The following is a 52,963-nucleotide window of genomic DNA, read 5'->3' on the forward strand; positions in this document are numbered from 1 at the left end:
TGTGTGGATTCACTTTAGTCAGAAGGGCCCCGCGCCGCCCACCGGGGCCCCGCCCGGGCCCCCGCGCCCCGCCTCGTCAACGCCCGCGATCAGCCCGGGAGTGTCCCAGGACAGGGGGGTTTGCTCAGTCTTCAAGAATTTTCTGGATTGCATTGCTTGCTAATTGAGAAGTGTCGCGCTGCAGCTCGGCATGCAGTTTTGTGAATCGTTGTTCAACAGCCGCTATTTTGTCAGGTGCTGAAAATTTTGCATCCACCCACTGCAGCAGCGCGCCCGCCATCGCCTCGGGCGTGGCGGCATCCTGCAGCAATTCGGGCACCACAAATTCCCGGCAGAGGATATTGGGCAGCCCGACCCATGGCTGCAGCTTTTTGCGCCGCATGATCTGCCACGACAGCCAGTTCATGTTGTAGGCAATCACCATGGGGCGCTTGAACAAAGCGGCCTCCAGCGTGGCAGTGCCGCTGGCGATTAACGTGATATCGCAGGCGGCCAGTACGGTGTGCGACTGGCCTTCGACAATCTGCAAATCAGCCCGCACGCCGGCCTCATCTGCCAGCTGCTCAATCTGGTTTTTCAGCAAGGGGACTGCAGGCACTATGAATTTGATAGCTGGCTGCACCCGTTTAACAAGCGCGGCAGCCTTGAAGAACCTGCTCGCGAGGTACTTTATTTCCGACGCGCGGCTGCCAGGCAAGATGGCGATGACCGTATCTTCATCCTGCAAGCCCAGCTTACGTCTGGCGGCAGCCCGGTCCGGCTGCATGGGAATCACGTTGGCCAGCGGATGTCCCACATAGGTTGCAGCAATCCCGTGAGCAGCCAGCAATGCGGGCTCAAACGGGAAAATGCACAGCACGTGGTCCACACTGCGCCTGATTTTTTCGACGCGGTCGGCGCGCCAGGCCCAGACGGAGGGGCTGACAAAATGAACGGTCTTGATGCCTTGGCTTTTAAGCGCAGCCTCAAGATCAAGGTTGAAATCGGGGGCGTCCACACCGATGAAAATATCGGGGCGCTGATCACCTTCGTTAAGCAGCCGGTTTTTCAGTTGCTCACGGATGCCGACGATTTCACGGTAGTGCCGAAGTACCTCAACATAACCGCGCACCGCCAGTTTGTCGCTGGGCCACCAGGCTTGAAAACCCCGGCTCGCCATCTGCGGCCCGCCTATGCCGCCACATGTCAATGCCGGCCAGCGCGCCTTGAGTCCATCCAGCAGCAAGCCCGCCAGCAAATCACCGGAAGCTTCGCCCGCCACCATGACCACGCTTGGCGCTCCTTCTGCGGAGGGTCTTGTGGCGAGTCCAGCAGCCTCTCCACGGGTGGGCAGAGGGGTCGACGCAAACGACATGAGCGCCTACCGGACGATACCGCGCTGCGGTGAGGTTTGCTGCAAAAAGGAGAGCATCATCTGCACATCCGGTGCTGATTCCGGGTATTTTTCAGGCAACTCGGCAATGCGTGCCCGGGCCTGGTCCAGCGTGAGGTCGTCGCGGTAAAGCGCCTTGTACATGGCCTTGACGGCGGAAATCCGCTCGGGCACAAAACCCCGGCGGCGCAGCCCTTCAAGATTCATAGTCCGCGCTTGGGCCGGCTGGCCTTGCGACATCACGAACGGCGGCAAATCAGCGAACAGCAGCGAACACATGGCTGTCATGCTGTGCGCGCCCAGCCGGACAAACTGGTGCACCACCGTAAAACCGCCCAGAATGGCCCAGTCACCCACATGCACGTGACCAGCCAACTGGGCGTTGTTGGCAAAAATGGTGTGCTTGCCCACCACGCAGTCATGCGCCAGATGCACATACGCCATGATCCAGTTGTCGTCGCCCACACGCGTCACGCCGCTGTCGCCCGGCGAGCCAATATTGAAGGTGCAAAATTCGCGAATGGTGTTGCGGTCGCCAATGACCAACTCGCACGGCTCACCCGCATATTTTTTGTCCTGCGGAATTGCACCCAGCGAGTTGAACTGGAAAATTCGGTTGTCGCGGCCTATCGTGGTGTGGCCTTCAATCACGCAGTGGGCACCAATGCTGCTGCCCGGCCCTACCCTGACGTGGGGACCGATGACGGTATAAGGTCCGACGCTGACAGAGCTGTCCAACTGAGCCAGTGGATCAACGATGGCCGTGGCATGGATGCCCGGCACGGCGACTGAAGACGTCATGTCTGGCTCGGGTTTAAGCAATGGTGCGCATGGTGCACATGAGTTCGGCCTCGCAAACGACGTTCTCGCCTACGCGCGTCACCCCCTTGAATTTGAGAATGCCGGCCTTCATGCGCTCCAGCGTGACGTCCATGATCAACTGGTCACCAGGTTCGACAGGCCGTTTGAAACGGGCACCGTCAATGCCAGCAAAGTAATACACCGTTTTGTCATCGGGGGTCACCCCCATGGCATCGAAAGCCAGCAAGGCAGCCGCCTGCGCCATGGCTTCGAGCATGAGCACCCCCGGCATGACCGGACGGTGAGGAAAATGCCCCATGAAAAACGGCTCATTGATCGTGACGTTTTTGAGCGCCTTGATTCTTTTGCCTTTTTCTATTTCGAGCACACGGTCGACCAGCAAAAAGGGGTAACGATGCGGCAGCTGCTTGAGAATTTGGTGAATGTCCATCATGATTTTTCTTGGAGGTGCGAGAGGGATTTTTCAGCCTGTTTGAGTCTTTCACGTAAAACGTGAAGTTGCTTGAGCGTCGCAGCATTTTTTTCCCACGCAGCATTGTCGTCGATGGGAAAAAAGCCAGTGTAGTGCCCCGGCTTCAAAATGGATCTCGTCACGACGGATGCCGCCGAAACATTCACATGATCGGCCAGACTCAAATGGCCCAGCACAATGGCACCTCCGCCAACCGTGCAATGCGAACCAATCGTTGCGCTGCCGGCGACGCCGGCACAACCGGCCATGGCGGTGTGTTTGCCTATCCGGACGTTGTGACCGATCTGCACCAGGTTATCGAGCTTGACGCCGTCTTCCAGCACGGTGTCTTGCAAAGCACCGCGGTCAATACAGGTGTTGGCTCCGATTTCCACATCATTGCCGATGTGCACCGCGCCGAGTTGCTCGATCTTTACCCACTGGCCGTCGTGCGGCGCGAAGCCGAAGCCATCAGCGCCAATGACCGCACCGGAATGAATGATGCAACGCTCACCAATACGGCAGCCATCTGCCACGGTAACCCGGGCTGACAAGCGGCTGTCGGCACCAATAAACACCTGCCGCCCGATGACGCAATGCTCCGAAATGCGCGCGCCCGCCTCAATCACGGCACCTGCTGCAATACAGGCAAATGCCCCGATGGAAACACCGGATGCAAGCGTGGCTCCAGGATCGATAAATGCGCTGGGATGAATTTGCGGGGCCATCTCCGGAAAATGTCGCTGCTTCCAGAGCTGCGTGATCAGCGCAAAGTAATGGTACGGATCGTCCACCACGATGCAGGCACCGCGGTTTATGGCGGCCTCACGGGCACTCGGAGCCACCACGACACAGGCCGCTGCAGACTGCGCGAGTTTGCCTAGATACTTGGGGTGACTGAGGAAAGCCAGGTCGTGGGGGCCGGCGGCTTCCAGGGTGGACAGCCGCTTTATCAGCACATCAGGGTTGCCGACCAGTTCGGCATCCACCGCACCCGCCAGAGACTGAACGATATCGGCAAGACGGAGCGTCACACTGCGCCTGCCATTTTTATGCCAATGCGCGGGTTAACCACCCACAATTAGCGGGTGGCGTCCAGCGCCTTGATCACCTTGTCGGTAATGTCATGCTTGGGATTCACATAGACTGAATCCTGAAGGATTAGGTCGTATTTTTCACTTTCTGCCAGCGTTTTAATGACTTTGTTAGCACGCTCAATCACCTGCTGAAGTTCTTCATTTTTCCGCGCGTTCAGGTCTTCCTGGAATGCTCGGCGTTTGCGCTGGAATTCCCGGTCCTGGTCGACCAGCTGTTTCTGGCGCGCAGTGCGCTGGCTTTCTGCAAGGGTGGGAGCCTCGCGCTCGAACTTGTCGGACAGCGTTTTCAATTGCGTCGCGAGATCGCCCAGCTCTTTCTCGCGCTTGCTGAACTCCTGCTCCAGCTTGGTCTGGGCGGTCTTGGCTGAGTTGGCTTCACGGAATATCCGGTCAAGGTTGACAACGCCGACCTTGAATTCCTGCGCAGTGGCGGAAAAACCTGCCAATGCAATGACAAGGCCCAGGAAAATTTTGCTTGAAAGATGCTTCATTAGAAAGATGTACCAATTTGGAATTGCAACCGCTCTATTCTATCGTTTGGCTGTTTGCGTAGTGGCACCGCATAGGCAATACGTAGCGGACCCACCGGAGAAATCCAGCTGATACCGATACCGGCAGAAGCCCTCAGGTCATTCAGGCGATAGCTTTCATTATCGCCATACACGTTACCCGCATCGACAAAACCATAGAGCCGCAGTGTACGGTCATTTCCTGCGCCCGGAAATGGCGCGAGGACTTCGGCATTGAGCGTCAGCTTCTTCGGACCTCCGGTCGCCAGGTCTGATGCATCACGGGGACCCAGGGAGCCCTGCTGAAATCCGCGCACCGAGCCCAAACCGCCTGAATAGTAATTCTTGAAAAGCGGGTAAGGTTGGCCGTTGAGGCCTTTACCCCAGCCCAACTCGCCATTCAGGGCAATCGTGAACTGCTTGTTGAGCGGTATGTATTGCTGAATCTGGTAATTGGCACGTACAAACTTGATATCGCCTGCCACGCCCCAGTCTCCGTAGACGCGCTGATAGCGTCCCGACGTGGGTACCAGCGCACTGTCCCTGTTGTCGCGCGACCAACCCACGGTCAAGGGAATGGAGATGCTCTTGTAGCCAAACTGATTGGCGTAATTCTGGTAACTAACGGGAAGAAGGGTGCCGGGTACGATCGTGAGGGATTCGTAACCGCTGCCAAAATAAACCGTGTCGTTCTCGGTAAAAGGAACGCCGAAACGAATGCTTGCGCCCTTCGTCACCAGGCTGTAGTCCCCCCCCTGACCCGACAGGGGCATGGACGTACGGTCGTACACATCAATGGTGCGCGAAATGCCGTCGGCCGTGAAATAAGGGTCAATCGTGCTCAAAACAAGCTGGCGATTTGATTTGCTGGTATTGAGTTCAATGCCAAGGTAGTTGCCGGAGCCGAAAACATTTTCCTGTTTGATACCGAACATCAGGGAAAGTTTGTCGGCGCTGGAGAAACCGGCGCCCAATTGCAGGTTGCCCGTTGGTTTTTCAACCACAGACACGGTCAAATCAACCTGGTCAGCAGTACCGGTTACTTCCTGCGTCTCCACATTCACGTCCGTGAAAAATCCCAGACGGTCAACGCGATCACGCGAAAGACGGATTTTGTCGCCGTCATACCAGGAAGATTCGAACTGACGGAATTCCCGGCGCACAACCTCATCGCGTGTGCGGTTGTTGCCTGCTACATTGATGCGCCGTACATAGGCCCGGCGCGAAGGATCTGCCTGCAACACAAAAGCCACCCGGTTGTTGACCCGGTCAATTTCAGGTGTCGCTTCCACTTTGGCGAAAGCAAAACCGAAAGTACCGAAGTAGTCGGTAAAGGCCTTGGTCGTTTCTGCAATCGCGTCGGAATTGTAGGGCTCTCCCGGCTTGATCGTCACCAGGGATTTGAATTCTTCGTCCTTGCCCAGGTAATTACCCTCAAGCTTGACACCCGAAACCACGAAACGCTCGCCCTCGGTGACATTGAGCGTGATCGCGATGCTCTGCTTGTCGGGAGAAATCGCGACTTGGGTTGAATCTATCTTGAACTCAAGATACCCGCGGGACAGGTAGTAGGAGCGCAGGGTCTCGATATCCGCATTGAGCTTGGCGCGGGAGTAGCGGTCAGACTTGGTGTACCAGCTCAGCCAGCCGCCCGTATTCAGGTCAAACAGGCCCAGCAGCGTCGACTCGCTGAACGCCTTGTTGCCCGTGATGTGGATTTCCTTGATTTTTGCAACATCGCCTTCGACAACGTTGAAAGTTAGGTTCACGCGATTGCGTTCAATCGGCGTGACGGTGGTGATCACCTCGACACCGTACAGGCTCTTGTTGATGTACTGGCGCTTGAGTTCCTGCTCGGCCTTGTCGGCGAGCGCCTTGTCGAAAGGCTGGCCATCCGCGATGCCCGCCTCGCGAAGCGCCTTTTTGAGCACTTCCTTGTCGAATTCCTTGGTTCCGACGAAGTCCACGTCGGCCACGGTAGGACGCTCTTCAACAATCACCACCAGTACGTCGCCGCTGACTTCAAGCCGCACGTCCTTGAACAAACCCAGGCCGAACAGCGCACGAATGGCCGTCGAGCCCTTGTCATCGTTGTAGGTTTCACCGACGCGAAAAGGAAGCGAGGCAAAAATCGTTCCGGGCTCGACGCGTTGCAAGCCCTCAACCCGAATGTCACGAACCGTGAATGGATCAACTGCCCAAGCGGCGTTGACTACAAACAAACCGGCGGCAATAGCGCAGACTGCACGAACTTTGAATCGATTTAACTGTTTTTGCATGAAATGTAAGGATTTAACCCAAAAGACGGGTGACATCATTGAACAGGGCAACGCACATCATACCCAGCAAGATCGCAATGCCACCGCGCTGCAACCGCTCCATCCAGGCGTCGGACACGCCTCGACCGGTAATCCCCTCCCAAAGATAATACATCAGGTGTCCACCATCCAGAACCGGTAGCGGCAGTAAATTCAGCACGCCGAGGCTCACGCTGATCAGGGCCAGAAACAGCAGGTAAGCCGTCCAGCCCAGGCTGGCCGACTTAGCGGCGTAATCCGCGATGGTGAGCGGGCCGCTCAGATTCTTGAGGGAGGCTTCTCCGATCACCATTTTCCCCATCATCTTGAGCGTAAGAAGGGAAACTTCCCAGGTGCGAACAGTCCCCTGCCACAAACCATCGAGGGGTCCGTAACGAACCATCACGAATTCTGGCGGCGCACCCACATAGGCCCCTATTCGGGCCACCGCTATCCCACCCTCCTGCATGATTTGGGGGGTAACCTGCAGCACCAGGGGCTGCCCAGCGCGCAGGATTTGCCAGCGCTGCGGAGTAACGGTCGCGGCGCTCCCGCTGGCGGAGCGCGCAGAAGTCCCCCCATAGGCCCGAATAACTTCGCGCAACTGCTGTCCATCCACAATGGCGGTATCGCCCACACGCTGGACCACATCGCCCGCGTGCAAACCGGATTTTTCGGCGGCACCACCCGCCACGACCTCACCCATCACGGGTCGGGTCCATGGCCCGAGAATGCCGATTTTTCTGAATAACTGCGCGTCGGCTTCGGGTGTACCAAGCTTGCTGAGCTCCAGCAACACAGGTCGGGCAGAACCGTCCGAATCGCCACCCAGCACGAGTGTCAGATCGCGGCCGTCGAGTGCGCCTTGTGTGAGCCTCCAGCGAAGGTCTTCAAAAGAACGCACGGTTTGCAGTTCATCGCCCGCGAAAGCCGCCTGCTGGACAGTTTCGTGACCGCGCAGCCCCGCCCGGTCGGCCAGAGACCCGGCCACGGGACTGGCCAGAACGGCCTTGGGTTCCTGCAAGCCGCTCCAGTTGACAACGGCGTAGAGCAGCACGGCCAAAAGCAAATTGGCCATTGGGCCGGCAGCCACGACGGCAGCACGGGACTTCAGGGGCTGGGTGTTGAAGGCCAGATGACGCTCGACCGGATCGACCGGAGCCTCGCGTTCGTCGAGCATCTTGACATAGCCGCCCAGCGGCAGCATGCCGATGGCAAATTCCGTGGGTTTGTTCTTGAGCCGCCAGGTGTAGAGGGGCTTGCCAAATCCGATTGAAAACTTCAGGACCTTGATGCCGCAGGCCACCGCAACCCGGTAATGGCCGTACTCGTGCACGACAATCAGGATACCCAGCGTAACTACAAAAGAAACCAGTGTCAGCATGTCAGGTTTCCAGACGTTCAGCTATTTGACCAGCGACAAGGCGCGCGCGCGCATCCAGCGCGAGCAAACCCTCAATATCGTTCACATCAGAGACCGCCACGGCGTCCAAAGTTGCATGATTTACATGGTGGATATGGTCAAACCGGATTCGCTTGTCCAGAAAAGCGGCCACGGCCACCTCATTGGCCGCATTGAGCACCGCGGTGCTGCCCACAGGCGCATTCAGAACCTCCCAGGCCAGCGGCAGACCCGGAAACCGCGCCTCGTCAGGCACCTCAAACGTCATGTTGGCCAGCGAAGCGAAGTCCAGCGCCTTGGCGCCCGAGATGATCCGGTCCGGCCATGCCAGACCGTAGGCAATCGGCACCCGCATGTCTGGCGTTCCCAATTGCGCCACAACAGACGCGTCGCGGTACTGCACCATGGAATGGATGATGCTTTGAGGATGGATCACCACCTCGATTTGCTGCGGCGTCAAACCAAACAGGTACTTGGCTTCGATGACCTCCAGGGCCTTGTTCATCATGGTCGCCGAGTCAACCGAAATCTTGCGTCCCATCACCCAGTTCGGATGTGCACAGGCTTCGTCGGGCGTGACATGCCGCAGGCTGCCAGGCTCCCGGGTCCGAAACGGCCCGCCTGACGCGGTCAGGATGATCTTCTCAACCCGCTGCGGCCAGGTCACCGGATCGTCGGGCAATGACTGGAAAATGGCTGAATGCTCACTGTCAATAGGCAGCAGTTTCGCACCGCCCGCGCGCACCGCCTGCATAAACACGTCACCGCCCACCACCAGCGCTTCCTTGTTGGCCAGCAAAAGGCGCTTCCCTGCCTTGGCAGCTGCCATGCAGGCCATCAGGCCAGCGGCACCCACAATGGCGGCCATTACAGTGTCAACGAGCTCGTGAGACGCTATCATTTCGAGAGCGTCTGGCGCCGATAAAACCTGAACAGGAAGCCTATTTTCCTTGATTTTTTCAGCCAGAAGGCGGGCATGCGGCTCGCTTACCATCACGACATACTGAGGCTTGAATTGCATGCACTGCGCCAGCATCAGGTCGGTCTGGGTCGCCGCACTGAGCGCAAACACCTCAAAACGCTCAGGGTGACGCTTGATCACGTCGAGGGTATTGACGCCTATGGACCCGGTAGAGCCCAAAACGGTCACGCACTGCTTCTTGAAGGGCATGCAATAAAACCTAGAGAGTAGCCAGCATCATCGCTAGCGGCAAGGTGGGCAACAGGGCATCAATGCGGTCCAGCACACCGCCGTGGCCTGGCAGCAGGCCACTGGAATCTTTCACGCCCGCGCTACGTTTGACCAACGACTCGACCAGATCGCCCACCACGCTCATGGCCGCCAGAAAGACGACCGCCAGCAACATTATCGCGATGCCATGGCGCTGGGACAGGCCGCTGTAGAGGGTCTGCCCCGCCAGGAAACCGGCACCCGATATGCTGCCTGCAGTACTTAGGCCGCCCAGCGCGACCCAGGCCAGCGACAAAAGCACCACACCCGCCATGCCGCCCCACACCCCTTCCCAGCTTTTGCCCGGGCTGATGGAAGGCGCCAGTTTGCCTTTGCTGAACCGTCCACCGAACGTGCGGCCGGCAAAGTAAGCAAAGATGTCGGCCATCCAGACCAGCAGCAGTACCGACAGCAAAAATGGAACACCGATCACACGGGCCTGTGCGACGGCCAGCCAGGCCAGCCAGAGCGCCGCCAAGCCGCCCAGCAGGCGCAGCATCTTCGGAATGCGCGGCCAGCCGAGAACGCCATTGTGTAAGAGCCAGCCCCCGGCCAACACCCAGACAGCGCCTGCAGCAGTCCAGAGAAGGGCTAAGGATTTTTCAAGCAGGCCGCCGTACCAGGACAAGCCGCAGACCAGCACGCATACCGCAGCAAGCCCGATCGAGCCGACAGGCCCCAGCGCATTCAGACGGCCCCATTCCCAGGCACCGGCTGCAATCAGCACAAGCGCGACGGCACAGAAAGGAGAAGGGGTCTTGTAGAAAAGTGCCGGCAACAAAATCGCCAGCAGGACCATGGCTGTAATAACACGCTGCTTAAGCATCAGGCGGCCTTTTCAATTTGGTTTTTGTCATGCCCGCTGACTTGCGCCGAGGTCTGACCGAAACGGCGCTCACGGGTACGATAAACCGCAATCGCTTCATCCAGCGCTGCTTCATCAAATTCGGGCCAGAGCTTATCGGAGAAATGCAATTCCGAGTATGCCGCCTGCCACAGCAAAAAATTGCTGATACGCAATTCGCCACCGGTGCGAATCAGCAAATCGGGGTCGGGCACATACGCCAGCGCCATCGCCCGATCCAGCGACAACTCGGTAATGGCTTCACCCCGGCTGGCAAGCTTCTGTGCCGCTTGGGCAATATCCCAGCGCCCGCCATAGTTGAAGCACACATTGAAAATCAGTCGTTGGTTGCCTGCCGTACTAAGCTCGGCCTGCGCCAGCCCCGCCTGGACTTTTTCGGAAAGTCGCTGACGGTCTCCCACAAAATGGATCCTGACACCGTTGGCATTCAGGCTGGGCACCTCCCTGGAGAGGGACAGCGCCAACAGCGCCATCAAGCCAGACACTTCTTCAGAGGGCCGGTTCCAGTTTTCGGATGAAAAAGCAAAGACCGTCAGGACACCGATACCGCGCTCCAGGCAAGCCCGAACACAGCGGTTCAGCGAATCGACCCCCTGCTTGTGGCCGGCGATACGCGGTAGAAACCGTTGGGTAGCCCATCGGCCATTGCCATCCATGACGATGGCCACATGATGCGGAACCTGATTCATGATGTCGGTCAAGGAAGGCTTGAACGCCGCCGGGTCACCCCAAGCAAGTTCAACCCCCTCGGGGGGCAGCGTAGTACGCGAAGCGACAAGCGTGGGGGCACTACGTCACACTGCCATGATGTCTTGTTCCTTGCCGATGACCAGTTTGTCAACCTCGGCAATGAAACGGTCCGTGAACTTCTGGATCTCATCCTGCGAACGGCGCTCGTCATCTTCAGAGGCCAGTTTCTCCTTGACCAACTTCTTGACGCCGTCATTGGCATCCCGGCGCAGATTACGAATAGCCACCTTGGCATGCTCGCCTTCGGCCCGCACGACTTTGGTGAGTTCCTTGCGGCGCTCTTCGGTCATCGCCGGCATGGGAACGCGGATCAGGTCGCCCTGAGCCGCAGGGTTGAGCCCCAGATCGGAATCACGGATGGCTTTTTCTATTTTTGCACCCATGCCTTTTTCCCAAGGCGAAACGCTGATGGTGCGCGCATCCAGCAGCGACACATTGGCCACTTGGCTGATGGGCACCATCGAGCCGTAGTAGTCAACGTGCACCGTGTCGAGCAAGCCAGGGTTGGCGCGGCCGGTACGGATTTTCGTCAGGCCGTTTTTGAACGAATCCAGGGACTGCTGCATTTTTTGCTCTGCATGCTGCTTGATCTCAACAATGCTCATGGTCGAATCTCCAGATTTTTAGGTGCAAAAAAAAGTACAAGAACTGCGAAAGGTGAGAAAAGTGCAAAAGCACGGCTCATGGCGAAAGTCAAACGTGAACCAGGGTTCCTTCGTCTTCGCCCTGCACCACGCGCTTGAGCGCGCCGTGCTTGAAGATGCTAAATACCTTGATGGGCAGCTTCTGGTCGCGGCAAAGCGCAAACGCTGTGGCATCCATAACCTCGAGGTTCTTGCCCATGACCTCATCAAAAGTGATACTGGTGTAACGCGTGGCCTTCGGATCTTTCTTGGGGTCGGCGCTGTACACACCATCAACCTTGGTGGCTTTCAGGACGATTTCAGCCCCGATTTCAGCGCCGCGCAAAGCCGCTGCGGTGTCCGTGGTAAAGAAAGGATTGCCGGTGCCGGCCGCAAAAATAACGACCTTGCCTTCTTCCAGGTATTGCAGTGCCTTGGGCCGGACATAAGGCTCGACCACGCGCTCGATGCCGATAGCCGACATGACGCGTGGAATCAGGCCGGCCTTGTCCATGGTATCCCCCAAAGCCAGCGCATTCATCACGGTCGCCAGCATGCCCATGTAGTCGGCGGTAGCGCGGTCCATGCCGACCGAGCCCCCCGCCACACCGCGGAAAATATTACCGCCACCAATCACTACCGCCACCTGAACACCCATGCGCGTGACTTCGGCGATTTCTTCCACCATGCGTACGATGGTAGCGCGATTAATACCAAAGGCATCATCCCCCATCAAGGCCTCACCTGACAGTTTTAACAAGATCCGCTTGTAGGCTGGCATGTGAGGGCTTTCTATGATTGCGTTGGACTGAAGTTTAGCGGCCTTCCGGCTGGACTGAAATGCTTACGTAGCCTTGGCAGCAGCGACCTGGGCAGCGACCTCAGCGGCGAAGTCGTCCACCTTCTTGTCAATACCCTCGCCCACCACGTACAGGGTAAAGGACTTGACCGTGGTACCACGCTCTTTCAGCATCTGCTCAACCGTCTGTTTGTCGTTCTTGACGAAGGTCTGGTTGTGCAGGCTGACTTCTTTCAGATACTTCTGAACACCACCATCGATACGCTTTGCAACAATTTCAGCGGATTGAACCGACTTGCCTTCGGCTTGGGCCTTGGCGGCATCTTCGGCAGCTTTGGCAGCAGCGACTGAGCGCTCTTTTGCGACCAGTTCGGCCGGCACATCAGCACTGGACAAGGCAACGGGCTTCATCGCAGCCACGTGCATGGCGACGTCTTTGGCGGCGGTTTCATCGCCCTCAAACTCTACCACCACGCCGATACGCGTACCGTGCAGGTATGAGGCCAGCTTGCTGCCGGAAAAACGCTTGAAGCGGCGTACGCTCATGTTCTCACCGATCTTGCCGATCAGGCCTTTGCGCACATCTTCCACCGTCGGGCCAAAGCCGTCCAGCGACAGGGGCATGGCACCAATGGCGACTACGTCAGCCGGGTTGTTCTTGACAATGCCTTCGGCCACAGCTTGGGTAAAAGCCAAAAAACTGTCATTTTTGGTCACAAAGTCGGTTTCGCAGTTGATTTCAACCAGCGCGCCCACATCGCCTTCGCGGTGTGCGGCAACCACGCCTTCAGCTGTGATGCGCGAAGCCGCCTTGCCGGCCTTGCTGCCCAGCTTCACGCGCAGGATTTCTTCGGCTTTCTCAAAATTGCCTTCGGCTTCAGTCAGTGCTTTTTTGCACTCCATCATGGGGGCATCGGTTTTGGCGCGCAGTTCAGCGACCATGCTTGCAGTAATTACCATCTCTTGATTCTCCGTTTGTCGTGTTGACTTCGAGGGGCGCTAACGTGGCACCCGCTCGTATCTGTAGTATCTTTTAGCTTGTGAAAAAGGGGCTACGCGAGCCCCTTTTTCGCGTCTGGCTCAGCGCCAAAACTAACAGGCGCCGTTATCAAACAGCTGCGTTTTGCACTTCCACAAATTCATCCGAACTCTCAGGCGAAACCGTCTTGACGAGATCGTTCCCGGCATTGGCTCGGCCTTCGAGGACCGCGTCGGCGAGACCGCGGGCGTACAAGGCCACAGCTTTGGACGAGTCGTCGTTACCGGGAATCACGTAGTCAATGCCAATGGGGGAATGGTTGGAATCCACCACACCGATCAGCGGAATGCCCAGCTTCTTGGCTTCCAGAACTGCGATTTTATGGAAGCCCACGTCGATCACGAAAATAGCGTCCGGCAGGGCGTTCATGTCCTGAATGCCGCCAATGTCTTTTTCAAGCTTCTCAATTTCGCGCTTGAAGGTCAGCTGTTCTTTTTTGCTGACGGAATCCATGCCGGCTTCTTGCTGGGCTTTCAACTCTTTCAGGCGCTTGATCGAGGTCTTGACCGTTTTGAAATTGGTCAGCATGCCACCCAGCCAGCGCTGGTCAACATAAGGAATACCGGCGCGCTTGGCCTCAAGGGCGACGGTTTCGCGGGCAGTGCGCTTGGTGCCGACCATCAGGATGGTGCCGCGGTTGGCGGACAGCTGTTTCGCGAACTTCATCGCGTCCTGAAACATCGGCAGCGATTTTTCCAGGTTGATGATGTGAATACGGTTGCGATGGCCAAAAATGTAGGGGGCCATCTTGGGATTCCAGAAGCGGGTTTGGTGACCGAAATGGACGCCAGCTTCCAGCATTTCACGCATGCTTGTCGACATATATATAACTCCAAAGGTTGTGTCTAAAATCAGCGCTTATCATCCGAAAGAATTTCCGGACAACACCTTGAGTGGCTGATTTGCGATTAACTTTGCAAACAACAAAAGCGTCATTCACAAAGCCTGCTAAGTATAACACCCCTACCCCATGAGCCAGCCGATCCCAATGCCCACCCAAGGCGACCTTCACGCCACTCGCCAGGCCCTTCAAGCAGGCCAGACCAGCCCCCAGGAAATCCTTGAGCGCGCCGCCGCCATCGCTCAAAGCGAGGCTTGCCGCCATGTTTTTCTGCCAGGCCAGGTGAAAAGCCCGCTTTTGACCTCCAAAGCTCCGCCAAAATCCGCCTTCAATGATCCGGCCTTGCCTCTGGCGGGCATTCCCGTCTCAATCAAGGATCTGTTTGACGTGGCGGGCCAAACCACTGCAGCTGGATCGACCGTACTCGCCGGTGCCGCAGCGGCCGAGACAGACTGCCCCGCCGTGGCACGGCTGCGCGCGGCGGGCGCGGTGCTCACCGGACGCACCAACATGGTGGAGTTTGCGTTCTCCGGCGTCGGCATCAACCCGCACTACGGCACGCCGCTCAATCCGGCTGACCGCACCGCAGGCCGCATTCCGGGCGGCTCATCGTCGGGCGCGGCTGTGTCGGTGGCCACGGGCGCCGCCCTGGTGGGCCTCGGCTCAGACACGGGCGGTTCCATCCGCATCCCTGCGGCGCTATGCGGTATTGTGGGTTTTAAAAGCACGGCACGCCTGGTGCTTACCCTAGGTGCCGTGCCGCTATCCACCAGCCTGGACACCGTGTGCGCCCTGACGCGCTCGGTACGCGACGCGGTCACGGTGCATGAGGTTCTGGCGGCGCGCACCGTGAAGCTCGCCGGCAAACCCCTGCCATCATGCCGCCTCGCGGTGGCGCGCACGCAGATGCAGGACGCGCTGGACGACACCGTGGCCCGGGCTTTCGGGCACAGCCTTCAGGTTCTGCGCGATGCCGGTGCGCACATCGAAGAAATTGCCCTTGACGAAATCAGCGATCTGGCCGCCATCAATGCAACCGGCGGCTTGTCGGCCGCAGAAGGTTATGCGTGGCACCGGACCCTGATTGCCGAGCACGAGGCCGAATACGACCCGCGGGTGGCGATGCGCATTCTGCGGGGTGCCCGCATGAGCGCCGCCGACTATATCGATTTGCTGGCAGCGCGCAAGCAGTGGATGGCACGCATGGAAGCCCGCCTGAGCGGCTTTGACGCAGTGCTCTCTCCCACCGTGCCCATCGTGGCGCCGCCGATTGCCAGCGTGCTGGACGATGACAACGAGTTTTTCCGGATCAACGGGCTTTTGCTGCGCAACACGGCGGTGGTGAACATGCTCGACGGTTGCGCGATTTCGCTGCCCTGCCACACTCCCGACCAATTGCCCGTGGGCCTGATGCTCTGGCACGGGGCGCTGCACGACGACGCGGTGCTGGACCTGGCACTCCAGGTTGAAACGGCGCTAGCCCATTCACTATAAAAATAATAGCTGCGCACGCCCGATGGTATTGGGCTATAGGCCTGTTTTATGCATAAAAAAATGAATACGAACCTGTTCCGCTTTAAATTTATCGCTGTTCTGCCCGGCACCACCGCATGAGGGTAGCGGTCATTGGCGCCGGCATCATCGGAATCACCACCGCCTATGAGCTGGCCATGGACGGTCACGAAGTCACCGTGTTTGAACGCAGGGGCGCCGCGGCGGAAGAAACCAGCTTTGCCAACGCTGGCATTGTCGCGCCCGGCTACATCGCGCCCTGGGCGGCACCCGGCATGCCGGGCAAGGTCCTCAGCCACCTCTTCAGCCGCCATGCAGCGGTCAAGCTGAGCCTGCCTTTGTCGGGCCGCGAGTTGGCGTGGATGTGGAAGTGGTTTCGAGCCTGCAAGCTTGAAGCCTACCTGGTCAACCGCTCGCGGTTGCAGCGCCTGGCGTTTTACAGCCGCGAAAGGCTGCACCACCTGAGCACCAAGCTACAGCTGGAATACGAGTACAGCCTGGGCTACATGGTGCTGCTCCGCTCTGAAAAAGACAGCCAACTGGTTCAACCCGGCCTGCAGGTGCTGCGGGAGGCGGGAGTCGCGTTCAGGCAAATCAATGCCGACGAGGTTCGCCAGATCGAGCCGGCGCTCAACCCCGACGCCGCCTTTCTGGGGGCCGTGCACTTGCCTGATGATGAGGTGGCAAACTGCCGGCAGTTTGCGCTGCTACTGAAGATCGAAGCCCAGCGGATCGGCGTCAGTTTCGAGTTCAATACGGTTGTAGCCCAATTGGATCGGGCGCAGGCAGCTAGTATTTTAATAGCGGGTGAAACCTCGCCGCGCACCTTTGACCGGGTGGTCCTGTGTGCCGGCCTGGCCTCCGCCCAACTCCTCAGGCCACTTGGCCTGAAGATTCCCATGGTCGCCGTTTATGGCTATTCCATCAGCGCGCCGATTCGCGAACCCCTCAATGCACCGCGCAGCGCACTGATGGACGAGCGCTACAAAGTGGCCATTTCCCGCCTGGGCAACCGCGTGCGCGTGGCCGGCAGCGCAGAAATCGGCGGTTCGCTTGAACGCAAGCGCGCGTCCTCCCTGCAGACGCTGTACAAGGTCTTGCACGACTGGTTTCCGGGGGCGGCCCAGCTCTCCAATACCGGCGCCGGCGTACAAGAGTGGAAAGGTGCGCGACCCATGCTGACCGACGGGCCCCCCATTGTCGGCAACAGCGGACTGCCCGGCCTCTGGCTCAATATCGGCCATGGCTCCAGCGGATGGGCGCTGAGCTGCGGCAGCGCGCGCGCGCTGGCCGACCTGATGGCGGGCAAATCCGCAGACATCGACATGGAAGGACTGGACATCAGCCGCCTAGGCTGAACCAGCCGACTGGCGGGACGACTCGTCAGCCCTCACAATCATGCGATGCAAAGAATATCCAGCACCTTCAGCCAGCCGCTTTACAGCATAGCAGCGACCCGCCAGATTGAACTGCAGGCCGCAGCCAGCCTGCCGCCGCACACGCTGATGCAACGTGCCGGTCTTTCCATTGCCCGCCTGGCGCTGGCACTGGCGCCCCATGCCCAGCGCATCTGGGTCGCCTGCGGGCCCGGCAACAACGGCGGCGACGGTTTCGAAGCCGCACTACACCTGCATCAGTGGGGCAAAGCGGTGGTTGTGACCTGGACCGGGTTGCCCCCCGACAAAGCCGGGTTGCCCCCGGATGCCCACGCATCCCGCGAGCGGGCCCTGGCAGCTGGCGTGCCGATGGCGACCGAGCCGCCACAGGATTTTGATTTGTGCATTGATGCCCTGCTCGGCATGGGTGCCAGGCTGGACCCCAACCGCGTCGGCACCGGGCTGATGCAGCAGTGGCTGGAGGTGATGCAGGCCAGCCAGGCGCCACGGCTTGCGGTGGATGTGCCGACCGGGCTTGACGCCGATACTGGCTTCGCAACAGCACTTACAACAACCACTAGCGCTACAAAATCCATAGCTATCTCATCCCTTCCAGCAAGGGATACAGGCATTTTTACCTTAAGCCTTTTAACGTTGAAAGCGGGGCTGTTTACCGCCAACGGTCGGGACAGCGCCGGCCAAGTGTGGTTTGATGATCTCGGCATTAACCCCGAAAATACAGCAAGCACCGCAGAGCCTCGCGCCTGGCTGCTGGGTGCCGACCATGCCAACCAGCCGCGGCGAACCAAAGCCCTGCATGCCAGCCACAAAGGCAGTTTTGGCGATGTCGCCGTTGTGGGCGGCGAATCCACCGCCACTTCCGCCACGCACATGACGGGTGCCGCCTTGCTGGCCGCCCGCGCTGCACTGCATGCGGGCGCAGGCCGGGTCTTCGTGGCTTTGCTCGGCAACGCCGGCCCGACCGTGGACCCCCAGCAGCCCGAACTCATGTTCCGCACGCTAGATGCACTGGATTTGAAGCAACAGGTCGTGGTGTGCGGCTGCGGTGGCGGCGAAGCGGTCAAAACCGTCATCGCCAAAGTGTTGTCAACGGCGACGCGAGCGGTGCTGGATGCGGACGCGCTCAATGCCATTGCCATGGATCCGCAACTGCAAACCCTGTTGAAAACGCGTCAGCAACGCGCTTACAGCACGGTGCTGACGCCCCACCCGCTGGAAGCCGCACGCTTGGCTGGAACCACTAGCGCCGAGGTGCAAGCCGACCGTTTGGCAGCGGCCCGACAGCTGGCAGAGCGATTTCAGTGTGTGGTGGTGCTCAAAGGTTCGGGCACGGTCATCGCCGCCCCGGGCCAGCAAATCCATATCAATGCAACCGGCAATGCCTTGCTGGCGACGGCGGGCAGCGGCGATGTACTGGCGGGCATGCTCGGGGCTTACATGGCCAGCGGGCTGAGTGCTTTTGAAGCGGCCTGCAGCGCGGTGTTTGTGCACGGTAACAGAGCCGATACGTGGGCGGTCGAGCGGCCCGGCCAGACCCTGACTGCATCGGCACTGGCTGGCGCACTGACCGGCTCTGGCCAACCCTTAGACCAACACCATCAGGCCGATCTGCAATAACACCAGCAGCACGAGCGTTGACAGATCCACGCCACCTATCGTGGGAATCATGCGCCGTATCGGTGTCAGCAAGGGTTCGGTCAGGCGCGCCAGCAGGCCATAGACCGGCGAGCCGGGTTGAATCCATGACAGGATGGCATAGCCCAGCACCAGAATAAGCAAGGTCTGCAGGGCCACCCGGACCATCATCTTCAAGGCAAACAACAGCAGCGCCAGCACGGCCATGGGTGCGAAGCCCGAGGTCCAGTACGTAGACTCCAGCAGCACGCCGAATAGCGCACCCCACAATAAGGCATAGACCAGGGCCAGCAATACGGCGGCCAGCACACTGGCCCAGTCCACCCGCGACCGGGTCAGTGACTTGGGCAAAGCACGCCGCAGCGGCTTGACCAGCCAGTCAGTCAATGCCATCACAAAGCTGCCAGGTTGCGCGCTCATGTTGACCCGCACCCAGTTCATCCAGGCGCGCAGCAGCGCCGCCCCAATCAGCACGAAGAAAAGGGTCTCAAGCAAAAAGACCAAAATCCGGATCAACATAAATTCCCAAGTTTGCGAATAAAAGAAAAAGTCAGCTTCAAGAAATCTTAGCGGTGGGGTTTTTTGCCGTGCTTGCGGCTGGGATTGCTGGCTGATTTCTTGACTGCTGCCTTGAGCGCCTGAATCGGCGATTTGGGCGTTCTATTAGCCGTCTTGTCCGCTGTTCTGTCGGTGGCCGCGCTGCGGCTTGCCGAACCGGCACTGCGGCCGCTGGATTGCGACTCCGAACGCTTTCCCGCGCTTTCGCCGCTCCCTTTGCCTGCACCCTTGCCTCCGGCATGGCGCGTTGCACCACGCTCCTGCGCGGGCAGTTCGGCGGCATGGCCACCGGTCTTGTCCTTCATGGCCCGGCCCAGCAGTTCTTCGCCCTCATGCACCAGACGGAAGTCGATTTTGCGGCCGTCCAGGTCCACGCGGCTAACCTGAACCCGGACCCGCGTCCCAATCGCATAGCGCATGCCGGAGCGCTCGCCGCGCAACTCCTGGCGGGCTTCGTCAAAACGGAAGTACTCGCCCCCGAGCTCAGTGATATGCACCAACCCTTCCACATACATGGCGTCGAGCGTCACAAAGATGCCAAAACCGGTTGCTGCCGTCACCACGCCACCAAATTCTTCACCCAAATGCTCGCGCATGTACTTGCACTTGAGCCAGGCTTCCACGTCGCGGCTGGCTTCGTCGGCCCGGCGTTCATTAGCACTGCAATGCAAACCGGCAGCCTGCCAGGCCAGCTGGTCAGCACTGATTTTTTTTGGCTTTTCCGTCGGTTCCTTGACGCGGGACGCCAGCCGTTTGGAAAGCTTGGCCTCGGCCTCGCCCGGTGTCGGCAGGATGGGCAACTGGTATTTGGTCTTGCCCAGGATGGCCTTGATGACCCGGTGCACCAGCAAGTCGGGGTAACGGCGAATCGGGCTGGTGAAGTGCGTATATGCCTCGTAGGCCAGACCAAAATGGCCGCTGTTCATGGGCGTGTAAATCGCCTGCTGCATGGAGCGCAACAGCATCGAATGGATTTGCAGCGCGTCGGCCCTGTCTTTGGTAGCCACAGCAATCTGCTGGAACTCACCCGGCGTCGGCTGGTCGCCGATCGTCATGCCAATGCCCATCGCCTTGAGGTAGTTGCGCAGCATCTCGACTTTTTCGGGTGTTGGACCTTCGTGCGCGCGAAACAGGCCAACGTGCTTGCTCTGCGTGATGAAGTCGGCCGAGCAGACATTGGCAGCCAGCATGGCTTCCTCAATCAGGCGGTGCGCCACGTTACGGGTACGGGGCACAATCTTTTCAATGCGCCCGACCTCATCGCAGACGATCTGGGTTTCGGTGGTTTCAAAATCCACTGCCCCGCGTACCCCTCGCTCCTTGAGCAAGGCCTGGTATACATCGTGCAGGTCCAGCAAATGCGGCACCAGCACCTTGCGCTGCGCGGCTTCAGGGCCGCGCGTATTGGCCAGGATGGCGGCCACTTCGGTGTAGGTAAACCGTGCCTGGCTGAACATCACGGCCGGGTAAAACTGGTAGGCGTGAACCTCACCCTTGGCGTTGACCAGCATGTCGCACACCATGCACAGACGCTCGACATTGGGGTTGAGCGAGCACAGGCCGTTGGAGAGTTTTTCCGGCAGCATGGGAATCACGCGACGCGGGAAATACACGCTGGTGGCGCGGTCGTAAGCGTCAATGTCGATGGCGCTGCCGGTTTCCACGTAATGGCTGACGTCGGCAATAGCGACCAGCAGCCGCCAGCCCTTGCCGCGCCCGACCTTGGCCGGTTCGCAATAAACGGCATCGTCAAAGTCGCGGGCATCTTCACCGTCAATGGTGACCAGCGGAACATCGGTCAGGTCAACGCGGTGTTTTTTGTCAGTGGGTCGCACCGAGTCCGGCAAGCTGCGGGCCAAGGCCAGCGCCGCGTCGCTGAATTCATGCGGTACACCGTATTTGCGCACGGCAATCTCTATTTCCATGCCTGGGTCGTCCATCTCACCCAGCACTTCCGTGACACGGCCAACGGGCTGGCCAAACAGTGCGGGGGGTTCAGTCAGTTGAACCACCACGACCTGACCGGTCTTGGCGATGCCCGTAGCGCCTTTGGGAATCAGCACATCCTGCCCGTAGCGCTTGTCTTCGGGCGCTACCAGCCAGACGCCACTTTCCTGCAGCAGGCGGCCGATGATGGGGTTGGATGAGCGCTCAATGATTTCGGTCACGCGGCCTTCGGGCCGATTTTTGCGGTCATGCCGCACAATGCGCGCCTTGACACGGTCCATGTGCAGCACTGCGCGCATCTCGTTGGGCGGCAGGTAAATGTCCGCCTCGCCGTCGTCGCGCAATACAAAGCCATGGCCGTCGCGGTGGCCCGAAACGGTGCCCTCGAATTCAGCGAGGAGCCCGGACGATGTGCCAGCAGTTTGATGAGTTGTTTTGATAAAAAGTCTCTTTCGTGAGATGCCGCTAGCAACAGACTGTTGAACCAGGGACTTGAATAATGGGATTGACCATATATGGGTTAGTTTTTGTATCAGTTTCCAAACCAGATACTAGCCGCGATCCATGAAAAGCCAGCGTCCCGAGTTGAGGGATGGCCTGGTATCGGCAAGATTTTGTGGGGCTTTCTGCTTGCCTGCGGCTCTTGCAGTTCTGAAGCATCGAATTTCCACAGAAAAATGAAATATTTCAGGGGTGTGGCCCGTTGAAAGGTTGATGCAATGGTACACTGCCTGATGTGCCCGGGTGGCGGAATTGGTAGACGCGCACGGTTCAGGTCCGTGTATCGCAAGATGTGGAGATTCGAGTTCTCTCCCGGGCACCAAAATTACTCAAGTCAAGCAAAAAGGCCACTGCCAACCAGTGGCCTTTTTCCTTTCCGGGCTTGTGATCGTGGTTCTTAGTTCGAACAAACTCCCTTCCAGAATCCGGCTTAATGCAGTGTAAGCAGCACGACCCGTACAGAAGTAGGGGTCGGCAAGACGCGTGCATGCATTGAAAATGGCTCAGACCGGCACAGCAATCAGGTCATGCCCCTGGGTTCCGACAATGCGAGCCCTGGTGAATTCACCCACCTTCAACGTTTTGCTGATTTTCTCGGGCGGCAGCAGCTTGACCACGCCATCAATCTCGGGCGCGTCGGCATAAGAGCGGCCTATGCCGCCCTTTCGACCCAGCGCCGGTGCCGAGTCCACCAGCACCTGCATGGTGGCGCCCACGCGCTGCTGCAGCTTCTGGCTTGAGACCGCTTCAGCCACCGCCATGAAGCGCGCGCGCCGCTCTTCACGCACCTCCAGCGGCAGCATGCCCGGAATGTCGTTGGCGGTGGCACCCGCCACGGCGCTATAGGCAAAACAGCCTGCACGGTCAATTTTGGCCTCGCGCATGAAATCAAGCAAATGCTCGAATTCAGCTTCGGTTTCTCCCGGGAAGCCTGCAATGAAGGTGCTGCGAACGACGATCTCGGGGCATATCTCTCGCCAGCGCGCGATGCGCTCCAGGTTTTTCTCGCCGCTGGCCGGCCGTTTCATGCGCTTCAGAACATCCGGGTGGCTGTGCTGCAAAGGCACATCCAGATACGGCAGCACCTTGCCTGTGGCCATAAAAGGCAACACTTCGTCCACGCTCGGGTAGGGATACACATAGTGCAAACGCACCCAAGCCCCGTAAGGCTCGGCGATATCACCAAGCGCCTGAACCAACTCCAGCATACGAGTCTTGATAGGCTTGCCGTCCCAGAAGCCGGTTCGGTATTTCACATCTACACCATAGGCAGAGGTGTCCTGGCTGATCACCAGCAGTTCTTTCACGCCACCTTCAAACAATGCACGCGCTTCGTTGAGCACATCGCCAATCGGCCGTGACACCAGATCACCACGCATGGACGGAATGATGCAGAAGGTGCAGCGATGGTTGCAGCCTTCGCTGATTTTCAGGTAGGCATAGTGTCTTGGCGTGAGCTTGATGCCGGCAATGCCAAAGGTATTAGGAACCAGGTCAACAAACGGGTCGTGCGGCTTGGGCAGATTCAGGTGCACCGCATCCATGACCTCTTGCGTGGCATGCGGGCCGGTCACTGCCAGCACGCTGGGGTGCATCTGGCGCACCAGATTGCCGCCGCCTTCAATCGCCTTGGCCCCCAGACAGCCGGTGACGATGACCTTGCCGTTTGCGGCCAATGCCTCGCCGATGGTGTCCAGGCTTTCCTTGACGGCGTCGTCAATGAAGCCGCAGGTATTGACGATCACCAGGTCCGCGCCTTCAAAGGTTTTGGAGGTCTGGTAGCCCTCCGCGCTAAGTTGCGTGAGGATCAACTCGGAATCGGTCAGCGCCTTGGGGCAACCCAGGCTGACAAAGCCGACGCGCGGGGTCGGCTTGACACTGGAAGATGGAATCGGGGAAAGAACTTCGCTCATGGCCTCTATTGTCTCAGAGCAGGCGGGGCACCGAGCGGACAGCCCGTTAATGGGCTTCGGGCAATAAGTTTAAGGTCAGCGCTTCAGCCCGAAAGCCGACAGCATCTGTTCGCTTTGCTTCTGCATTTGTTCCTGCATCTGCGTAAAAACATTTTTGGACTGCTCGACATAGTTACCCATCATGCCTTGCATCATGGGGGATTTTGCGTTCATGAACTGCGCCCACATTTCGGGGCTCAGCCCCTTGGATTGCTCAGCCATTTTGACCTGCAGATCCATGAAAGTCTGGACATTTTTCTCAAGATAAGCCCCCATGAAGCTCTGCATCGAGTTACCGTAAAAACGGATGATGTTGGCCAGCACCGCTTCAGTAAACATGGGTGCTCCGCCTGCCTCTTCTTCAAGAATGATCTGCAGCAAGATGCTGCGCGTGAGGTCTTCGTTGGTTTTGGCATCACGCACGACAAACAGCTCGCTGTCCATCACCAATTGCCGAACTTCGGCGAGCGTGATGTAGCTTGAAGTTTCGGTATCGTAAAGCCGCCGGTTCGGATATTTCTTGATGACACGGGGTGTTGCAGCCTTGCCGCCAGCATCGGACTTGCTGCTTTTGACGCCGGAAATACCATCCTCAGAGGAACTGCCTTGTGAAGGCGGCACGCCGGATTTCGGGGTGGTGAATTTGCTTTTTTGCACTGATTACTCCTCTGAATAGAGTTAGTTCGGCGAGATCATTGAGTACGTCATCGGTGTCAGCGTCGGCCAGATCGCCAAGCTGAATTTCGCCGGTGACCAGCTCTGGTCTCAGTCAGACGCAGGCAAACCCTTCGGATTATTGAGCTGTCCGAAGGTGCTATCAAGCAGCCGTTCCAGCTTTTCGGCTGCCCCGTTAATGGCCTGATCGAGAGTCGCCGCGAAGTGCGTCACGGCAACAGGTTGGAGGCCCGCAGCTCGGGCCTCCAAGACACACTTCTTGCCGTCGCCCTGAGATTTGTGGCTGCTTTCGTCGCTTAGGTGAGCTTCCACACGGGTGATCTGTGCGCCGAAACGGTGCAACCTCGTATCAATAGCCGTCTTGACGTAATGGGTTAGGCGCTCGCCACCCTCGATATTCTTGTCGGTGTTGACTTGAACTTGCATGTCGCGTTCTCCTGGTATCCAAATAAGTGTGCGTTTTCGCAGCACAAGGCGTGCCGGATGGCTTGAAACTGCATCCTAACTCAACGAGGCATCCTCACCCAATCGTATCAACGGTAGCCCTACTTGCCTGACGAGGCTGTAATAAAACCCCGAAGTGACACAGCAAACGCCCCTCTCTTGAAGCCGGGTGTTCGCCTGATCGAACCCAGGGGTTTGGGCGCGCTGGCTGGGGCGTATTTCCCAGAAGATAAGACCGCTTCTTGCGCATGCCTTCTGTCAGGACAAGAAGCCCAGCGCGACAAGCACGGTGAGGATTCCCACGAGCAAGGCACCGGCGCTCAGCAACAGAACGGCCCCCGCTGCGCAGTCCTTGGCAGTCTTGATGGCGGGGTGAATTTCGGGGTGCAGGTGATCGACGAGAACCTCCAGCGCCGTGTTGAACAGTTCTGCGGCCAGCACCAGAACGGCAGAGATCACGCACAATGCCCACCACAGGGAAGGCGGCCGTAGCAGCAGGAGCACAACGACCAGGCCGATGGCAAAAATGGTCTGGATGCGGAAACTCCGCTCGTTTCGCCACGCCACGACAATACCCGCCCAGGCAAACCCAAACTGTTGTTTCATTCCCTTGTTCTTCATGAAGATCACTCCTGTTCGCTATTCAGCAGCACGGCCTTATTCCAAACGATCTTTGCGCTGGCAGATTCCGGGACGTCGCTGCGGTTGACAAGGCGCACCGGCAAGTCTGACAGACTCTCAATCCATCATCGCCAATGCCTCCCGCCACCACCGGCATCGCGGGACGTATTGGTCCGACGAAGCGCCCCAGGAAAACGCTCATGCCAGCGTGGCCCGCAGGTCCAGCGAGCTGGCGGCCACGACGGCACCCACGCCGAACATGACGAGCGCGCCAGGAACGAACAGTCCCCCGAGCACGAGAGACTCGGTGAGCGCAGCAAAAAAAGTCGCGTACGCCCAGTGCGGATGTTGGGCAATCCATCCGATCAGCGCGTTGATGTCAACAATGTCCATAGTCGCGAATTTGGATCCGGAATCATGGGTCCAAGCATCGAAGGAATAGGTGGGGCGATACCCAACGGTATATCCCCATCACGGACTTCGACATTAACGCATGAGGACCAGGACCATACTCACCGTAGCGGCCAAGCCCACAGCAGCAAGCGCACCGGCAAGCCATACCATGCGAATGCGCATGGCCTCGATGCGAAGGATCAGTTGCGTGTTCTGATCTGCAAGCGCCTTGATCAGCCCGGAAGATGCGATCATCTGGTTTTGTAGGTCAGCCACAGCAGTCTCCAACTCCAGGATTCGCGACTTCAGTTCGGAGACGGCCTGAGCCTCAGGCGAAAGTGCAACCTGCGCCTCAGTGGCTGTGTTCGACGTTGGCGCGGATTTCTTCGCGACAGCGTTCCACAATTTTTTAGCGCCGGAAGCGACCTTGGGCGCATTGCTGGCTACGTCAGACCAGGGAACACTCTGTAAAACGGTAAGCCAGCCTATAGCCATTTAGAAACCTTTCAAGGAAGTCTTGTCGCCCAACCCGATAGAGCCACACCAAACTGCCACCCTAACATGGCGCCTGTCCCCTAACCCAGCCGGCCTCGTTGAAACACACACCCATGAAAAAAGCACCTGCGGACTGAACCGGAGACGCTTTTTTGTTCTATTTTTTTCTGACTATCGCTATAAGTTCAATAGCGTCTTACACCCGTCCTGCCTGGGCTAGAGCGAAAAAAGTATTAAAATTTACACCAAAAAGGCTCAGGCCTTGTTGGCTGCGGCGTAGTTGGCCATGCCGTCCATGATTTCCTTCTTGGCAGACTCCGGGCCTTCCCAGCCCACGATCTTGACCCATTTGCCTTCTTCCAGATCTTTATAGTGCTCAAAGAAATGGGCAATGGTCTTCAGTCGCAGCGGGTTCAGATCTTCCGGTTTTTGCCACCTGGTGTAAATCGACAGAATCTTGTCGGTAGGCACAGCCAGCACCTTGCCGTCTTCGCCAGCTTCGTCGGTCATCTTCAGGATGCCAATGGCGCGGCACGTCACCACCACACCAGGAATCAGGGGAACGGGGGTGATGACCAGTACATCAACCGGGTCGCCGTCACCGCTGATGGTTTTGGGAACATAGCCATAGTTGGTCGGGTAGTGCATGGACGTGCTCATGAAGCGGTCCACAAAAATCGCGCCCGTCGCCTTGTCTACCTCGTATTTCACCGGGTCGGAGTTCATCGGGATTTCGATGATCACGTTGAAAGAATCGGGAGCGTTTTTACCGGGAAGAACATTGTCTAAGGACATGGTGGCTTTGCGTAGATAGAAAGACGTTGATGGAAAGACAGAGGGATTGAAGTCACACGGGACTAACAACCAGGAACAAATGCCAAAGCGGCCAGCGCTGACTGCTTGTTATTTACCCTCATTTTACTGATTCCGACCCTACGGATCGTCAACTTGTCATGTTTTGGCGTTAAAGTTCCCCGGTTGGCCAATCGTCTCCATGCGAGCAACGAGGAAGCAACGCAGCGGGGGTGCCGCTAGCGTGGCACCTCCTCCAAGCGAAAAACAACGTAGGAGCTTTTTTTATGACAGGCAACTCAGCGCTCATCCTTGCGCTTGTCTGCGGACTTATTGCCGTAGGTTACGGCATTTGGGCACGCAGCTGGATTCTTTCCCAGGACGCAGGCAACGCGCGCATGCAAGAAATTGCAGCCGCAATCCAGACCGGCGCCGCCGCCTATCTGGCACGGCAGTACAAAACCATCGCCACCGTGGGCGTCATCCTGGCCGTGCTGATCGGCTTCTTCCTTGACGGCAAAACAGCCATCGGCTTTGTGGTCGGTGCGGTGCTGTCAGGCGCCTGCGGCTTTATCGGCATGAATGTCTCGGTGCGTGCCAATGTGCGAACCGCACAGGCCGCCACGCGCGGCATCGGCCCCGCGCTGGACGTCGCATTTCGCGGCGGCGCCATCACCGGCATGCTGGTAGTGGGCTTGGGGCTTTTGGGCGTGACCGGCTTTTACTGGTTTCTGGTGGGCAACGGCAACTACACGCCGGACCGCAAGCTCGCCGAACTGCTCAACCCGCTAATCGGTTTTGCGTTTGGTTCCTCCCTGATCTCCATCTTCGCCCGTCTGGGCGGCGGCATTTTCACCAAGGGCGCTGATGTGGGCGCCGACCTGGTGGGCAAGGTCGAAGCCGGCATCCCCGAAGATGACCCGCGCAACCCGGCCGTGATTGCCGACAACGTGGGTGACAATGTCGGTGACTGCGCTGGCATGGCCGCCGACCTGTTTGAAACCTATGCGGTGACGCTGATTGCCACCATGGTACTGGGTGCGCTGCTGGTCGCCTCTGCCCCAGTCAACGCGGTGATGTACCCGCTGGCCTTGGGGTCCGTGTCCATAGTCGCCTCCATCATTGGCTGCTTCTTCGTGAAGGCCACACCGGGCATGAGAAACGTGATGCCGGCCTTGTACAAAGGCTTGGCGATTGCCGGCGTGCTGTCGCTGATTGCTTTCTATTTCGTCACGATGTGGCTGATTCCTGACAACGCGATCACGGCCAGCGGTAGCCAAATGAAGCTGTTCGGCGCCTGCGCCGTGGGCCTAGTGCTGACCGCAGCGCTGGTCTGGGTGACCGAGTACTACACCGGCACGCAATACGCGCCGGTCAAACACATTGCGCAAGCCTCTACCACCGGCCACGGCACCAACATCATTGCCGGCCTGGGTGTGTCCATGCGTTCGACCGCCTGGCCTGTGGTGTTTGTGTGTATCGCCATTCTGGTGTCGTACACGCTGGCTGGCCTCTATGGCATTGCGATTGCTGCAACGTCCATGCTCAGCATGGCCGGCATTGTGGTGGCGCTGGACGCGTATGGCCCGATCACCGACAACGCTGGCGGCATTGCCGAAATGGCCGATATGCCCAGCAGCGTGCGCGACATCACCGACCCGCTGGATGCCGTGGGCAACACCACCAAGGCCGTGACCAAAGGCTACGCCATTGGCTCGGCCGGCCTGGCATCCCTGGTGCTGTTCGCCGACTATACCCACAAGCTGGCAGGATACGGCCATTCCATCAGCTTTGACTTGAGCGACCCAATGGTGATTGTGGGCCTGTTTATCGGCGGCCTGATCCCCTACCTGTTTGGTGCCATGGCCATGGAAGCCGTGGGCCGCGCTGCCGGCGCTGTGGTGGTTGAAGTGCGCCGCCAGTTCAAAGAGATCAAGGGCATCATGGAAGGCACGGCCAAGCCCGAGTATGGCCGCGCCGTTGACATGCTGACCACCGCAGCCATCAAGGAAATGATCATTCCTTCGCTGCTGCCCGTGGTCGTGCCGATTCTGGTCGGCCTGCTGCTGGGCCCCAAAGCGCTGGGCGGTCTGCTGATGGGTACCATCGTGACCGGCATCTTCCTGGCCATCTCAATGTGTACCGGCGGCGGTGCCTGGGACAACGCCAAGAAGTACATTGAAGACGGCAACCATGGTGGCAAAGGCTCGGATGCGCACAAGGCCGCCGTGACCGGCGACACCGTGGGCGACCCCTACAAAGACACCGCAGGCCCCGCTATCAACCCGCTGATCAAGATCATCAACATCGTGGCGCTGCTGATTGTGCCTTTGATGATGAAGTTCCACGGGGGCACAGCGCAGGCGGCACCGGTAGCCCCGATGGCAACGCCCGCTACGATAAGCGCGCCGGCCGCCACCCCGACGGCACCCGCCATGCCCGCGCCGGCGCCTACCCAGGCACCCGACGCAGCAGGGATATCGACGCCGGTGCCGGCGGTGACCGCACCGGAGCCAGCCGCTTCCAAATAGGGCATCTGCTCTTCAACAAAAAAGCCCGCTTTGGCGGGTTTTTTTACGGATACCCGGCGTTATCTAGCTGTTGCCCATCGACAGCCAGGAAGTGATTATTTTCAACAAGCGCTTTGCCGACACTCCAAACTTTACAGTTGTCTATGGAAGCGCAGCACTGCTTTCGGGCATAAAGACTGTTGCCGCCGACCGCATATTGACCATCCAAAGCTGATTGTTCCGACTCAATATGACCAGTTGTATCACTTCGATAACACTGGTCATAATTAAATCGGCACGGCTGGCTCAGACTGGTCTCAGCGGAACAATCACATGCTCGAGTGACTGCTATGCGGAAAATACTTGACCGTCTGCAATCTGATAGTGGCCCCAAAGTCAGGTTGTGGCCGGCTGCATTAGTTCGAGAAATTCCGGCGGTGACCATCTCCAGCCGCAGACAGGAGCCTTCTGCGCTCACCACAAACCCTGGAAGTCGTCTTGTGTAACAGCTAAATAATGCCGACAGATACCCACTAGACTTCCGCAGAGGCAACACTTTCACGCAAAATGATAGGTATGCAACTCAATTACATCGCCAACGCGTCTGTCCCTTCATCTTCCGGCAAAACCATCCCCGTCATTGATCCTTCAGACGGCCAGGTCTTTGACGAAATACAGCGCAGCAACGCACACGACATCGACGTGGCCGTGGGCAGCGCCCGCGACTGCCTGGAACTGGTCTGGAGAAGACTCAGTGCGGCGGAGCGCGGCCGCCTGCTGATGCGGCTGTCTGCCAAGGTGGCCGAGCATGCCGAAGAGCTGGCCCTGATTGAGCAGCGCGACTGCGGCAAACCCGTCAGACAGGCCAAGGCCGATGCGGCGGCGCTGGCGCGTTACTTTGAGTTTTACGCCGGTGCCTGCGACAAGCTGCACGGCGACACCATTCCCTACCTCGACGGCTACAGCGTGATGACCTGGCGCGAGCCGCACGGTGTCACGGGCCACGTCATTCCGTGGAACTACCCCATGCAAATTTTTGGCCGCAGCGTGGGCGGCGCGCTGGCTGCCGGCAATGTGTGCGTGGTCAAGCCGGCTGAAGACGCCTGCCTGTCGTTGATCCGCGTGGCCCAGCTGGCCGCCGAAGTCGGCTTTCCAGCAGGAGCGATCAACATCGTGACCGGATACGGCCACGAAGTAGGCGACGCACTGGCCCGTCACCCGGGTATTGACCACATCAGCTTTACCGGCAGCCCCAGTGTTGGCACGCTGATCCAGCAGGTGGCAGCGGAGCGCCATTGCCCGGTCACGCTGGAACTGGGCGGCAAGAGCCCGCAGATTGTGTTTGCCGATGCCAACCTGGACGCCGCCATTCCCGCCATAGTCAACGCCATCGTGCAAAACGCCGGGCAGACCTGCTCGGCTGGTTCCCGCCTGCTGGTGGAACAGTCGATTTATGAGCCGCTGCTGGAGCAGTTGGGCCAGGCCTTCGAGAAGCTGCGCGTCGGTCCGGCCGCGATGGACCTTGACGTCGGTCCGCTGATTCGGCAAAGCCAGCAGCAGCGCGTGTGGGATTTTTTGAGCGACGCGCAGGTCGCCAACATCCCCATGGTGGCGCAAGGCCAGATCGTTGATGAAGCGCCCGAAACCGGCTTTTACCAGGCGCCCACCCTGCTGCGCGACGTGCCGGTGATGCACCGCTTGGCGCAGGAAGAGGTGTTTGGCCCGGTGCTGTGCGCCATGAGCTTCAACGACGAAGACCATGCGGTTGAACTCGCCAACGCCACGCAGTTCGGGCTCGTTGCCGGCGTCTGGACACGTGACGGGGCCCGCCAATTCCGCATGGCCAAACGAGTGAGAAGCGGCCAGGTGTTCATCAACAACTATGGTGCCGGGGGGGGCGTGGAACTACCCTTTGGCGGCGTGAAATCCTCAGGTTATGGCCGCGAGAAGGGCTTTGAGGGGCTGTATGGCTTCACGACGCTGAAGACGGTGGCCTTCCGGCACGACTGATATTCCGCCCCGAACCCGGGGATGCAATAAGCTCACGTAACAAATCAGGAGAAAAACCCATGCGGGTCAAAGACAAATCCATCATCGTCACCGGCTCCGGCGCAGGCATTGGCGAAGGCATCGCCAAACGGCTGGCCGCTGAAGGCGCCAAGGTCATTGTGAATGACATCAACGTGGCGCTGGGCGAAAAAGTGGTGGCCGCCATCGTCAAGGCGGGCGGCACGGCCTCGTTTTTTGCAGCCGATGTCACGAAGTCGAATGAGGTCAAGGCGCTGGTGGATGCCGCCGTGCAGCGCTACGGCAAGCTGGACGTGATGGTCAATAACGCGGGCTGGACGCACCGCAACCAGCCTGCGCTCGATGTAAGCGAAGACGAATTTGACAAATGCTACGCCATCAACGTCAAAAGCATTTACCTTGCCACCATTCATGCGACGCCGGTGTTTCGTGCCCAGGGCGGTGGCAGTTTCATCAACATTGCCTCGACGGCCGGTGTGCGCCCCCGCCCGGGCCTGACCTGGTACAACGGCTCCAAAGGTGCAGTCATCACCACGTCGAAATCGCTGGCGGCTGAGTTGGGGCCTGACAATATCCGCGTGAACTGCATCAACCCGGTGTTCAACCCTGACACGGGCTTGTCGGCTGAGTTTGCCGGCGGCCCGCTGGATGAAGAACGCAAGGCCCGGTTCCGGGCCAGCATTCCGCTGGGGCGTTTTTCCACCGCCCTGGACGTGGCCAACGCCGCCCTTTACCTGGCCAGCGACGAAGCCGATTTCATCAGCGGCGTGTGCATTGAGGTGGATGGCGCCCGCTGCGTTTAGCCCGCTGCCGGTAAGCGCCATTGCAGCCCGAGTGGTCCGGCTATAACGTGTTCCTGTTGGGGATAAGAGCCTGCCCTCAGCGGCAGGCACAGCCAATAGGGTAAATTCTCCGCCAGGGCCTTCCACCATGACAGACAAATCATACAAAGTTATTCCTCTGGCAGATATTCGCTACGCCAGCCGCGTGCCGCCTATCCCTGCCCAACTGTTGGCCCCCACCGGCTTGCTGAGCGATACCCTGGGTCGGCCGCTGCGCGATTTGCGCATCAGCGTGACGGACCGCTGCAACTTCCGCTGCAGCTACTGCATGCCCAAGGAATTTTTTGACAAGGACTACGCTTACCTGCCCCACAACTCGTTGTTGAGCTTTGAGGAAATCACCCGGTTGGCGCACATTTTTGTGGCGCACGGCGTTGAAAAAATCAGGCTGACGGGTGGCGAGCCTTTGCTACGCAAAAACATTGAGGCCTTGATTGAAATGCTGGCCAAGCTGCAAACGCCCGAAGGCAAGCCGCTGGACATCACGCTGACCACCAACGGCTCGCTGCTCGCCAAAAAGGCACAGTCGCTCAAAGATGCCGGACTGCAGCGCGTCACCGTTAGTCTGGATGGACTGGACGACGCCGTTTTTCGCAGCATGAATGATGTGGACTTTCCGGTGGCCGATGTACTCAAGGGCATTGACGTGGCGAGACAAGTCGGCCTGGCACCCATCAAGATCAACATGGTGGTCAAGCGCGGCACCAACGACGCCGAGATTGTGCCCATGGCGCGCCATTTCCGCCATTCCGGCGCGGTACTGCGCTTCATTGAATACATGGATGTGGGCGCCAGCAACGGCTGGCGCATGGACGAGGTGATGCCCTCAAAGCAAGTGCTTGAACGCCTCAACGCCGAGTTTCCCCTCACAGCCATCGACCCGAACTACAGCGGCGAAACAGCCGAGCGCTGGCGCTATGCCGACGGCGCCGGTGAAATCGGCGTGATCAGCAGCGTCACGCAGGCTTTCTGCAGCGACTGCAACCGGGCCCGGCTGTCCACCGAAGGCAAACTGTTTTTGTGCCTGTTTGCCAGCCAGGGCCATGATTTTCGCGCCCTGCTGCGGGGCGACTACTCCGACGAGCAGATCGCGGCGGCGGTTGGCTCCGTTTGGCAGGCCCGCACCGACCGTTATTCGGAACTGCGCGCAGCACTGCCCGCAGATACCAGCCCCGCTGACACGACGCTCAAGCGGGTTGAAATGAGTTACATCGGAGGATGATTTTGAGCACTACAGTTACCCGCGATCCGTTACATGTTGAAGCTATTACCGGCGTGATCCTGGCCGGCGGGCGCGGCTCGCGCATGGGGGGTGTGGACAAGGGCCTGCAAAACTTCAATGGCGTGCCACTGGCTTTGCACACGCTGATGCGGCTGTCGCCCCAGGTGGGCGGCATCATGATCAATGCCAACCGCAATCTGGCCGCTTACGAGTCGTTTGGCGTTCCGGTTTGGCCCGATAGTACTGGCCTGGGCGAGTACGCCGGGCCGCTGGCCGGTTTCCTCACAGGCCTGGAGCGCGTTGAGACGCCTTATATGCTCATGGTGCCCTGCGACACTCCCCTGTTCCCGCAAGACCTGGTGGCGCGCATGGCTGAGGCTTTTGCGCGCGAAGATGCCGACTTTGCCTTGGCGGCTGCGCCAGAGGAAGACGGACAATTAAGGCCACAGCCGGTGTTTTGCCTGATGCGCATCGGCATGCTCGAAAGCCTGGTGCGTTTTACGCAAAGTGGAGGCCGGAAAATTGACGCGTGGACCGCGCAGCACAAAACCGTCATCGTGCCGTTTAACCAGCCCGGCGACGACCCGCGCGGCTTTTTCAATGCCAACACACTGGCTGAGCTGCACCAGCTGGAGTCGCGCCTGCCATGAAAACACTGGACCAGATTGCCGACGAGCTGCAGGGCTACGATCCACAGGCCATGTCCGCCGACGATGTACTGGCCTTTTTGTCGAAGCTGGTCACGCCGGTTCAGGATGTCCTCGAACTGCCCCTGTTTGAAGCGCTGGGCCGCGTACTGGCGGAAGACGTGATATCGCCCTTTGATGTGCCGCCGCATGACAACTCGGCCATGGATGGCTACGCGTTTGACGGCCAGCAGCTATCGGCTGATGCTCCGCTGGAGTTGCAGGTGATGGGCACGGCGCTGGCCGGTAAAGCCTGGCAAGGCAGCGTCAACGCTGGCCAGTGCGTCAAGATCATGACGGGCGCCATCATGCCGCAGGGCCTGGACACGGTGGTGCCGCAGGAGTTCGTCAAGCTGAGTCAGGTCGGTGAGACCAGCCGCATCACCATTCCGCCCGGCTTGCTGCGCACTGGGGACAACCGCCGCCGGCGCGGCGAGGACCTGATGCAAGGCAAACCGGCGCTACAAAAAAGTGAGCCTCTTACGCCCGCTCGTCTTGGTCTGGCAGCCTCTTTGGGCCTTAAAACACTCAAAACATGGCGTCCGCTGCGGGTGGCCTACTTTTCAACCGGCGACGAGATCCTGTCGCTGGGCGAAGCGCCGCGTGAAGGCGCCGTGTACGACAGTAACCGCTACACCGTCTTCGGCATGTTGAGCCGCATGGGCTGCCAGATGATAGACATGGGTGTGGTGCGTGACGACCCGGCCATGCTGGAAGCGGCGTTTACCCATGCGGCAACGCAGGCCGACGCCATCATCACCTCGGGCGGCGTCAGCGTGGGTGAGGCCGACTTCACCAAAGCCATGATGAAAAAACTCGGAGATGTGGCGTTCTGGCGCATTGCGATGCGGCCTGGCCGCCCCATGGCTGTGGGCCGCATATTACCAATCAAATCAGCCTCTAGCCCAGACGGGAAGGGCGCAAGCAGCTATAAACAACATAGCAACCCTGATGGTGCTGTTCTATTTGGCCTGCCCGGCAACCCGGTGGCAGTGATGGTGACTTTTCTGGCTTTTGTGCGCCCTGCCCTGCTGCAGATGATGGGCGCCAGCACTGCACCGGCGCCACAGCTCAAAGCGCGAAGCATGGAGGCGATTCGCAAAAAACCGGGTCGCACCGAATACCAGCGCGGCTGGGTATCAACCGCGCCCGATGGATCTTTGCAGGTAAAAACCACGGGCAGCCAAGGCTCGGGCGTGCTGCGTTCCATGGCTGAAGCCAATGGCTTGATGGTGTTGCACCACACACAAGGCAACGTCGCCATTGGCGATGAGGTCGATGTGATGATGTTCGATAGCGTCATTTAATCCATCCAACACCCCACAGTTTCAACCAACCTGCGGATAGAAAAATCCACAAGCCCACTTCAGGGCTGCTTATTTCGCCACGTATTCCGAAGGCTCGTGGTGTTCTTGGGGATGACCCGGCTGGTCTTTGGCGATGGTCTTGTTGGCGCCCGGTATGGCTTGGCGGGCAAACAGCGTGTACATGGTGGGCACCACAAACACGGTGAGCAAGGTGCCCAGCGACATGCCGCCCACAATGACCCAGCCAATCTGGGTGCGGCTTTCAGCACCCGCACCATGCGCCAAGGCCAGCGGCAACGCGCCCAGCACCATGGCACCGGTTGTCATCATGATCGGGCGCAGGCGCTGGGAAGACGCTTTCACCAGCGCATCAATCATCTCCAGTCCCTGCCCGCGCAACTGGTTGGTGAACTCCACAATCAATATGCCGTGCTTGGTAATCAGGCCCACCAGGGTAATCAACCCGATCTGTGAATATACGTTGAGCGAGCCGCCGCTCCATTTCAGCGCCAGCAACGCCCCGATCATGGACAGTGGCACCGACAGCATGATGACCAGCGGGTCGACAAAGCTTTCGAACTGCGCGGCCAGCACCAGGAAAATGAACAGCAGCGCCAGCACAAACACAATGGCCAGCGCGCCCTGCGAGTTCCTGAACTCGCGTGACGTGCCATTCAGGTCTGTGCTGTAGCCGGACTTGAGCACTTTGGCCGCTGTCTGGTCCATGAACGTGAGCGCTTCACCCAGCGAATAGTCGCCTGTCAGGCTGGCCGTGATGGACACCGAGCGGCGTTGCCCGAAATGGTTCAATTCGCGGGGCGACACGCTTTCACGTACCTTGACCAGTGCCGACAGCGGGATCACGGCGTCGTTGCGGCCCCGCACATAAATGCGGTCGATGTCTTCGGGCGTGGTACGGCCGCTAGCCTCGGTCTGCACGATCACGTCGTACTGCTCGGCGTCACGCTTGTAGCGGGTCACGTTGCTGCCACCGAGCAGGGTCTCTACTGCCTTGGCCACCACTTCAACGCTGACGCCCAAGTCAGCCGCCTTGTCTCGCTCCACCTCAATGCGTAACTCGGGTTTGTTCAGCCGCAAGTCCACATCCGGCGACACAATGCCGGGGTTTTTGGCAATCTCTTCCAGCATCTGACGCACCACGGCGTTAAGGTTTTCGTAGCTGTCCGAGGTCTGGATCACGAAATTGAGCGGCCGCTCGCGAAAGCCCTGGCCCAGCGACGGCGGTGTGATCGGAAAGGCCGTCACGCCTGGCAGTGCGTTGAACTTGGGTTGCAGCTCACGCGCCATTTCCATCGTGGAACGCTTGCGCTCATCCCAATCGACGGTGCGGTACACCACACTGGCTTGCGCCACCGTGGGGTTGCCGACGTTGGCGAAAATGCGGTCGAATTCCTTGTAGGACTCACCCATTTTCTCAAGTGCCTGCGCGTAGCGGTTGGTGTAATCCAGCGTGGCGCCATCGGGGGCATTGACGTTGGCCAGTATCACGCCGCGGTCTTCGATGGGCGAGAGCTCCTGCTTCATGGTGGGAAAGATCAGCGCAATGGCCAGCGCACTTGCCAGCATGACGCCGACGACAATCCAGCGCGCCTGAAGGACAACGCCTTTCACCCGCTGGCCCATACTTGGCTCGCCGGCCAGCGGCTGGTAGCGCGCCGTGACCACCCAGCGCAGCGCAGCGCCATAACGGTCAGATATCGACGTTAACACCCGCTCCATGGTGCGGTCGAAGCGGTTGGGTTTGGGGTTGTGCCGGAGCAGTTGCGTACACATCATGGGCGTCAGGGTCAACGCCACAAAACCCGACACCACCACAGCGCCCGCCAGGGCCAGTGCGAACTCGACAAACAGACGGCCCGTGCGCCCCGGCGTGAAAGCCAGTGGCGCATACACCGCCACCAGCGTGGCCGTCATGGTGACGATGGCAAAGCCAATCTCACGGGCACCCTTGATGCCGGCCGAAAAAGGATCCAGGCCCTCTTCAATGTGGCGGAAGATGTTTTCCAGCATCACGATGGCATCGTCCACCACCAGGCCGATCGCCAGCACCAGCGCCAGCAGCGTGAGCGTGTTGATGCTAAAGCCTGCCAGCGCCATCAGCCCAAAGGTACCGATGAGGCTCACCGGAATGGTGACGATAGGAATGATGGACGCACGCGGCGTGCGCAAAAACACAAAGATCACCAGCGCAACCAGCCCAATCGCTTCGGCGATGGTTTTGTAGACGTTTTTGACCGAGCGGTCGATGAACACCGAATTGTCATTGGCCACATCAATCAGCAGGTCCGGCGGCAGGTCAGCTCTTAGTTTGGGAATGACCTCCCTCACACCTTTGGACAAATCAAGCGGGTTGGCCGTAGCTTGGCGGATCACGCCAACCGCCACGGCAGGGCGGCCGTTCAGCCTGACTGCGGTGCGATCGTCAGCTGCCCCTTCCTGTATCCGGGCCACATCGCGAAGCTTGACAGGAAATCCGTTGGCGCTCTTGATCACAATCTCGCCAAACTGGTCGGGCTTGAGCAGATCGGTCTGCGACGTCACGCTGAATTCACGCTGTTGCGATTCAATCCGGCCGGCCGGCAGCTCCAGGTTGCTACGGCGAATCGCGTCTTCAACATCCTGCGGGGTCAGTCGGTAGGACGCGAGCCTGTCGGTGTCCAGCCAGACGCGCATGGCGTACTTGCGTTCTCCAAAAATACGGACATCGGCCACACCCGTCACGGTTTGCAGGCGGGGCTTGACGATGCGATTCACCAGATCGTTGATCTGCAGCTGTGTCAACGATTCGCTGGAAAACGCAATCTGAATGACGGGGAAGGCATCCGCCTCAACCTTGGCAATCACCGGCTCTTCAATCGCCTGGGGCAGTCGGTTGCGCACGCGTGACGTGCGGTCGCGCACCTCGGCGGCGGCGGAGTCGGCGTCTTTTTCCAGCCGGAAGCGCACGCTGATCTGCGCCTGGTCAGCGCGGCTGATGGAGGTAATCACGTCCACCGCATCAATGCCCGCGATGGAGTCCTCCAGCGGCTTGGTCACCTGCGACTCGATCACCTCGGCAGAAGCTCCCGCGTAACGCACGCTCACGGTGACGACAGGCTCATCGATCTTGGGGTATTCACGGACCGAGAGGCGGTTAAAGCTTACCGCGCCGATCAATACGATGAGTAGCGACAGCACGGTGGCAAAAACCGGACGGCGTATGGAGACTTCAGCGAGTTGCATAAGAGGCTGTTACGTCAATCACTCAGGCTGGATCGCGCGATGCCGGGCTGGCATCTTGGCTGATGACGCTTCGGAGACCACCACGCCACAGGGATTGGAGCCCGACAACCCCGCCGGGGCCGCTGCATCCGACACACCAGCCATGGGCCGGTCCACTGCCGGTCGCGCCGATCGGGTGCTTGCCAGGTCCACCACCGTGACTAGGGTACCGTCACGCTGCACACGCTGCTGACCCGTCGTCACCACGGTATCACCGGGCTCCAGTCCTTCAAGGATTTCCACCTTGCCAGGGCTGCGCAGACCCACTTTGACCTCGACGCGTTGGGTCGTTTTGGTCTGGGCATCAGGTCCGTTCAGCAGCTTGATAACAAATTGCCTGCCGCCTTGCGGAACAATGGCTTCTTCGGGAATCACCCGTGCGTTGTTCCTTATGCCAAAAACGGTATTGACCCGTGCGAACATGCCAGGTCGTAACTTCAGTTGGCGGTTGTCAATACAGGCACGCACACCCACAGAGCGCCCATTCGCGTCAATCAGAGGGTCGATGGCCTGGATCTGCGCCGTGTATGGGTGGCCAGGCAGCGCATCCATGTCCAGCAGGGCCGTCTGGCCGCGCTTGACCTTGGCTTGATAACGCTCCGGCAACCTGAAATCTACAAAAATGGCTTCGATGTCTTCAATATTGACAATGTCGGCACCGTCCTTCAGATAGTCACCCACATTGACCTGACGAATACCGGCAATGCCATCAAACGGTGCGACGATTTTCAGTCGTGCAGCCGTCGCCTTGGCCAGCGACAGCTTGGCTTGGGCCACTTGCAGGTTGGCAGCGCTTTCATCGAGAGAGCGCTGACTGATGAAGTTTTGCGCCACCAGTTCCTGGTTGCGTTTCTGATTGGCCTGGGCAATTAAGAGTTCGGCCTGGCTTTGCTGGACTTGAGCCAGTTGCAACTGGTCGTCAAACTGCACCAGCACCTGCCCTTTCCGTACCTGCTGGCCATCGGTGAAATTGAGCTGAGTAATACGTCCGCTGACCTCAGGACGCAGCACCACACCCCTGCGCGAACGCAGACTGCCCACCGCCTGGGTGTCGTCCGTGAGCCGTGCAAGTTCTACCCGGGCAACCTCCACCGTCGGTGGTCTGCCGTCTGCAGTCCGATTGACGGCCCCCTGCGCTGGCGCAGCCGCCGAGGAGGCCCCGGCAGCGCCGTCATTGGCTTTGGGTTTCTGGTACCACCATGCAGCGCCCGAAGCCGCTGCGATGCCCGCGACGGCAACCACGATGTAAATTGCTTTTGATGCCATGAAAGAGATAGGAACAGCTAACTTGTTATGAAGTGAAACAAACTTCCAATATAGCAGGACCCATGGCGCATGCAGCGTTACCTGTTATCGCTGAGGGGACTCTGCGTCAGCTTTACCACGGCTTTACCAAACGGCTTGGCAGTCTGTCGGCGTTCGGGACACCCTCCCGGAACCGGCGTGGTGAAAGTCGTCTTTAAATTATTGAGACTTTCATCATTCACGACACCGTTCGGGCTGAGCTTGTCGAAGCCTGGTACCAAGGTGCGAACCCTTCAACAGGCTCAGGGCGAACGGGGGAAAAATTGTCACGAATTCGGGAAAGACCAATAAAAGAAGCGGCCGATGCCTATCAGCGCGCCGAGCTTTCGCGCACGGCTTCTGGCGATGCATCCGCTTCGCGCCGGAAACGACGGGCGACGGCGTGGTAGAACGGCCGCGGGCAAAACTGCCGCGACACGAACGACGCGCCCAGCGTCGTTGCCAGCAGCAACAGCGTCAAGTCGTGGCCACGTGTCATTTCCATCACGATCACGCTCGCGGTAATCGGTGCCTGGGTCGCGGCCGCAAGGAAGGCGGCCATAGACAGCAGCGCGACCAGCCGTGCATCGACCACGCCAGGCAGCAGATGTGCGATGTTATCGCCGATGCCGGCACCAATCGCCAGCGAGGGCGTGAATATGCCGCCCGGAATGCCGGCGAAATAGGACGCCAAGGTGGCCCCCAACTTCGCGATGCCGAAACCGAGGCCTGGTCCGGGCAGGCCATTGAGCAGCGCGGCGGCCTGGTCGTAACCGGTGCCGTAAGTCGAACCGCCGACCGCCATGCCAAGCAGCGCGACCAGCAGGCCACAGGCGGCGGCACCAGCGATTGGCCACCGCATCGGCAGCGTGCGCCATCGGGTCGGCAGCAAACCGACGGGGCCGACCAGCAAGGCCTTGGCGAACAGGCCACCGAGCACGCCGTTGACGAGCGCGCACAACACCACGGCAGTCCATGAGGTATGGAGCGCGAGAATCGAATAGGTAATCGGAAAATAGGTGTGGTTACCCAGTATCGCCAGCGACAAAAACCCCGCCGCCAGAACGCCCGACAGCACCAGCCGGTCCCAGCGCATCGCGGTGCCACGGCTCAGCTCCTCGATGGCGAACACGACGCCAGCCAGCGGCGTGTTGAAGGCTGCAGCCAAACCGCCGGCTGCACCGACGGCGATCAGCGCTTCCGGCCGGAAACTCACTGCGAAGCGCCGCCGCCCTTGCCACCATCGTCCCCAAGCCAACATCACCGCCGCGCCCACCTGCACCGACGGCCCCTCGCGGCCAATTGACGCGCCAGCCAGCAGGCCGCCCGCCGTCAGCGCAATTTTCCACAGCGATTGACGCAGCGACACCAGCAGCGTCTGCTGCGGTCCTGTCGGCATCGACATGGCGGCAATCACCTGCGGAATACCACTGCCGCGCGCCTGCGGCGCCACCCGAATGGTCAGCCAGCGCAAGGCCGAGAAACCGGCCAGCACCAGTAGAAATCGCGCTCCACCAGTACGCGTGCATCAGCCGCTGGTTCAAGGCCAGCATGAGTTCGGCAAGCCAGGCGAAGGCCAGCGAGAACAGCGCCACGCAGGCCGCGCCGCCAAGAAACACCGCGAACCGGAGAGAATGCCGCGACAGCTGTGCGGTATGCCGCACCCTGCGCGACAGCGATAGCCGGGCGCGCTTTAGCATTGAGCGGTCGGCTGGGTGGTGGTCATCGGCAGGCAATCGATAAGGGCGAAAAATTTATTGATACAGCGACGACAGGTTTGTCATGCCGCGCTGACGGCAGCGGAAAAATCATGAACGTTTACGGTGCAGGCTTTATTTTTTCCCTGCCCCAGTCAGAGGCGGCCCAACGCCCGTTCCACGCCTTTGTTGGCCAGCGCGTCGGCGCGCTCGTTGCCGGGGTCGCCAGCGTGGCCCTTGACCCAGCGCCAGTTGACGTCGTGGCCACTCGAAAGGATCAGCGCATCCAGCCGCTGCCACAAATCAATATTTTTCACGGGCGCCTTGGCGGCAGTGCGCCAGCCTCGGGCTTTCCAGCCGTGAATCCACTCTGTGATGCCTTTGCGCACGTATTCGCTGTCGAGGTACAGCGTGACGCAGCAGGGCCGCTTGAGCGCCCCCAGAGCTTCGATGACGGCGGTCATTTCCATGCGGTTGTTGGTGGTCCCAAGCTCGCCGCCAAACAGTTCTTTCTCGGTGCCTCCCGTCGTCAGCAGCGCACCCCAGCCGCCGGGTCCGGGGTTGCCTTTGCAGGCGCCATCGGTGTAGATAACCACGTTTTTTTGGGTCGTATCCGTCTTTGAATCGTTCATTCGTTGTTGTGAATTTTAGGAAAATTTCAAGCGAGTGCCTGGTGTTTGAAAAAATCAGAATTGAGGACTGCTGCGAGTTGTCAAGTCTTTATTGGCCACGGCGGCAGGCGCAGCCGCCGTGGCTTTACGCGCCTTCCAGCCGGGCTCCAGCAGGCGGACACCGCGCACGCGCTTAACCGCCACCAGAAAGTAGACGGCTCCGAAAATGGGCCACCAGCGCTCACCGGCTGCATCCATCCACTCAAAGCGATCCAGCCACTTCTGGCTGGTCAGGGCCGGACGGTAGCAACCAAAGCGCCCCGACTCTACATCAAAGTTGAGCAGCCTCAGCCAGTCGCGCAGACGCCAGTAGCCAATTAGCTCACTGGTCTTGGGTAAAAACTGGCCGTTGTATCCCAAGCGCTGATGAAAATGGCCGCGCCGCTGGTGCAGCCCCCACAGGCTGGTCGGGTTGAGCCCACAGATAACCACACGTCCTTCAGGAACCAGCACGCGCTCGACCTCGCGCAAAGTGGCATGGGGATCACGGCTAAGCTCCAGCGTATGCGGCAATACCAACAAATCCAGACTACTCTCGGGAAACGGCAACGCGCCCGGATCTGTGAATAAGGCGGCACGCAGGGAACTTAGTGCACTCGGGGCAGTCGCACCCATGGTCCGTCCCTGCGACGAAACCTGGTCAGGCTCTGGCGGTGCCGACACCAAGGCGAGCCATTTGTGTGGCATGCGGTTGGCTTGCAAGGCATCGAGTTCAGGCAGGCCCACTTGTAAGGCATGGTAGCCAAAAATATCGCTCACAGCTTCGTCAAATTGTGAGCGTTCCCAGTCCAGCAAATAAGCGCCCGGCGGCGTCTTCAGCCAGTCGGTCAAACCTATAATTTCCGAGTTCATCGAGACCCATGCATGTATTTGATTCCCATTCCCGCTTTTGCCGACAACTACCTCTGGTTGCTGCATGACGGCAAGCGCGCCCTGGTAGTGGACCCAGGTGATGCCGAGCCGGTGCTGCGCGCACTGGAGCAGCACGCGTTGCAATTAGAGTCGATTCTAGTCACGCATCACCATGCGGACCACACGGGCGGTGTGGATGTTCTGCGCCAAGCTTGCGGCGCCAAAGTCTATGGCCCAGCCACCGAGCGCATCCCAAAGCCCTTCACACCATTGCACGGGGGGGACACGGTACACGCCTTGGGTCGGGATTTTCAGGTACTGGATGTACCCGGTCACACGGCAGGCCATATCGCCTTTTACACCCCGTGTTGCAAGCTTGAGGGGAACAGCAAGCCGCTGCTGTTTTGTGGCGATAGCCTTTTTTCAGGCGGTTGCGGTCGCCTGTTTGAAGGCACACCGGCGCAAATGCTTGCCTCGCTCGACAAGCTGGCTGCCCTTCCCGGCAACACGGTGGTGTGTTGCACCCATGAATACACCCTGAGCAATCTGCGCTTTGCGCTGGCCGTGGAACCTGGCAACGCCGACTTGGTGGCCTACCAGGCGCGCTGCGTGCGCCTGCGCGAGGAAAACCAGCCGACCTTGCCAACCTCGATAGCCCAGGAACTGCTGGTTAACCCCTTTCTACGGACCCGGCAAGCCACTATCATGGCAGCAGCCCGTCGCTTTGATGCGTCGGCTCATGACGACAATACCGTATTTGCCGCCATCAGGCAGTGGAAAAACCAATTCAAATGACGCCTCACTACCGAATCGCTGCTGCCTCTACCTTTTTCAGCACTCGTCTTGTTTCGCTTGCACTCCTCCTCGTGATGGCGGTGCTGGCGGGCTGCGCCACCCAGCCGGGCATGCCGGGTGATCCCGTGCTCACGACGGGATCGAGCCCCGGCCTCAAGCCGCTGATTCCCAATGGTCCGCTGCAAGCCATCACACCAGGCCAAGCGGGCTCGCACCAGATTGCCTCCACCGAGCCCCCCAAGGAGTTGTGGGATCGCATTCGCCGCGGCTTTGCCATGCCCGACCTGCAAAATGAGCTGGTGACAGAGCGTGAGCAGTGGTATGCGAGTCGGCCAGACTACATGCAGCGCATGACCGAGCGCTCCAGCAAGTATCTTTTCCACATTGTTGAAGAGCTTGAACGCCGCCAGATGCCCACGGAACTGGCCCTGCTGCCCTTCATCGAAAGCGCCTTCAACCCACAGGCGGTTTCCAGCGCCAAGGCCGCTGGCATGTGGCAATTCATGCCGGCTACCGGCAAGTTCTTCGCCCTGAAGCAAAACATGTTTCGCGATGACCGCCGCGACGTTCTGGCTTCCACCCGTGCGGCACTGGACTATCTGCAAAAACTTTACGGCATGTTTGGTGACTGGCACCTGGCATTGGCCGCCTACAACTGGGGCGAAGGCAGCGTGAGCCGCGCCATCGCAAAGAACCAGAAAGCTGGCCTGGGCACCAGTTACAACGACCTCAATATGCCGGCGGAAACCCGGCTTTACGTGCCCAAACTGCAGGCCATGAAAAACATCGTTGCCAACCCGCAGGCTTTCGACACTGAATTGCCGTTAATTGAAAACCACCCTTACTTCCAGCAGGTGCTGATCACGCGCGACATTGATGTGGCCCTGGCCGCGCGGCTGGCTGACGTGAAGATTGAAGATTTCAAGGCGCTCAACCCCTCGGCCCGCCGTCCCGTCATCATCGCCTCAGGCACGCCGCAAATTCTGCTGCCGTGGGACAACGCCCTTATATTTCAGCGAAACTTTGACGCTTACAGCCAGGGCCAATATGCCAGCTGGACCGCCTGGACCACCCCGAGCACCATGAACCCGACTGAAGCGGCGCGGCACACCGGCATGAGCGAAGCCGACCTGCGCGACGTGAACAACATACCGCCACGTATGCTTATCAAGGCCGGCTCTACCCTGTTGGTGCCGCGCTCGGCCAAGATGGGAAACGACGTGACCAGCGCTGTGGCCGACAACGCTCAAGTCTCACTGACGCCTGAAATCGTCACGCGGCGTACGACGGTCAAGGCACGCAAGGGTGAATCGGTGGCCACCATCGCCAGGCGCTTCGGCTTGAGCGCTCCCAGCGTAGCCGCATGGAACAGCGTCGGCACCTCTGCGGCTTTCAAGCTGGGGCATCAGGTGGTGGTGTTCCTTCCGGTCAAGAGCGCCGCGCCTTCTGCAGGTCGCAGCCATATCAAGGCGGTCAAACGCAGCACCAGCCGGGCGATTGTGAAATCGAAGAAACGCCGATAAGCAGCTCGGGCGAAGCTTGATTTACAGCCGAAACGACCCCGTCCCGAACAGGCCAATCAAGCCGATGACGATCAGGTAGATCGCGACGATGTAGTTCAGCAGACGGGGGATGAGCAGGATAAGAATGCCCGCGATCAGAGAGACGATAGGAGTGATACTGTGTGAGAGATTCACGGTGTTTCCTTTGTGTTGGTAGCCGGCTCACCGCGGTCTCAATAAAGTACCGAGGCCATCGCAGAGATCGGACTCTTAACTTTACGCAGCCGCACAAGATACGGCTGTAGGACGACAGGAAGAGTTGTGAAAAAGCTGCCTGACCGAAGATATTTAAGACGTCTGGTTTAAAGCTTTTCAGTCTCGCCGGTACGCGGTTGCCACTTCATGAGGCGCTTTTCCAGCTTGCCAACAATGCCATCGAGCAGCAACGCGAACGCTGTGAGAACCACGATACCCGCGAACACGGTGTTCACGTCAAAGGTGCCTTCAGCCTGCAAAATGAGGTAGCCCACCCCGCGTGCCGAGCCGAGGTATTCGCCCACCACCGCACCGACAAACGCCAGGCCCACCGAGGTGTGCAGGCTGGAGAACACCCAGCTTGTTGCGCTCGGCAGGTAGACGGTGCGCAGCAGTTGCCGCTGGTTGGCGCCCAGCATGCGGGCGTTGGCCAGCACCACCGGGCTGACTTCTTTCACCCCCTGGTACACATTGAAAAAAACGATGAAAAAGACCAGCGTCACGGCCAGAGCCACCTTGCTCCAGATGCCCAAACCAAACCACAGCGCAAAGATCGGCGCCAGAATCACGCGGGGCATGGAGTTGGCGGCCTTGATGTAGGGGTCGAGGATGGCACTCGCCGTGGGGGCCAATGCCAGCCACAGGCCACAACCCAGTCCCAGCACCGTGCCAATCCCGAAGGCCAGCACGGTTTCCAGCAGAGTGGTGCCAAGGTGAAGGTATATGTCGGCATTACCTGGAAGGCCGTCAGGAAAGAGGCGACTCTCGCCAAAACCGAAGGGCATGAACCAGCTCCAGACGCGGCCGGCCACGTTGATCGGTTCGCCCATGAAAAAGGCGATTTGCTGGTCTCGCGACGCAAGGTGCCAGCCTGCCAGCATGAGAACCAACAAAGCAAGTTGCCAGAGACGCAAATTGTTTTCTGAAGGTTTGATCAGTCGCCACATATCAAGCAACCTTCTTTAATTGCTGCGCATAGCCCTTGAGCACTTCGTCGCGCAGCACGTTCCATATCTGCGTGTGCAGCGCCACAAAGCGCGGCTGATTTCGGGCCTCGGCCACATCACGGGGGCGTGGCAAGTCAATAATGAATTCTCCGATGGGGTGCGTCCCCGGGCCAGCCGAGAGCACCACCACGCGGTCACTCATGGCAATCGCTTCGTCCAGATCGTGCGTGATAAACAGCACCGCTTTCTTTTTAGCCGCCCACAAGTCCAGCACTTCATTTTCCATGAGCTGGCGAGTCTGGATATCCAGCGCGCTGAAAGGCTCGTCCATCAGGATGATGTCGGGGTCCAGTGCCAGGACTTGCGCCAGCGCCGTGCGCTTGCGCATGCCGCCCGAGAGCTGGTGCGGGTAACGATCACCGAACTCGCCCAGGCCCACACGCTCCAGCCAGACTTGTCCCTGCGCGCGGGCTTCGCTATCGGGGACGCCGCGGTATTGCAGGCCCATCATGACGTTGTCCAACGCGCTGCGCCAAGGCATCAGCGCGTCACTCTGGAACATGTAGCCTGCGCGCGTGTTGATGCCGCGCAGCGGCTCGCCAAACACCCTCACTTCACCCAACGAAGACTCCAGCAGACCGGCGCCAATATTGAGCAGCGTGGACTTGCCGCAACCCGTGGGGCCGACCACCGATACAAACTCGCCAGCGTTGATGCGTAGCGTGGTGTTGCTGACGGCGGTGTAGCGCTGGCCCGCATCATCCCGCGACCGGAAGGTGCAGGTGATATCGAGCAACTCAAGGGCGTAATCGTTGTGGTTATGGTTGGTGATATCTGGCATGGCGGGAGCTTACAGCAAGCGGCCTGCCCCGCTGAAGGCGGGCAGCAGGTGCGTCTGCAGTCTGTATAAAGCCGCTTAAGCCTTGAACCGATCTTTCGCCCGGCGTGCAAACACGTTGGTATAGGTTTTGGCAAGGTCGATCTTGTCGGCCTTGATGCTCGGGTCAAAACTTGCCAGTGCCTTCAGGGCCGTCCGAGCGCCATCGTCAGGGATGATGCCATCGAGCGCGATGGAATCGCGCACCTTGTTGAAAGAAGCCAGATACAACGCACGGTCACCCAACAAATAGCCCTCAGGCACGGTCTTGATGATGTCTCCAGGCCCCGCGGTCTGCAGCCACTTGAGGCCGTGAACGATGGCATTGGCCAGCGCCTGGCAGGTGTTGGGGTTCTTCTGGATGAAGGCCACAGGCGCATACAGGCAAGCCGCCGGCATGGGGCCGCCAAACACATCGATCGTGCCCTTGAGCGTGCGCGTGTCACTGATGATTTTGACCTCCCCCTTTTGCTCCAGCATGGTCATGACCGGATCGATGTTGCAGATGGCGTCAATCTGGCCCGAGCGCAGCGCGGTGAGTGCGCCCGCAGCGGTTCCTACACCGATAAAGCTCACGTCGCTGGCCTTCAGGCCGCCGCGCGACAACACCAGATTGGCCATCATGTTGGTGGACGAGCCGGGTGCCGATACACCGATCTTCTTGCCCTTGAGGTCGGCAATCGATTTGTAGCCGGCCATGTTTTTGGTGGAAACGCCAAACGCAATCTGCGGCGCCCTGCCCTGCAATACAAAAGCCTGAAACATCTGGTTCTTGGCCTGCAGGTTGATGGTGTGTTCAAAGGCGCCTGAGCAGACATCAGCCGACCCACCGACCACAGCCTGCAAAGCACGCGAGCCACCAGCAAAGTCGCTGATTTCAACGTCCAGGCCTTCCGCCTTGAAGTAGCCCAGCTGCTCGGAAATCGTCAGCGGCAGGTAATAAAAAGCAGCCTTGCCACCCACGGCGAGTGCGATTTTTGTTTTCTCAAGCCTGGACTGCGCACGCAGGGAGGGCAAGGCAAGCGAGGCCGCAGCCAGCGCGGCACCGCTGGCAAAGCGTCGACGGGAAACAAGGGGTTGGCGGTTCATTGCAGAGTCCTCTGTCATTTTGGATAGCATGAGCATAGAGGGGCCAAATAAAACCCGCATTGGGGTCATCCCGTGCGGGTTTTTACTGAAGGATCGGTCGAAGTTACAAACAGTTACATGTCCGCTAACGCCCGCGACACATCGGAAAAGAATCAGCGATAGCCTGAAAAAAGAATGCCCATGTTGACGAACAGCGCAAGCGCCCAGATCGTCGACCGGGCTTTGGCCAGGTCAGCGACATACATCATGATGTAGGCGATGCGCAGCACGACAAACAACAGGGCCAGAATGTCCAGTTGGGTCTGCCCCGCCTGCAGCAGGTGCGCAATGATGACCGCCGCAAAGAAAAACGGCAGCGCCTCAAAAGTGTTGGCCTGGGCTGCATTGGCTCGGGCGCGCCAGTCGGTCTGCCGCGCCAGCCAGGCGCGCGGATTGTTGTTGTCGTAGCCGCCCTCGCGTTTGGGCGTGCTCACCATGCCGGACTTGGCGATCCCGGCGCACACCATGGGTAGCAAGGCGGCGACCAGAACACACCAGTAAGCGATGGTGAAGCGCGCAGACGTCATGATGAAAGTCCTTTGTTTGTATTTTTTCCCAGCGAGGGCGCCTATGCATTCATTGCCGTACTCACCGCCGGTCAACCAGCGCGTGGGCAATCGTTCCCAAATCGACGTATTCGAGTTCACTGCCCACCGGCACGCCGCGCGCCAGGCGCGTCACCTGCACGCCGCGGCTTTTCAGCGCCTGCGCGATCACATGCGCCGTGGCCTCGCCCTCGGCGGTGAAATTGGTCGCCAGAATGACCTCCTGCACCTCGCGCGAGTCCGCTGGCAGCGGCTCACCGCGCTCGTCCCTGGGTACCACCCGGTCAAATAGTTTTTGCAGGCCAATGTCGTTGGGGCCCACGCCGTCCAGCGGGCTGAGCTTGCCCATGAGCACGAAGTACAGGCCCCTGTAGGCCAGCGTACGCTCCAGCGCCGCCTGGTCGGCAGGCGTTTCAACCACGCACAGCTTGCTGCGGTCACGCTGCGGGTTGGCGCAGGTTGCGCAAACTTCCTGCTCGGTCAGGGTGTTGCACAGTGTGCAGTGCCGGATGCTGTTGACCGCATGCTCCATGGCCCGCGCAATCTGCAGTGCGCCGGGCTTGTCGTGCTGCAGCAGATGAAAAGCCATGCGCGCAGCCGACTTGGCACCCACGCCCGGTAACTTGCGCAGCGCCTGGGTCAGGCCTTCAAGCGCATTGGAGTTAGCCACAGTGGTTGAATGCTACGACAGCTTGGCTTAGAAAGGAAACTTCATGCCGCCGGGAAGTGCCGGCATGCCTGAGGTCAGCTTGCCCATTTTTTCCTGGCTGACTTCCTCGGCCTTGCGCACGGCGGCATTGAACGCAGCGGCCACCAGGTCTTCGAGCATGTCTTTGTCATCGGCCAGCAGGCTGGGGTCGATTTCAACGCGTTTGACGTCGTGCTTGCAGGTCATCGTGACCTTTACAAGGCCGGCGCCAGCGTCCGCAGTCACTTCCACAAAAGCCAACTCATCCTGCGCTTTTTTAAGGTTGTCCTGCATCGCCTGCGCCTGTTTCATGAGGCCGGCAAGTTGTCCTTTGTTAAACATGTTTTTTCCTTTAAATTTTGACTCTAAAAACTGGTGTCGATCATATCGACTGGGACACAACAGGCCGGATGCTGCCCGGAATAATCCTGGCGTCCCAGTCGCGAATCATGTCCTGCACCAACGGGTCCTTGTGAATCAACTCTTCGGCGGCGCGTTGTTTTTCAGCCAACGCAGCGGCGTTGCGGCGCGCCGGGGTGTCCATCACAGCGCCCACTTCCACGGCCAGCTGGACGAAAGAGTCTCCCAACAGTTGTTGTAACGCCGCCTGCAACTTCTCGCGGGCGGCGGGTTGGCTCAGGGCTTCGCGCTCGACGCGCAAGGTCCACACGCCACCGTCCTGACTGCGCAGCTCGGACTGCAATGCAAGTTCGCGCGTCAGTGCAGCAACCGCTTCGGCGGCTACCAGCTGGTTCACGGTCTGGCTCCATGCATCGCCGAGCGGAGTAACCGCCAAGGATGCCGTTGGCACAAAGGCTTGCGGTAGCTGCGCGGGGGCCGGTGCGGCAAGCTGCTCAACAGTCGCTTCTGTATTGATAGCAATAGACGCCCTATCCACCTGAGCTAGAGCCTCATGTGACTCATGAATTTTGCCCGAAGCAACTTCCGCTACACGCTCAGCCACCTGCGCTACTGCCTGCGCCGCCACCGGCCTTTGAGGCAGCGCAGGGTCGCAGGCCTTAGCCTCTTCGATGTGGCTCAGGACAGGCAGCTCAGGCTGTGGCTTTTTTCCAGGCTCGGCGGCGCTCCCCGGCGTAGCGGCCTGCGCGGCAAACACCGTAACCCCTGGGGGCTTGAAAGCCAGCAGGCGCAGCATCACCATGGTTAGCGCGGCATATTCGTCGGGTGCCAGGCCCAACTCACCGCGGCCATGCAGGCACAGGCTGTAGAGAAGCTGGGTTTCATCGGCGGGCAAGATGTGGGCCAGCCGTGCCGTTTCAGCGACTTCGGGGTCACTGTCGTCGCCTCCAGCGCCCATATCGGGCACCGCCTGCAGCACCGCCATGCGCTGCAGCACCGTTGCCATTTCTTCCAGCGTGGAAGCAGCGCTCAGGCCATTGAGCCGCAAGACTTCAGAGGTTTCCACCACCGTCCGGCCATCGCCGCGCGCCAGCGCGTCCAGCAAGCGAAACACATAACTGCGATCCACGCTGCCCAGCATGGTGCGCACGCTGCCCTCTTCCAGGCGGCCCGAGCCAAAGGAAATGGCCTGATCGGTCAGCGACAAGGCATCGCGCATGGAGCCGCGCGCGGCACGTGCCAGCAGGCGCAAGGCCTGCGGTTCAGCCGGTACGCATTCTGTGGTTAGCACCTGCGTCAAATGCTCCAGAATGGTCTCGGGTGCCATGGGCCGCAGGTTGAACTGCAGGCAGCGCGACAACACCGTAGCCGGCACTTTTTGCGGATCGGTCGTGGCCAGTACAAATTTGAGGTATTCGGGCGGCTCTTCCAGCGTCTTGAGCATGGCGTTAAACGCCGTGTTCGTGAGCATGTGAACCTCGTCAATCATGAAGACCTTGAAGCGGCCCACCACCGGCTTGTAAACCGCCTGCTCCAGCAACTGCGCAATTTCATCCACGCCGCGGTTGGACGCTGCGTCCAATTCGGTGTAGTCCACAAAGCGGCCGCTGTCGATGTCGGTGCACGCCTCGCAAACACCGCAAGGTTCGGCAGTAATGCCGCCCTGCCCGTCGGTGCCCGTGCAATTGAGCGACTTGGCCAGAATGCGCGATACGGTTGTCTTGCCGACCCCCCTGGTGCCGGTAAAAAGGTAGGCATGGTGCAAGCGCCCGGTGCTGAGCGCATTGCCAAGCGCCTGCACCACATGCGACTGACCCACCATTTCAGAGAAATTTCGGGGGCGGTATTTGCGGGCAAGAACTAGATAGGACATTTAACCATTCTAAATTGGCTGAAGGATATGGCCCCCACGCTTGTCGCTTCGCATACTGCGCTGCCCCCTAAGGGGCTGAACTTGCTTGGGGCGGCCCGGCGCTGCGTTCGGCGGCCCATGCTTTTCACGTCGTGTAATGCGCTAGCCCGGTAAGGTCATTGCCAATGCCCTTACAATCGCAAATGACGGGCCTTCCCGCATGGTGAAGCGGCCAACCGGGTCAGATGGGGAACCAAGCAGCCCTAACTGCGGAGCCAGTGCCGGGGTCAAGGCTCGTCAACTAATACTTTGAAACCCGCATGGATAAAGGGTTTCAAGCCAAAACCGCTGCATTCATCTCTGGTATGTATCAGTTTCATGTGTCACTTTCAGCAAGTAGACATGAATCGGACGATCATGGCAAAACTTCCAGGCCTCTTCCGGCGAGACGGCATTTATCAGATTCGCGTGGTAATTCCACAAAATCTCCAAGCGACTTTTGGGGGGTGAACCAAAATAATTCAATCGCTCAGGACAACAAATCGTCGTGATGCCAGTATTTTGGAGGGCGTTGCACCGGGCAAAGTTACTTAGAACTTATCCGTAAATAAAG

At 59.3% G+C, this 52,963-nt stretch carries 47 protein-coding genes, 1 tRNA gene, 1 other RNA gene and 1 pseudogene; 14 read left to right on the forward strand and 36 right to left on the reverse strand.

Translation table 11 applies throughout. The features are described from left to right. Positions 1–124: 124 nt before the first annotated feature. From lpxB to rpsB, 14 genes are all read right to left on the reverse strand, one after another. Positions 125–1,264, reverse strand: a complete 1,140-nt coding sequence (lpxB, locus tag B3F77_RS16785; protein WP_293606054.1) for a lipid-A-disaccharide synthase — start codon at positions 1,262–1,264, stop codon at positions 125–127. A gap of 96 nt (positions 1,265–1,360) precedes the next feature. After that, positions 1,361–2,173 (reverse strand): acyl-ACP--UDP-N-acetylglucosamine O-acyltransferase, encoded by an 813-nt coding sequence (lpxA, locus tag B3F77_RS16790; RefSeq protein WP_293606055.1) that lies wholly within the window; start codon positions 2,171–2,173, stop codon positions 1,361–1,363. Positions 2,174–2,186: 13 nt separating this feature from the next. Next, entirely contained in the window at positions 2,187–2,627 is a 441-nt protein-coding gene (gene fabZ, locus B3F77_RS16795) for a 3-hydroxyacyl-ACP dehydratase FabZ (RefSeq protein ID WP_293606056.1), read from the reverse strand. Then, entirely contained in the window at positions 2,624–3,679 is a 1,056-nt protein-coding gene (gene lpxD / locus B3F77_RS16800) for a UDP-3-O-(3-hydroxymyristoyl)glucosamine N-acyltransferase (protein WP_293606057.1), read from the reverse strand. Before lpxD ends, fabZ begins: the two co-directional genes overlap by 4 nt. A gap of 47 nt (positions 3,680–3,726) precedes the next feature. Beyond that, positions 3,727–4,233 (reverse strand): OmpH family outer membrane protein, encoded by a 507-nt coding sequence (locus tag B3F77_RS16805; protein WP_293606058.1) that lies wholly within the window; start codon positions 4,231–4,233, stop codon positions 3,727–3,729. Continuing rightward, on the reverse strand, positions 4,233–6,530 hold the full coding sequence (bamA, locus tag B3F77_RS16810; protein ID WP_293606059.1) for an outer membrane protein assembly factor BamA: 2,298 nt from the start codon (positions 6,528–6,530) through the stop codon (positions 4,233–4,235). Before bamA ends, B3F77_RS16805 begins: the two co-directional genes overlap by 1 nt. A gap of 13 nt (positions 6,531–6,543) precedes the next feature. Beyond that, on the reverse strand, positions 6,544–7,932 hold the full coding sequence (gene rseP / locus B3F77_RS16815; protein WP_293606060.1) for an RIP metalloprotease RseP: 1,389 nt from the start codon (positions 7,930–7,932) through the stop codon (positions 6,544–6,546). A gap of 1 nt (position 7,933) precedes the next feature. Then, complete coding sequence (gene ispC, locus B3F77_RS16820; protein ID WP_293606061.1) at positions 7,934–9,121, reverse strand: 1-deoxy-D-xylulose-5-phosphate reductoisomerase; 1,188 nt, start codon at positions 9,119–9,121, stop codon at positions 7,934–7,936. Positions 9,122–9,131: 10 nt separating this feature from the next. Then, positions 9,132–10,007 (reverse strand): phosphatidate cytidylyltransferase, encoded by an 876-nt coding sequence (locus B3F77_RS16825; protein ID WP_293606062.1) that lies wholly within the window; start codon positions 10,005–10,007, stop codon positions 9,132–9,134. After that, positions 10,007–10,735 carry a polyprenyl diphosphate synthase gene (gene uppS, locus B3F77_RS16830; protein ID WP_293606063.1) on the reverse strand — a complete coding sequence of 243 codons (729 nt, stop codon included), beginning with the start codon at positions 10,733–10,735 and terminating at the stop codon, positions 10,007–10,009. The genes B3F77_RS16825 and uppS overlap by 1 nt, the downstream gene beginning before the upstream one ends. Before the next feature lie 105 nt (positions 10,736–10,840). Continuing rightward, positions 10,841–11,401 (reverse strand): ribosome recycling factor, encoded by a 561-nt coding sequence (gene frr / locus B3F77_RS16835; protein ID WP_293606064.1) that lies wholly within the window; start codon positions 11,399–11,401, stop codon positions 10,841–10,843. An 88-nt stretch (positions 11,402–11,489) separates the two neighbouring features. Beyond that, the gene (gene pyrH, locus B3F77_RS16840; RefSeq protein WP_293606065.1) at positions 11,490–12,200 is read right to left on the reverse strand and encodes a UMP kinase; all 711 of its coding nucleotides are present in this window, start codon (positions 12,198–12,200) and stop codon (positions 11,490–11,492) included. Positions 12,201–12,263: 63 nt separating this feature from the next. Beyond that, positions 12,264–13,178 carry a translation elongation factor Ts gene (gene tsf / locus B3F77_RS16845; RefSeq protein ID WP_293606066.1) on the reverse strand — a complete coding sequence of 305 codons (915 nt, stop codon included), beginning with the start codon at positions 13,176–13,178 and terminating at the stop codon, positions 12,264–12,266. Positions 13,179–13,326: 148 nt separating this feature from the next. Continuing rightward, positions 13,327–14,079 carry a 30S ribosomal protein S2 gene (gene rpsB / locus B3F77_RS16850; RefSeq protein WP_293606067.1) on the reverse strand — a complete coding sequence of 251 codons (753 nt, stop codon included), beginning with the start codon at positions 14,077–14,079 and terminating at the stop codon, positions 13,327–13,329. A gap of 148 nt (positions 14,080–14,227) precedes the next feature. Between rpsB and B3F77_RS16855 the strand changes: the two genes are divergently transcribed. The 3 genes from B3F77_RS16855 (at position 14,228) to B3F77_RS16865 (ending at position 18,624) form a co-directional block, all read left to right on the forward strand. Further along, a complete protein-coding gene (locus tag B3F77_RS16855; protein ID WP_293606068.1) occupies positions 14,228–15,592 on the forward strand; it encodes an amidase in 1,365 nt (454 codons plus the stop codon). A gap of 116 nt (positions 15,593–15,708) precedes the next feature. Next, on the forward strand, positions 15,709–16,968 hold the full coding sequence (locus tag B3F77_RS16860; RefSeq protein ID WP_293606069.1) for a D-amino acid dehydrogenase: 1,260 nt from the start codon (positions 15,709–15,711) through the stop codon (positions 16,966–16,968). Between the two features lie 45 nt (positions 16,969–17,013). Continuing rightward, complete coding sequence (locus tag B3F77_RS16865) at positions 17,014–18,624, forward strand: NAD(P)H-hydrate dehydratase (RefSeq protein ID WP_293606070.1); 1,611 nt, start codon at positions 17,014–17,016, stop codon at positions 18,622–18,624. Here B3F77_RS16865 and B3F77_RS16870 read toward each other — a convergent pair. Further along, entirely contained in the window at positions 18,592–19,137 is a 546-nt protein-coding gene (locus B3F77_RS16870) for a YggT family protein (RefSeq protein ID WP_293606071.1), read from the reverse strand. The two genes, B3F77_RS16865 and B3F77_RS16870, sit on opposite strands and share 33 nt — an antisense overlap. A gap of 71 nt (positions 19,138–19,208) precedes the next feature. After that, positions 19,209–21,587: a ribonuclease R gene (gene rnr, locus B3F77_RS16875; protein ID WP_293606097.1), complete on the reverse strand. Its 2,379-nt coding sequence runs from the start codon at positions 21,585–21,587 to the stop codon at positions 19,209–19,211. Positions 21,588–21,885: 298 nt separating this feature from the next. Here rnr and B3F77_RS16880 point away from each other — a divergent pair. After that, positions 21,886–21,970: transfer RNA gene (locus B3F77_RS16880), tRNA-Leu, on the forward strand. 181 nt (positions 21,971–22,151) lie between these two features. Here the strand turns inward: B3F77_RS16880 and rimO are convergent. The 7 genes from rimO to ppa form a co-directional block, all read right to left on the reverse strand. Beyond that, a complete protein-coding gene (rimO, locus tag B3F77_RS16885; protein ID WP_293606072.1) occupies positions 22,152–23,561 on the reverse strand; it encodes a 30S ribosomal protein S12 methylthiotransferase RimO in 1,410 nt (469 codons plus the stop codon). A gap of 75 nt (positions 23,562–23,636) precedes the next feature. Next, entirely contained in the window at positions 23,637–24,185 is a 549-nt protein-coding gene (gene phaR / locus B3F77_RS16890; RefSeq protein ID WP_293606098.1) for a polyhydroxyalkanoate synthesis repressor PhaR, read from the reverse strand. Between the two features lie 180 nt (positions 24,186–24,365). Next, entirely contained in the window at positions 24,366–24,701 is a 336-nt protein-coding gene (locus B3F77_RS16895) for an HPF/RaiA family ribosome-associated protein (protein ID WP_293606073.1), read from the reverse strand. Positions 24,702–24,977: 276 nt separating this feature from the next. Then, entirely contained in the window at positions 24,978–25,340 is a 363-nt protein-coding gene (locus tag B3F77_RS16900) for a diacylglycerol kinase (RefSeq protein ID WP_293606074.1), read from the reverse strand. A gap of 198 nt (positions 25,341–25,538) precedes the next feature. Continuing rightward, positions 25,539–25,733, reverse strand: coding sequence for a hypothetical protein (locus B3F77_RS16905; RefSeq protein WP_293606075.1), 195 nt, complete (start codon positions 25,731–25,733; stop codon positions 25,539–25,541). Positions 25,734–25,826: 93 nt separating this feature from the next. Then, a complete protein-coding gene (locus B3F77_RS16910) occupies positions 25,827–26,228 on the reverse strand; it encodes a hypothetical protein (RefSeq protein ID WP_293606076.1) in 402 nt (133 codons plus the stop codon). A 255-nt stretch (positions 26,229–26,483) separates the two neighbouring features. Next, positions 26,484–27,023, reverse strand: coding sequence for an inorganic diphosphatase (gene ppa / locus B3F77_RS16915; protein ID WP_293606077.1), 540 nt, complete (start codon positions 27,021–27,023; stop codon positions 26,484–26,486). A gap of 284 nt (positions 27,024–27,307) precedes the next feature. On the opposite strand from ppa, the gene B3F77_RS16920 reads away from it, so the two are divergent. The 7 genes from B3F77_RS16920 (at position 27,308) to glp (ending at position 35,615) form a co-directional block, all read left to right on the forward strand. Then, a complete protein-coding gene (locus B3F77_RS16920) occupies positions 27,308–29,551 on the forward strand; it encodes a sodium-translocating pyrophosphatase (RefSeq protein ID WP_293606078.1) in 2,244 nt (747 codons plus the stop codon). Positions 29,552–29,621: 70 nt separating this feature from the next. Next, the gene (locus B3F77_RS16925) at positions 29,622–29,765 is read left to right on the forward strand and encodes a hypothetical protein (protein ID WP_293606079.1); all 144 of its coding nucleotides are present in this window, start codon (positions 29,622–29,624) and stop codon (positions 29,763–29,765) included. A 341-nt stretch (positions 29,766–30,106) separates the two neighbouring features. Further along, complete coding sequence (locus B3F77_RS16930) at positions 30,107–31,540, forward strand: aldehyde dehydrogenase family protein (protein WP_293606080.1); 1,434 nt, start codon at positions 30,107–30,109, stop codon at positions 31,538–31,540. 59 nt (positions 31,541–31,599) lie between these two features. Next, a complete protein-coding gene (locus B3F77_RS16935) occupies positions 31,600–32,361 on the forward strand; it encodes an SDR family oxidoreductase (protein ID WP_293606081.1) in 762 nt (253 codons plus the stop codon). A gap of 127 nt (positions 32,362–32,488) precedes the next feature. After that, positions 32,489–33,622: a GTP 3',8-cyclase MoaA gene (gene moaA / locus B3F77_RS16940; protein ID WP_293606082.1), complete on the forward strand. Its 1,134-nt coding sequence runs from the start codon at positions 32,489–32,491 to the stop codon at positions 33,620–33,622. A 2-nt stretch (positions 33,623–33,624) separates the two neighbouring features. After that, a complete protein-coding gene (gene mobA / locus B3F77_RS16945) occupies positions 33,625–34,272 on the forward strand; it encodes a molybdenum cofactor guanylyltransferase MobA (protein ID WP_293606083.1) in 648 nt (215 codons plus the stop codon). Beyond that, entirely contained in the window at positions 34,269–35,615 is a 1,347-nt protein-coding gene (gene glp, locus B3F77_RS16950; protein WP_293606084.1) for a gephyrin-like molybdotransferase Glp, read from the forward strand. Before mobA ends, glp begins: the two co-directional genes overlap by 4 nt. A 69-nt stretch (positions 35,616–35,684) precedes the next feature. Here glp and B3F77_RS16955 read toward each other — a convergent pair whose 3' ends face one another. The 5 genes and pseudogenes from B3F77_RS16955 to B3F77_RS16975 form a co-directional block, all read right to left on the reverse strand. After that, positions 35,685–38,858: an efflux RND transporter permease subunit gene (locus tag B3F77_RS16955; RefSeq protein ID WP_293606085.1), complete on the reverse strand. Its 3,174-nt coding sequence runs from the start codon at positions 38,856–38,858 to the stop codon at positions 35,685–35,687. An 18-nt stretch (positions 38,859–38,876) separates the two neighbouring features. Further along, the gene (locus tag B3F77_RS16960) at positions 38,877–40,163 is read right to left on the reverse strand and encodes an efflux RND transporter periplasmic adaptor subunit (RefSeq protein WP_293606086.1); all 1,287 of its coding nucleotides are present in this window, start codon (positions 40,161–40,163) and stop codon (positions 38,877–38,879) included. A 349-nt stretch (positions 40,164–40,512) separates the two neighbouring features. Continuing rightward, positions 40,513–41,881 (reverse strand): annotated as a pseudogene (locus B3F77_RS16965) (chloride channel protein). A gap of 152 nt (positions 41,882–42,033) precedes the next feature. Continuing rightward, positions 42,034–42,510 carry a ribonuclease HI gene (gene rnhA, locus B3F77_RS16970; RefSeq protein WP_293606087.1) on the reverse strand — a complete coding sequence of 159 codons (477 nt, stop codon included), beginning with the start codon at positions 42,508–42,510 and terminating at the stop codon, positions 42,034–42,036. A gap of 54 nt (positions 42,511–42,564) precedes the next feature. Next, a complete protein-coding gene (locus B3F77_RS16975) occupies positions 42,565–43,401 on the reverse strand; it encodes a class I SAM-dependent methyltransferase (RefSeq protein ID WP_293606088.1) in 837 nt (278 codons plus the stop codon). Positions 43,402–43,413: 12 nt separating this feature from the next. Between B3F77_RS16975 and gloB the strand changes: the two genes are divergently transcribed. Together gloB and B3F77_RS16985 are read left to right on the forward strand one after the other, a co-directional pair. Further along, entirely contained in the window at positions 43,414–44,196 is a 783-nt protein-coding gene (gene gloB, locus B3F77_RS16980) for a hydroxyacylglutathione hydrolase (RefSeq protein ID WP_293606089.1), read from the forward strand. After that, positions 44,193–45,719, forward strand: coding sequence for a transglycosylase SLT domain-containing protein (locus tag B3F77_RS16985; RefSeq protein WP_414703036.1), 1,527 nt, complete (start codon positions 44,193–44,195; stop codon positions 45,717–45,719). Before gloB ends, B3F77_RS16985 begins: the two co-directional genes overlap by 4 nt. 21 nt (positions 45,720–45,740) lie before the next feature. Here the strand turns inward: B3F77_RS16985 and B3F77_RS16990 are convergent, their stop codons facing one another. The 8 genes from B3F77_RS16990 to dnaX all read right to left on the reverse strand — a co-directional run bounded on the left by B3F77_RS16990 (position 45,741) and on the right by dnaX (position 52,371). Next, the gene (locus B3F77_RS16990; protein ID WP_081822481.1) at positions 45,741–45,893 is read right to left on the reverse strand and encodes a DUF3096 domain-containing protein; all 153 of its coding nucleotides are present in this window, start codon (positions 45,891–45,893) and stop codon (positions 45,741–45,743) included. A 167-nt stretch (positions 45,894–46,060) separates the two neighbouring features. After that, positions 46,061–46,900, reverse strand: coding sequence for an ABC transporter permease (locus B3F77_RS16995; RefSeq protein WP_293606090.1), 840 nt, complete (start codon positions 46,898–46,900; stop codon positions 46,061–46,063). Position 46,901: 1 nt separating this feature from the next. Continuing rightward, the gene (locus B3F77_RS17000; protein WP_293606091.1) at positions 46,902–47,741 is read right to left on the reverse strand and encodes an ABC transporter ATP-binding protein; all 840 of its coding nucleotides are present in this window, start codon (positions 47,739–47,741) and stop codon (positions 46,902–46,904) included. Positions 47,742–47,816: 75 nt separating this feature from the next. Beyond that, positions 47,817–48,866 (reverse strand): ABC transporter substrate-binding protein, encoded by a 1,050-nt coding sequence (locus tag B3F77_RS17005; protein ID WP_293606092.1) that lies wholly within the window; start codon positions 48,864–48,866, stop codon positions 47,817–47,819. Between the two features lie 152 nt (positions 48,867–49,018). Further along, on the reverse strand, positions 49,019–49,432 hold the full coding sequence (locus B3F77_RS17010; protein ID WP_293606093.1) for an MAPEG family protein: 414 nt from the start codon (positions 49,430–49,432) through the stop codon (positions 49,019–49,021). 61 nt (positions 49,433–49,493) lie between these two features. Further along, positions 49,494–50,120 (reverse strand): recombination mediator RecR, encoded by a 627-nt coding sequence (recR, locus tag B3F77_RS17015; protein ID WP_293606094.1) that lies wholly within the window; start codon positions 50,118–50,120, stop codon positions 49,494–49,496. 27 nt (positions 50,121–50,147) lie between these two features. Then, complete coding sequence (locus B3F77_RS17020; protein WP_293606095.1) at positions 50,148–50,480, reverse strand: YbaB/EbfC family nucleoid-associated protein; 333 nt, start codon at positions 50,478–50,480, stop codon at positions 50,148–50,150. A 40-nt stretch (positions 50,481–50,520) separates the two neighbouring features. Next, complete coding sequence (gene dnaX, locus B3F77_RS17025) at positions 50,521–52,371, reverse strand: DNA polymerase III subunit gamma/tau (RefSeq protein ID WP_293606096.1); 1,851 nt, start codon at positions 52,369–52,371, stop codon at positions 50,521–50,523. A gap of 184 nt (positions 52,372–52,555) precedes the next feature. Here dnaX and ffs point away from each other — a divergent pair. Beyond that, positions 52,556–52,652, forward strand: an RNA gene (gene ffs, locus B3F77_RS17030) — signal recognition particle sRNA small type. Positions 52,653–52,963: the final 311 nt, after the last annotated feature.

Source organism: Polaromonas sp. UBA4122 (genome assembly GCA_002381615.1).
Lineage (GTDB): Bacteria > Pseudomonadota > Gammaproteobacteria > Burkholderiales > Burkholderiaceae_C > Polaromonas.

What these genes read in the sequence shown, in the direction of transcription:
- B3F77_RS16900 (WP_293606074.1), bottom strand. Translation starts at nt 25,340, where the DNA reads ATGAAGAACAAGGGAATGAAACAACAGTTTGGGTTTGCCTGGGCGGGT.
- B3F77_RS16955 (WP_293606085.1), bottom strand. Translation starts at nt 38,858, where the DNA reads ATGCAACTCGCTGAAGTCTCCATACGCCGTCCGGTTTTTGCCACCGTG.
- lpxB (WP_293606054.1), bottom strand. Translation starts at nt 1,264, where the DNA reads ATGGTGGCGGGCGAAGCTTCCGGTGATTTGCTGGCGGGCTTGCTGCTG.
- B3F77_RS16975 (WP_293606088.1), bottom strand. Translation starts at nt 43,401, where the DNA reads ATGAACTCGGAAATTATAGGTTTGACCGACTGGCTGAAGACGCCGCCG.
- B3F77_RS16935 (WP_293606081.1), top strand. Translation starts at nt 31,600, where the DNA reads ATGCGGGTCAAAGACAAATCCATCATCGTCACCGGCTCCGGCGCAGGC.
- B3F77_RS16860 (WP_293606069.1), top strand. Translation starts at nt 15,709, where the DNA reads ATGAGGGTAGCGGTCATTGGCGCCGGCATCATCGGAATCACCACCGCC.
- rseP (WP_293606060.1), bottom strand. Translation starts at nt 7,932, where the DNA reads ATGCTGACACTGGTTTCTTTTGTAGTTACGCTGGGTATCCTGATTGTC.
- B3F77_RS16960 (WP_293606086.1), bottom strand. Translation starts at nt 40,163, where the DNA reads ATGGCATCAAAAGCAATTTACATCGTGGTTGCCGTCGCGGGCATCGCA.
- B3F77_RS16910 (WP_293606076.1), bottom strand. Translation starts at nt 26,228, where the DNA reads ATGGCTATAGGCTGGCTTACCGTTTTACAGAGTGTTCCCTGGTCTGAC.
- B3F77_RS16825 (WP_293606062.1), bottom strand. Translation starts at nt 10,007, where the DNA reads ATGCTTAAGCAGCGTGTTATTACAGCCATGGTCCTGCTGGCGATTTTG.
- dnaX (WP_293606096.1), bottom strand. Translation starts at nt 52,371, where the DNA reads ATGTCCTATCTAGTTCTTGCCCGCAAATACCGCCCCCGAAATTTCTCT.
- B3F77_RS16995 (WP_293606090.1), bottom strand. Translation starts at nt 46,900, where the DNA reads ATGTGGCGACTGATCAAACCTTCAGAAAACAATTTGCGTCTCTGGCAA.
- B3F77_RS16930 (WP_293606080.1), top strand. Translation starts at nt 30,107, where the DNA reads ATGCAACTCAATTACATCGCCAACGCGTCTGTCCCTTCATCTTCCGGC.
- B3F77_RS16805 (WP_293606058.1), bottom strand. Translation starts at nt 4,233, where the DNA reads ATGAAGCATCTTTCAAGCAAAATTTTCCTGGGCCTTGTCATTGCATTG.
- B3F77_RS16905 (WP_293606075.1), bottom strand. Translation starts at nt 25,733, where the DNA reads ATGGACATTGTTGACATCAACGCGCTGATCGGATGGATTGCCCAACAT.
- B3F77_RS16985 (WP_414703036.1), top strand. Translation starts at nt 44,193, where the DNA reads ATGACGCCTCACTACCGAATCGCTGCTGCCTCTACCTTTTTCAGCACT.
- tsf (WP_293606066.1), bottom strand. Translation starts at nt 13,178, where the DNA reads ATGGTAATTACTGCAAGCATGGTCGCTGAACTGCGCGCCAAAACCGAT.
- gloB (WP_293606089.1), top strand. Translation starts at nt 43,414, where the DNA reads ATGTATTTGATTCCCATTCCCGCTTTTGCCGACAACTACCTCTGGTTG.
- lpxA (WP_293606055.1), bottom strand. Translation starts at nt 2,173, where the DNA reads ATGACGTCTTCAGTCGCCGTGCCGGGCATCCATGCCACGGCCATCGTT.
- glp (WP_293606084.1), top strand. Translation starts at nt 34,269, where the DNA reads ATGAAAACACTGGACCAGATTGCCGACGAGCTGCAGGGCTACGATCCA.
- uppS (WP_293606063.1), bottom strand. Translation starts at nt 10,735, where the DNA reads ATGAATCAGGTTCCGCATCATGTGGCCATCGTCATGGATGGCAATGGC.
- B3F77_RS17000 (WP_293606091.1), bottom strand. Translation starts at nt 47,741, where the DNA reads ATGCCAGATATCACCAACCATAACCACAACGATTACGCCCTTGAGTTG.
- B3F77_RS17020 (WP_293606095.1), bottom strand. Translation starts at nt 50,480, where the DNA reads ATGTTTAACAAAGGACAACTTGCCGGCCTCATGAAACAGGCGCAGGCG.
- rimO (WP_293606072.1), bottom strand. Translation starts at nt 23,561, where the DNA reads ATGAGCGAAGTTCTTTCCCCGATTCCATCTTCCAGTGTCAAGCCGACC.
- ppa (WP_293606077.1), bottom strand. Translation starts at nt 27,023, where the DNA reads ATGTCCTTAGACAATGTTCTTCCCGGTAAAAACGCTCCCGATTCTTTC.
- rnhA (WP_293606087.1), bottom strand. Translation starts at nt 42,510, where the DNA reads ATGAACGATTCAAAGACGGATACGACCCAAAAAAACGTGGTTATCTAC.
- fabZ (WP_293606056.1), bottom strand. Translation starts at nt 2,627, where the DNA reads ATGATGGACATTCACCAAATTCTCAAGCAGCTGCCGCATCGTTACCCC.
- rpsB (WP_293606067.1), bottom strand. Translation starts at nt 14,079, where the DNA reads ATGTCGACAAGCATGCGTGAAATGCTGGAAGCTGGCGTCCATTTCGGT.
- B3F77_RS16895 (WP_293606073.1), bottom strand. Translation starts at nt 24,701, where the DNA reads ATGCAAGTTCAAGTCAACACCGACAAGAATATCGAGGGTGGCGAGCGC.
- B3F77_RS17010 (WP_293606093.1), bottom strand. Translation starts at nt 49,432, where the DNA reads ATGACGTCTGCGCGCTTCACCATCGCTTACTGGTGTGTTCTGGTCGCC.
- B3F77_RS16920 (WP_293606078.1), top strand. Translation starts at nt 27,308, where the DNA reads ATGACAGGCAACTCAGCGCTCATCCTTGCGCTTGTCTGCGGACTTATT.
- B3F77_RS16855 (WP_293606068.1), top strand. Translation starts at nt 14,228, where the DNA reads ATGAGCCAGCCGATCCCAATGCCCACCCAAGGCGACCTTCACGCCACT.
- frr (WP_293606064.1), bottom strand. Translation starts at nt 11,401, where the DNA reads ATGAGCATTGTTGAGATCAAGCAGCATGCAGAGCAAAAAATGCAGCAG.
- moaA (WP_293606082.1), top strand. Translation starts at nt 32,489, where the DNA reads ATGACAGACAAATCATACAAAGTTATTCCTCTGGCAGATATTCGCTAC.
- B3F77_RS16865 (WP_293606070.1), top strand. Translation starts at nt 17,014, where the DNA reads ATGCAAAGAATATCCAGCACCTTCAGCCAGCCGCTTTACAGCATAGCA.
- B3F77_RS17005 (WP_293606092.1), bottom strand. Translation starts at nt 48,866, where the DNA reads ATGAACCGCCAACCCCTTGTTTCCCGTCGACGCTTTGCCAGCGGTGCC.
- bamA (WP_293606059.1), bottom strand. Translation starts at nt 6,530, where the DNA reads ATGCAAAAACAGTTAAATCGATTCAAAGTTCGTGCAGTCTGCGCTATT.
- pyrH (WP_293606065.1), bottom strand. Translation starts at nt 12,200, where the DNA reads ATGCCAGCCTACAAGCGGATCTTGTTAAAACTGTCAGGTGAGGCCTTG.
- ispC (WP_293606061.1), bottom strand. Translation starts at nt 9,121, where the DNA reads ATGCCCTTCAAGAAGCAGTGCGTGACCGTTTTGGGCTCTACCGGGTCC.